This is a genomic window from Arthrobacter sp. AD-310 (genome assembly GCF_054656615.1).
The window spans coordinates 1-57,671 of the sequence record NZ_BAAHNO010000013.1 but is presented as its reverse complement, the minus strand read 5'-3'; the positions used below and the strand labels follow the sequence as shown (position 1 = coordinate 57,671).

Annotated in this window: 43 protein-coding genes, 3 tRNA genes and 1 rRNA gene (1 of these 47 running past the window's edge); 28 read left to right on the top strand and 19 right to left on the bottom strand. The window is 67.0% G+C overall.

Features of this window, described 5'->3' with window-relative positions:
• Nucleotides 1–935: the final stretch of a RecQ family ATP-dependent DNA helicase gene (locus ACYQ1Z_RS09700; protein WP_459792304.1), read on the top strand. The gene continues 1,288 nt to the left of window position 1, outside the view; 935 of the gene's 2,223 nt are visible here — the last part of the coding sequence; its start codon lies off the left edge, out of view; its stop codon occupies nucleotides 933–935.
• On the opposite strand, the gene ACYQ1Z_RS09695 is transcribed toward ACYQ1Z_RS09700, so the two are convergent.
• The 4 genes from ACYQ1Z_RS09695 to ACYQ1Z_RS09680 form a co-directional block, all read right to left on the bottom strand.
• On the bottom strand, nucleotides 859–2,340 hold the full coding sequence (locus tag ACYQ1Z_RS09695) for an MFS transporter (RefSeq protein WP_459792303.1): 1,482 nt from the start codon (nucleotides 2,338–2,340) through the stop codon (nucleotides 859–861). The two genes, ACYQ1Z_RS09700 and ACYQ1Z_RS09695, sit on opposite strands and share 77 nt — an antisense overlap.
• Before the next feature lie 121 nt (nucleotides 2,341–2,461).
• Nucleotides 2,462–2,550: transfer RNA gene (locus ACYQ1Z_RS09690), tRNA-Ser, on the bottom strand.
• A 108-nt stretch (nucleotides 2,551–2,658) separates the two neighbouring features.
• Nucleotides 2,659–3,189, bottom strand: coding sequence for an N-acetyltransferase family protein (locus ACYQ1Z_RS09685; protein ID WP_459792302.1), 531 nt, complete (start codon nucleotides 3,187–3,189; stop codon nucleotides 2,659–2,661).
• Nucleotides 3,190–3,219: 30 nt separating this feature from the next.
• Complete coding sequence (locus ACYQ1Z_RS09680; protein WP_459792301.1) at nucleotides 3,220–5,466, bottom strand: prolyl oligopeptidase family serine peptidase; 2,247 nt, start codon at nucleotides 5,464–5,466, stop codon at nucleotides 3,220–3,222.
• An 83-nt stretch (nucleotides 5,467–5,549) separates the two neighbouring features.
• On the opposite strand from ACYQ1Z_RS09680, the gene ACYQ1Z_RS09675 reads away from it, so the two are divergent.
• On the top strand, nucleotides 5,550–7,490 hold the full coding sequence (locus ACYQ1Z_RS09675) for an FAD/NAD(P)-binding protein (RefSeq protein ID WP_459792300.1): 1,941 nt from the start codon (nucleotides 5,550–5,552) through the stop codon (nucleotides 7,488–7,490).
• A gap of 104 nt (nucleotides 7,491–7,594) precedes the next feature.
• Here ACYQ1Z_RS09675 and ACYQ1Z_RS09670 read toward each other — a convergent pair whose 3' ends face one another.
• From ACYQ1Z_RS09670 to ACYQ1Z_RS09660, 3 genes are all read right to left on the bottom strand, one after another.
• A complete protein-coding gene (locus ACYQ1Z_RS09670; RefSeq protein WP_459792299.1) occupies nucleotides 7,595–12,136 on the bottom strand; it encodes an ExeM/NucH family extracellular endonuclease in 4,542 nt (1,513 codons plus the stop codon).
• A 359-nt stretch (nucleotides 12,137–12,495) separates the two neighbouring features.
• Nucleotides 12,496–13,284 (bottom strand): VOC family protein, encoded by a 789-nt coding sequence (locus ACYQ1Z_RS09665; RefSeq protein ID WP_459792298.1) that lies wholly within the window; start codon nucleotides 13,282–13,284, stop codon nucleotides 12,496–12,498.
• Between the two features lie 150 nt (nucleotides 13,285–13,434).
• Nucleotides 13,435–13,522 (bottom strand) — tRNA-Ser (locus ACYQ1Z_RS09660).
• Nucleotides 13,523–13,628: 106 nt separating this feature from the next.
• Between ACYQ1Z_RS09660 and ACYQ1Z_RS09655 the strand changes: the two genes are divergently transcribed.
• The 9 genes from ACYQ1Z_RS09655 (at nucleotide 13,629) to ACYQ1Z_RS09615 (ending at nucleotide 23,756) form a co-directional block, all read left to right on the top strand.
• Entirely contained in the window at nucleotides 13,629–14,612 is a 984-nt protein-coding gene (locus tag ACYQ1Z_RS09655; protein ID WP_459792297.1) for an NAD(P)H-quinone oxidoreductase, read from the top strand.
• Nucleotides 14,613–14,763: 151 nt separating this feature from the next.
• On the top strand, nucleotides 14,764–15,369 hold the full coding sequence (locus tag ACYQ1Z_RS09650; RefSeq protein ID WP_459792296.1) for a PadR family transcriptional regulator: 606 nt from the start codon (nucleotides 14,764–14,766) through the stop codon (nucleotides 15,367–15,369).
• A complete protein-coding gene (locus ACYQ1Z_RS09645; protein ID WP_459792295.1) occupies nucleotides 15,366–16,103 on the top strand; it encodes an ABC transporter ATP-binding protein in 738 nt (245 codons plus the stop codon). Before ACYQ1Z_RS09650 ends, ACYQ1Z_RS09645 begins: the two co-directional genes overlap by 4 nt.
• The gene (locus tag ACYQ1Z_RS09640) at nucleotides 16,103–18,979 is read left to right on the top strand and encodes an ABC transporter permease (protein WP_459792294.1); all 2,877 of its coding nucleotides are present in this window, start codon (nucleotides 16,103–16,105) and stop codon (nucleotides 18,977–18,979) included. The genes ACYQ1Z_RS09645 and ACYQ1Z_RS09640 overlap by 1 nt, the downstream gene beginning before the upstream one ends.
• Before the next feature lie 160 nt (nucleotides 18,980–19,139).
• Complete coding sequence (locus ACYQ1Z_RS09635; RefSeq protein WP_459792293.1) at nucleotides 19,140–21,440, top strand: carbon starvation CstA family protein; 2,301 nt, start codon at nucleotides 19,140–19,142, stop codon at nucleotides 21,438–21,440.
• A complete protein-coding gene (locus tag ACYQ1Z_RS09630) occupies nucleotides 21,440–21,643 on the top strand; it encodes a YbdD/YjiX family protein (protein WP_459792292.1) in 204 nt (67 codons plus the stop codon). Before ACYQ1Z_RS09635 ends, ACYQ1Z_RS09630 begins: the two co-directional genes overlap by 1 nt.
• Nucleotides 21,644–21,721: 78 nt before the next feature.
• The gene (locus tag ACYQ1Z_RS09625) at nucleotides 21,722–22,354 is read left to right on the top strand and encodes a bacterial proteasome activator family protein (RefSeq protein WP_459792291.1); all 633 of its coding nucleotides are present in this window, start codon (nucleotides 21,722–21,724) and stop codon (nucleotides 22,352–22,354) included.
• A gap of 7 nt (nucleotides 22,355–22,361) precedes the next feature.
• On the top strand, nucleotides 22,362–22,811 hold the full coding sequence (locus ACYQ1Z_RS09620) for a hypothetical protein (RefSeq protein WP_459792290.1): 450 nt from the start codon (nucleotides 22,362–22,364) through the stop codon (nucleotides 22,809–22,811).
• Between the two features lie 99 nt (nucleotides 22,812–22,910).
• Nucleotides 22,911–23,756, top strand: a complete 846-nt coding sequence (locus ACYQ1Z_RS09615) for an aldo/keto reductase (protein ID WP_459792289.1) — start codon at nucleotides 22,911–22,913, stop codon at nucleotides 23,754–23,756.
• A 104-nt stretch (nucleotides 23,757–23,860) separates the two neighbouring features.
• Here the strand turns inward: ACYQ1Z_RS09615 and ACYQ1Z_RS09610 are convergent, their stop codons facing one another.
• The 7 genes from ACYQ1Z_RS09610 to tmk all read right to left on the bottom strand — a co-directional run bounded on the left by ACYQ1Z_RS09610 (nucleotide 23,861) and on the right by tmk (nucleotide 30,036).
• Nucleotides 23,861–24,046, bottom strand: a complete 186-nt coding sequence (locus ACYQ1Z_RS09610; RefSeq protein WP_459792288.1) for a hypothetical protein — start codon at nucleotides 24,044–24,046, stop codon at nucleotides 23,861–23,863.
• Nucleotides 24,047–24,135: 89 nt separating this feature from the next.
• A complete protein-coding gene (locus ACYQ1Z_RS09605) occupies nucleotides 24,136–24,696 on the bottom strand; it encodes a hypothetical protein (RefSeq protein WP_459792287.1) in 561 nt (186 codons plus the stop codon).
• Between the two features lie 93 nt (nucleotides 24,697–24,789).
• Nucleotides 24,790–25,776 carry a hypothetical protein gene (locus ACYQ1Z_RS09600; protein WP_459792286.1) on the bottom strand — a complete coding sequence of 329 codons (987 nt, stop codon included), beginning with the start codon at nucleotides 25,774–25,776 and terminating at the stop codon, nucleotides 24,790–24,792.
• Nucleotides 25,777–26,438: 662 nt separating this feature from the next.
• Nucleotides 26,439–26,511, bottom strand: a tRNA-Thr gene (locus ACYQ1Z_RS09595).
• A 104-nt stretch (nucleotides 26,512–26,615) separates the two neighbouring features.
• The gene (locus tag ACYQ1Z_RS09590) at nucleotides 26,616–28,181 is read right to left on the bottom strand and encodes an alpha/beta hydrolase (protein ID WP_459792285.1); all 1,566 of its coding nucleotides are present in this window, start codon (nucleotides 28,179–28,181) and stop codon (nucleotides 26,616–26,618) included.
• 17 nt (nucleotides 28,182–28,198) lie between these two features.
• The gene (locus tag ACYQ1Z_RS09585; RefSeq protein WP_459792284.1) at nucleotides 28,199–29,341 is read right to left on the bottom strand and encodes a DNA polymerase III subunit delta'; all 1,143 of its coding nucleotides are present in this window, start codon (nucleotides 29,339–29,341) and stop codon (nucleotides 28,199–28,201) included.
• Nucleotides 29,338–30,036 (bottom strand): dTMP kinase, encoded by a 699-nt coding sequence (gene tmk, locus ACYQ1Z_RS09580; protein WP_459792283.1) that lies wholly within the window; start codon nucleotides 30,034–30,036, stop codon nucleotides 29,338–29,340. Before tmk ends, ACYQ1Z_RS09585 begins: the two co-directional genes overlap by 4 nt.
• A gap of 119 nt (nucleotides 30,037–30,155) precedes the next feature.
• Between tmk and ACYQ1Z_RS09575 the strand changes: the two genes are divergently transcribed.
• Together ACYQ1Z_RS09575 and ACYQ1Z_RS09570 are read left to right on the top strand one after the other, a co-directional pair.
• Entirely contained in the window at nucleotides 30,156–31,343 is a 1,188-nt protein-coding gene (locus ACYQ1Z_RS09575) for a trans-sulfuration enzyme family protein (protein WP_459792282.1), read from the top strand.
• A gap of 9 nt (nucleotides 31,344–31,352) precedes the next feature.
• Entirely contained in the window at nucleotides 31,353–31,706 is a 354-nt protein-coding gene (locus tag ACYQ1Z_RS09570; RefSeq protein ID WP_459792281.1) for a DUF2516 family protein, read from the top strand.
• Nucleotides 31,707–31,773: 67 nt separating this feature from the next.
• Here the strand turns inward: ACYQ1Z_RS09570 and ACYQ1Z_RS09565 are convergent, their stop codons facing one another.
• Nucleotides 31,774–32,619: a class I SAM-dependent methyltransferase gene (locus ACYQ1Z_RS09565; RefSeq protein WP_459792280.1), complete on the bottom strand. Its 846-nt coding sequence runs from the start codon at nucleotides 32,617–32,619 to the stop codon at nucleotides 31,774–31,776.
• Between the two features lie 91 nt (nucleotides 32,620–32,710).
• On the opposite strand from ACYQ1Z_RS09565, the gene ACYQ1Z_RS09560 reads away from it, so the two are divergent.
• Nucleotides 32,711–33,457, top strand: a complete 747-nt coding sequence (locus tag ACYQ1Z_RS09560) for a phosphoglyceromutase (RefSeq protein WP_459792279.1) — start codon at nucleotides 32,711–32,713, stop codon at nucleotides 33,455–33,457.
• A gap of 136 nt (nucleotides 33,458–33,593) precedes the next feature.
• On the opposite strand, the gene phoU is transcribed toward ACYQ1Z_RS09560, so the two are convergent.
• Nucleotides 33,594–34,256, bottom strand: coding sequence for a phosphate signaling complex protein PhoU (gene phoU / locus ACYQ1Z_RS09555; protein ID WP_459792278.1), 663 nt, complete (start codon nucleotides 34,254–34,256; stop codon nucleotides 33,594–33,596).
• A 206-nt stretch (nucleotides 34,257–34,462) separates the two neighbouring features.
• On the opposite strand from phoU, the gene ACYQ1Z_RS09550 reads away from it, so the two are divergent.
• Nucleotides 34,463–35,710 carry a sensor histidine kinase gene (locus ACYQ1Z_RS09550; RefSeq protein ID WP_459792341.1) on the top strand — a complete coding sequence of 416 codons (1,248 nt, stop codon included), beginning with the start codon at nucleotides 34,463–34,465 and terminating at the stop codon, nucleotides 35,708–35,710.
• A complete protein-coding gene (locus ACYQ1Z_RS09545) occupies nucleotides 35,707–36,387 on the top strand; it encodes a response regulator (protein WP_459792277.1) in 681 nt (226 codons plus the stop codon). The genes ACYQ1Z_RS09550 and ACYQ1Z_RS09545 overlap by 4 nt, the downstream gene beginning before the upstream one ends.
• A gap of 101 nt (nucleotides 36,388–36,488) precedes the next feature.
• On the opposite strand, the gene ACYQ1Z_RS09540 is transcribed toward ACYQ1Z_RS09545, so the two are convergent.
• Nucleotides 36,489–37,037: a hypothetical protein gene (locus tag ACYQ1Z_RS09540; RefSeq protein ID WP_459792340.1), complete on the bottom strand. Its 549-nt coding sequence runs from the start codon at nucleotides 37,035–37,037 to the stop codon at nucleotides 36,489–36,491.
• 273 nt (nucleotides 37,038–37,310) lie between these two features.
• Here ACYQ1Z_RS09540 and ACYQ1Z_RS09535 point away from each other — a divergent pair, with 273 nt between their 5' ends.
• The 8 genes from ACYQ1Z_RS09535 (at nucleotide 37,311) to ACYQ1Z_RS09500 (ending at nucleotide 44,899) form a co-directional block, all read left to right on the top strand.
• The gene (locus tag ACYQ1Z_RS09535; RefSeq protein ID WP_009357288.1) at nucleotides 37,311–37,793 is read left to right on the top strand and encodes a CarD family transcriptional regulator; all 483 of its coding nucleotides are present in this window, start codon (nucleotides 37,311–37,313) and stop codon (nucleotides 37,791–37,793) included.
• Between the two features lie 131 nt (nucleotides 37,794–37,924).
• Nucleotides 37,925–38,707: a 2-C-methyl-D-erythritol 4-phosphate cytidylyltransferase gene (gene ispD, locus ACYQ1Z_RS09530; RefSeq protein WP_459792276.1), complete on the top strand. Its 783-nt coding sequence runs from the start codon at nucleotides 37,925–37,927 to the stop codon at nucleotides 38,705–38,707.
• 17 nt (nucleotides 38,708–38,724) lie between these two features.
• Nucleotides 38,725–39,225, top strand: a complete 501-nt coding sequence (ispF, locus tag ACYQ1Z_RS09525; RefSeq protein WP_459792339.1) for a 2-C-methyl-D-erythritol 2,4-cyclodiphosphate synthase — start codon at nucleotides 38,725–38,727, stop codon at nucleotides 39,223–39,225.
• Between the two features lie 9 nt (nucleotides 39,226–39,234).
• A complete protein-coding gene (cysS, locus tag ACYQ1Z_RS09520; RefSeq protein ID WP_459792275.1) occupies nucleotides 39,235–40,701 on the top strand; it encodes a cysteine--tRNA ligase in 1,467 nt (488 codons plus the stop codon).
• 115 nt (nucleotides 40,702–40,816) lie between these two features.
• On the top strand, nucleotides 40,817–41,806 hold the full coding sequence (gene rlmB, locus ACYQ1Z_RS09515) for a 23S rRNA (guanosine(2251)-2'-O)-methyltransferase RlmB (RefSeq protein WP_459792274.1): 990 nt from the start codon (nucleotides 40,817–40,819) through the stop codon (nucleotides 41,804–41,806).
• An 80-nt stretch (nucleotides 41,807–41,886) separates the two neighbouring features.
• On the top strand, nucleotides 41,887–44,013 hold the full coding sequence (gene glgX, locus ACYQ1Z_RS09510; RefSeq protein WP_459792273.1) for a glycogen debranching protein GlgX: 2,127 nt from the start codon (nucleotides 41,887–41,889) through the stop codon (nucleotides 44,011–44,013).
• 12 nt (nucleotides 44,014–44,025) lie between these two features.
• The gene (locus ACYQ1Z_RS09505) at nucleotides 44,026–44,535 is read left to right on the top strand and encodes a guanyl-specific ribonuclease (protein ID WP_459792272.1); all 510 of its coding nucleotides are present in this window, start codon (nucleotides 44,026–44,028) and stop codon (nucleotides 44,533–44,535) included.
• 7 nt (nucleotides 44,536–44,542) lie between these two features.
• On the top strand, nucleotides 44,543–44,899 hold the full coding sequence (locus tag ACYQ1Z_RS09500) for a barstar family protein (protein WP_459792271.1): 357 nt from the start codon (nucleotides 44,543–44,545) through the stop codon (nucleotides 44,897–44,899).
• Between the two features lie 9 nt (nucleotides 44,900–44,908).
• Here the strand turns inward: ACYQ1Z_RS09500 and ACYQ1Z_RS09495 are convergent, their stop codons facing one another.
• Entirely contained in the window at nucleotides 44,909–46,693 is a 1,785-nt protein-coding gene (locus ACYQ1Z_RS09495; RefSeq protein ID WP_459792270.1) for a thiamine pyrophosphate-requiring protein, read from the bottom strand.
• A gap of 60 nt (nucleotides 46,694–46,753) precedes the next feature.
• The gene (glgP, locus tag ACYQ1Z_RS09490) at nucleotides 46,754–49,372 is read right to left on the bottom strand and encodes an alpha-glucan family phosphorylase (protein ID WP_459792269.1); all 2,619 of its coding nucleotides are present in this window, start codon (nucleotides 49,370–49,372) and stop codon (nucleotides 46,754–46,756) included.
• A 152-nt stretch (nucleotides 49,373–49,524) separates the two neighbouring features.
• Here glgP and ACYQ1Z_RS09485 point away from each other — a divergent pair, with 152 nt between their 5' ends.
• The 4 genes from ACYQ1Z_RS09485 to ACYQ1Z_RS09470 form a co-directional block, all read left to right on the top strand.
• Complete coding sequence (locus ACYQ1Z_RS09485; protein ID WP_459792268.1) at nucleotides 49,525–51,606, top strand: alpha-1,4-glucan--maltose-1-phosphate maltosyltransferase; 2,082 nt, start codon at nucleotides 49,525–49,527, stop codon at nucleotides 51,604–51,606.
• Nucleotides 51,603–53,399 (top strand): maltose alpha-D-glucosyltransferase, encoded by a 1,797-nt coding sequence (gene treS, locus ACYQ1Z_RS09480; RefSeq protein WP_459792267.1) that lies wholly within the window; start codon nucleotides 51,603–51,605, stop codon nucleotides 53,397–53,399. Before ACYQ1Z_RS09485 ends, treS begins: the two co-directional genes overlap by 4 nt.
• A gap of 1 nt (nucleotide 53,400) precedes the next feature.
• On the top strand, nucleotides 53,401–57,153 hold the full coding sequence (locus ACYQ1Z_RS09475; protein WP_459792266.1) for a 1,4-alpha-glucan branching enzyme: 3,753 nt from the start codon (nucleotides 53,401–53,403) through the stop codon (nucleotides 57,151–57,153).
• A 456-nt stretch (nucleotides 57,154–57,609) separates the two neighbouring features.
• A 16S ribosomal RNA gene (locus ACYQ1Z_RS09470) occupies nucleotides 57,610–57,671 on the top strand; the annotation flags it as partial.

The following is a 57,671-nucleotide window of genomic DNA, read 5'->3' as shown; positions in this document are numbered from 1 at the left end:
TGCTGCTCAAGGTTTTGTCAGTGGACGGCGCGGTGGAGCGTGTGGGCGGCGGGTGGAAGTCCACCGGGCAGCCATGGGTGTACGACGCCGAACGCTACCGCCGCATCGCCGAGGCCCGTGTGGATGAGCAGGACTCCATGGTGATCTACCAGGACACCGCAGGATGCCGGATGGAGTACATCACCTCGGTCCTGGACGACGAGACCGCCCATCCGTGCGGACGGTGCGACAACTGCGCCGGGAGATGGTTCCCGTCTGAGGTTGCGGAGGACGCTACGGCGGCCGCAGGCCAGACGCTGAACCGGGCCGGCGGCATCCTGGAGGCCCGCCTTCAGTGGCCCAGCGGCATGGAGCGCCTGGGCGTCCCGGTAAAGGGCAAGCTCAAACCCGGTGAGGGGCTCGCGGAAGGCCGCATCCTTGCCAGGCTTACCGATCTTGGCTGGGGCGGAGCGCTGCGCGAACTCTTCGCGGCGGGCGCTGAGGACCGGCCGGTGGACCCGGGCATGCTGCAGGCCTGCGTCCAGGTCCTGCGGGAATGGGGTGCAGGAGATTCCCGGACCCCTGGCTGGAGCGGCGCGGGCAGGCCGGCCGCGATTGTCAGCATTCCGTCCCGGGGCAAGCCCCAGCTGGTGGGTTCACTGGCAAGGGGGATCTCGGAGATAGGCCGGATCCCCTACCTGGGCGAGCTGCAGCTGGCCCACGGCGGCCCAACCGGCAGCCGCGGCGGCAACAGCGCCTACCGGCTGGCCGGCGTGTGGGACCGCCTGCTGGCCGGGCCGGAACTGGAAGCAGCCTTGGGCTCCCTCCAGGGGCAAAGTGTGATGCTCGTCGATGACCTGGCGGACAGCCGGTGGACGCTTACGGTTGCTGGCCGCGCCCTTCGGCAGGCAGGGGCGGGCGCCGTGCTTCCGCTGGTGCTTGCCCAGGCCGGCTGACTTCAGCACCGGCGTGCCGCGGCAGGAGGAGACTGTCCACCGTGCTGGCGAGCATCAGCGCGGCCATGGCCAGGAAGGCCCCGCGGAATGGTCCGGCGGAGTCCTGCGGGAAGGTGCCGAGTCCGTCGAAGATCCGGATGAGGAGGGCCGCGACGGCGATGCCGGCGCCGGTGGCCAGCTGGACGAGCGTCGCGGAGACCGTGTTGGCCGAAGTCAGCTGCCCGGGCACGATGTCTGCGTACTGCACCGAGGCGTAGGCGGAGAAACCGATCGACCGGAATGCCCCGCTGCAGACCAGCAGGGCGAACGTCAAAGCCTGGGGTGTTTCCGGGGTCAGCAGGGCGCAAGCGGCGAAGGTAGCGGCCGAGGCCAGGCTGGCGAACACCAGCATTGCCTTGAAGCCGAAGCGCCGGATCAGCGGTGTGGTGGCCGGCTTGATGCCGATGTTGCCGATGAACACCGCGGCCACCATGATCCCGGCGTGGATGGGTGACCAGCCGAAGCCTGTCTGGAACATCAGGGGCAGCAGGAACGGGACCGAACTGATGGTCAGGCGGTAGGCGAACCCTCCCGTGGCCATCGCCCGGAAGGTCCTCGTCCGGAAGACGCCCAGGTCAAACAGCGGATTCCGGGCCCGGCGCATCCACAGCACGGCGGCTGCAAGGGCTGCCGTTCCGGACGCTGCGCTGATTCCAGCCCAGGGCGTGTCCGGGTGGGCGCTGGCCAGTTCCAGGCCCGCCACCAGGGCGCCCACGCCGGCGGTCGTGAGGAACAGGCCCGGCCAGTCCAGCCGGCGTGCCGGGTCACCGGCGAAGCGGGGTACCAGCCGGAGCGCGGCGATTAAGGCGGCAGCGCCGAGGGGCAGGTTGATGAGGAAGATCCAGTGCCAGGACAGGTATGTGGTGAGGGCGCCACCCACCAGCGGAGCAAGGACCGGGGCGAGGAGCCCGGGCCACACCAGGAAGGCCGTGGCCCGCAGCAGCTCGGACTTGGGAGTTCCCCGGAGCACCACCAGGGTTCCGACCGGCACCATCATGGCGCCGCCCGCACCCTGCGCGATGCGGCTGAGCGTCAGTGTGGTGAGGTCCTGGCTCAATGAACATGCGAGCGAAGCGAGGGTGAACACCGCGATGGCAAGGCAGAACACGCGCCGCGCGCCGAACCGCTCCGCGAGCCACCCGCTGATGGGGATGCCGACGGCCACGGTCAGCAGGTACGCGGTCATGGTGATGTTGACGTCGGCGGCCGGAACCCGGAAGTCGGCGGAAATGTTGGGGATGGCCGTGGTGAGGACTGTGCCGTCCAGGAACTCCATAAAGAACGTTACCGCCACCAGGAGCGCCAGGCGGGGATTCCAGACCTGCGCTGTGGTCTCCGGAGTGCCGGCGGGTGTACTTGCTGCCATTCGATCATCGTGCCACCGCAACAGCGCCGGGATGGTGCGGCGTCCGATCCCCGGACATCAGTAGCGGCATAACAGACCCCGGGGAACGCAAAAGGCCCCGGTCCAGGACCGGGGCCAAACGCGGAGACGGGGGGATTTGAACCCCCGGTCGAGTTTAACCCCGACCCTTCATTAGCAGTGAAGTCCATTCGGCCGCTCTGGCACGTCTCCAATTGCTATTACTAGCCCACCAAGGATACGCAGATCCGGGCAGTCAGCGCAAAACGGGCTTGCCCGGTTTCAGGCTGCGGCACAGGAACGCGCACGAACATGCCTCCGTCACAACGCAGGTGCCCCCAAACGCACCATCCGGATCTCGCGCAGGTTCTCCCAATCGGCCAGGACGTCCTCGGCGCCGTCAGGTTCAAAGCCGAACCGGCGGTAGAAACTGATGGCACGGCTGTTATCCGCCGCCACCCACAGGCTCGCCGCAGCATCCCCGAGGGCGGTTTCCAGCAGCCGCCGGCCCAGGCCGAGCCCCTGGTGCGAGGCCAGCAGGTAAAGGCCCCACAGCTGGAAGTCCCCGGAGGCTGGGGGCGGGTGCCCTTGCGGGGAACCTGGAGGCGCATCCCACCGGACACCCGCGAAACCAACCACCATGCCGCGGTCGCACGCCACCCAGGCCACGGCAGGATCCGGCCGGTCCAGCAGGTGGCGCCACAGTGCTCGCCGGCCCGCCTGGTCCGCTGCGGCGAGGAAGCCATCGGACAGCATCCCGCGGTACGTCTCCTGCCAGCAGTGGATATGCACCTCCGCGAGCCGCTCCGCGTCGGCCGCCACGGCCCGCCGGACCGTCAGTTCCGCAGCCATGCCCGGCCACCCGTCATCGAAAGCCGCCGCTCATGACAGGCCGCCGGCCAGCGCCTTCCAGAGAAAATGCTGGCTCCGGGCCTGCAGGGACGCGGCCTGGCGGTTGTCGGATGCACCGGCGTGGCCGCCCTCCAGCGCCTCATGGAACCAGACGTTCGGGATGCCCATGGCCAGCATGCGGGCCGCCATCTTGCGTGCCTGGACTGGTCCCACGCGGTCGTCGGACGTGGCCGTCCAAATGAATGTTTCCGGGTATTCCACACCGTCCCGGAGCAGGTGGTACGGCGAAAACGTGCGGATGTACTCCCACTGCTCCGGCACGTCCGGGTCTCCGTACTCCGCGATCCAGGAGTGGCCGGCCGAGAGCTTCGTGTAGCGGCGCATGTCCAGCAGGGGAACCCCGCAGGAGACGGCACCAAAAAGTTCCGGGTATCGGGTCAGCATGTTGCCCACCAGCAGCCCGCCGTTGGAGCCGCCCACGCAGCCCAGCCGCTCACGGGAGGTGACGCCCCGGTTGATCAGGTCCCGCGCCACCGCGGCAAAGTCCTGGTACGCCTTGTGCCGGTTTTCCTTCAGCGCGGCCCGGTGCCAGGAGGGCCCGTACTCGCCGCCGCCGCGGATGTTCGCAACCACGTACACCCCGCCGCGGGAGTGCCCGGCCTCCCCGCCGGGGCCGGGAGCGCCCGCGGTCCTGCGCTCCAGCCAGGCCCGGCCCACCGTGCCGCTGTACGCGGGCGTGCGGGAAATCTCGAACCCGCCGTACCCGGAGAGCTGGGTGGGGTTCTGCCCGTCCAGCGGCAGGTTCCGGGCCGCCACCTGGAAATACGGGACGCGCGTGCCGTCCTCCGACACGGCAAAGTGCTGCTGCACCTCGTACTCGCTGTCCGCAAAGAACGACGGCGACGCCTTCACCACCGCGTGCCGGCTTCCCACGCCGGGGACGCCGCCGTCGTCCTCGCCGTGTTTCGGCGCCTCCCGTTCCAGCGTCCCGCGCATCAGTGTGCTCGGGGTGGTGAACCCGGTGGCGACGAGCCAGAAGTCGTCGCCCGCACCGCCGTCGGCCGCTGCCTCATCCTCGTCGTCCACCGCGTAGGCGTTGACGTCGTGCAGCGGCGGGCAGGCGTCCAGGAGGGTGGAAGCCCAGGCGCTGCCGCCGGACGCGGCGTCACCCGGACGGGAGGGGTCAAGCACACGGATTTCGGACGAAACGTCTTTGAGCAGGTTGAGCAGCAGGAAATTCCGGGTCCAGCTCCAGGACTGCAGCGAGGTGTGCGGGTCCGGGGTGAACAGGACCGACAGGTCGCGCCCGCCGGCCAGGTACTCCTCATACTTCGCGGCCAGCAGTGATCCCGCGGGATAGGTGGTGCCGGCCAGGTCCCAGTCCTGCTGGGGTCGGAACAGGAGCCAGTCCCGGTGCGCGCTGACGTTGACGTCCGTGGGGACATCGATGGCCACCCAGGCGCCATCGCGCAGCACCAGGTTGGTGCGGTTGAAGAAGTCGATGTAGTCCACCGCGAAGGTGCGCTCGAAACCCGGGGTGGAGTCGTGTGCCACCACGGCCATCATGTGGTCCCCGGGGACCTCGAACAGCAGGGGAGCGGCGGACAGGGCCGTGCCGCGCTTCAGCGTGACCGCGGTGCGCGCATAGGAGGACGCCGTCTTTGGCAGTCCCTCCGCCGTGGAGGCGACCAGCAGCGTGTCCGCGTCCAGCCACGAGACGTTGCCCTTCGCCGTCGGCAGGTCAAAGCCGCCACGGGCCGGGTCCACGAAGGCGCGGGCCTCGACATCGTATTCGCGGTAGCGGTTGGCGTCACCGCCGTCCGGGGAGAGCGCCAGCAGGGCCAACCGGTACGGTTCGCCGGGCGCGGGGCGGAGGAACGTGGCGCCGTGGAACACCCACTCCTCGCCTTCGGCGGCGGCCAGGGCGTCGACGTCGAGCAGGACATCCCACTCGGGCGAATCGGTGCAGTAGCTCTCCCAGGTGGTCCGCCGCCACAGTCCCTTCGGGTTCTGCTGGTCCTTCCAGAAGTTGTAGTACCAGTCGCCGCGCTTGCCCACCATGGCGATCCGGTCGGTGGAATCCAGCACCTCCAGGATGCGCCCCTCAAGCTCCGAATATTCCGCGTCCCCCAGCAGGTCTTCCGTGCGGGAGTTCTGCTCCTTGACCCAGGCGAGCTGTTCCTCGCCGTAGATGTCCTCGAGCCAGATGTTTTCGTCGGTCGGTTCGGGCGCGGTAACGGCGGGGACGCTTCCGGAATCAGCTGCAGTGGTGGTCATTGGCCCATCCAAACAACAACCCCGGGGGCTGGCAAGTCACGTGCACAGGGCGGCCCCGGCTTCCAGCCCGTACTCTGGATGCCGTGGAAAATACGCAGAGCAACCGGGCTGTCATCATCGGTGCCGGCCCCCGGGGCACCAGTGTGCTGGAACGCCTGCTCGCCCACGCCGCCGCGCACGGCCGTTCTGCAGGCAGTGCACTCCGGCTCCACATCGACGTCGTCGACCCCTACCCGGCCGGTGCCGGGCGCGTCTGGCAGCCCGGCCAGTCCCGGCTGTTCCTGATGAACACCCAGTCCTTCTACCCGACCCTCATCCCCGAGGACCCGGCGTTGCCGGCGCCGGTCGCGGGCACCACGTTCGACCAGTGGCGGATCGGGCAACAGCGCAACCCCCTGCCGTCCCTGACAGAGGAGGAGCGCGCCGAGCTTGCCGTGCTCGGTTCCAACGACTTTCCCAGCCGCGCCCTGTACGGCAGGTACTTGCGCTGCACCCTCGGGGAGCTGCTGGAGAAGGCGCCCCCCGGCGTCACGGTCGACTTCCACGAAACGTCCGCCCTGTCGGTGCGGCCCGCAGGAAACGGCATGTTCGACGTCGGCCTGGCCACCGGGGAGAGCATCAGCGCCGGGTCAGTGGTGCTGGCGCTCGGGCACATCCCGTCCCGGCTGAACCCGGAACAGCGGGACCTGCAGTCGGCCGCGGAGCAGCTGGGGCTCCGGTACCTTCCCCCGGCGGCCCCCGCCGACGTCGACTGGTCGCAAATCCCGGCCGGGGAACCGGTCCTGGTCCGCGGCATGGGGCTGAACTTCTTCGACACCATGGTGGCGCTGACCGAGGGCCGGGGCGGGAAGTTCGTACCCGCGGGCGGCCGGCTGGCCTACGAACCGTCCGGCCAGGAGCCGTTCATCATCGCCGCGTCACGGCGTGGCACCCCCTACCGTGCCAAGGCGGCGCTGGAAGGCTACTACCCGGCGTCGGTCTCGCTGCGCTACCTGACCGAGGCGGCGCTGGAACGGTTCCGGAAGGCTGGCATCCGGCCCGGATTCGACCACGACCTGTGGCCCCTGCTGCACCGCGACACGATCTGGGCGTACTACTCCACACTGGTGCGCTCGCAGCCGGGCGCCGTCCCGGATACCGCCGCGTTCCTCGCCGCGCTGGAAGAGGCCCTGCACCCGCACGCCCACGCCGCCGCCAACTGGGAGGACAACGTGGCTGGCGTGCTGGCCGTCCATGTGGGGCCGCGGCACCGGCTGAACCTGTCCGGGCTGGCTGCGCCGCTGGCCGGGCAGACCTTTGCCTCGCGTATGGAACTGGACGCCGCCGTCGTCGAGTACCTGCTGGACGATGCGCGGCGCTCCGCCCTGGGCGAGGACGACCCCGTCAAGATGGCCATCGGCGCGCTCCACCATGGTCGTGCACTGCTCAAGACGGCAGTGGCCGACGGCGGCATCACCGACGAATCGTGGGTCGCCGGGCTGCGTGGCTGGTTCGAGTCGTTCGTGGAAGGCCTGGCCAGCGGCCCGCCCGCCCTCCGCTCCGAGCAGCTGGCCGCGCTGGCGCGCGCCGGCGTCGTCAGCTTCGTGGGGCCCGACCCGAAGTTCGGCGTGGACCGCAGGACCCGGATGTTCACTGCCTCCTCGCCATGGGTGGCCGGCCCTGCGGCCGTGGCGCCCACCATGGTGGAAGCCCTGGCGCCGGGCAACCGTGTGTCCGCCAGCGATTCGCCGCTGCTCGGCCAGCTGCTGGCCGACGGCGCGGTCCGGCCGCGGCTGATGATGACCGCCGAGGGTACGCCCATCCAGTCCACGGGCCTCGACGTCGTGCCCCATCCGTACCGGCCTGTCGCAGCCAACGGTGCCGTCACCGAGGGGCTGTACGTGCTGGGCCTGCAGCTGTCCTCAGCGCAGTGGGGCACCGCCATCGCCGCCGAGGCGGTTCCCCGCCAGGGGCCCGTCTACCGGAGCGGCCAACGCACCCTCCGCGACGCCGACGAGATAGCCGCGGCAATCCTCGCGTCCTGACCCGCGGGCGGGACCCGCTTCGCCGCGGAAACGCAAGCTGGACGTAGAAGAGGGTGCCCCTCCTGACCCAAATGGTCCGGAGGGGCACCCCGTTTTGTGATGGTTTACCGGTTCGCCTTGAGGCAGCCCCGGTACGCCGCCATCGCCTGGCCGTAGTTGGCCTGGCCCCTGACCTCCGCCGGCCGGGCCGGCTTGGCGGGCGCCGTGCACACCGGAGGCTCCGGCGCTGCTGCTGCAACCTGCACGGCAACGGTCACCTTCGTCCCGGATTCGACGGCGGTAAGCACCAGGGTGCCGGTGCCGGCGGAAGCGCCTGCCGGGACTGCCAGGCTGACGCTGGCTGCCCCGGATGCCACCGGCACAGTCCCCAGCTGGGTGGCGGTCCCGTTGGCGTCCGTGAACACCGCCGAAAGCGCCGTATTGACCGGGCTGCCCAGCGACGTGAGGTCCAGCTTGGAGACGGCCAGGTTCACCGGTTCGCCGGGCTTGACCTCGGCTGCGGTGGTGTTGACCACGGCTAGCGAGCGGCGGGCATAGTCCGGCGACACCGGGCTGTTCTCCTGTAGGTAGCTGATCCAGGCATCCCGGTCCACCAGCCCCGAGTCCCGGGTGTTGGCGCTTTCGGTGAAGACCCGGAAGTTGTCGCCGCCGGTGGCCAGGAAGCTGAACGTGCCCACCCGGTAGGACTTTGCCGGATCCAGCGGTTCGCCGTTCACCCAAACCGAGGTGATGCGGTCGCCGGCGGCACGGGCGGCGTCGTACGTGTAGTTGACGTTCTTGGACAGCCCGAGCTGCAGGTAGGCGCGGCTGGGCACCGTGCCGTCAGGGTTGGTCTGCCACTGCTGTTCGAGCAGCGTCTTGAACTGGACGCCGGTCAGGGACGTGGTCCAGAGGTTGTTCACGAACGGCAGGACCGCGTTGGCCTCGGCGTAGGTGATGGTGCCGTCCGGCGCGTAGTACAGCTCGTTCCGCAGTCCGCCGGGATTGACGACGCCGATCTCCGCCCCGCCGAGCTCTGCCGGCTGCAGCGAAGCCAGCAGGGAGTCGGCCACCAGGTTGCCCAGCGTGGACTCGCTTGCGCGGTCGTCACGCTTGGGCGCCCCCGTGGCGTCCGTGGTGAAAGCGGTGGTGATGTCCCTGGTAACCAGGCCCACGGGCTGGTCGCCGATCACGGCGGCGTCAGACAGGGCCTTCTTTACGATGGCGTCGACGGCGGCAACCCGCGGGTACGCGGCGATCAGGTCCGCAGCCGGATCGGTGGTGCGCTTGACGTTGCCGGCCTTGTACGCGGTGACCTGCTTGGTGGCGGTGTCCACGGTCAGCTGGATCTGGCCCACGTTCTCGCCGTAGTTGCCGGTCTGCACGATGGGACGGGTCTTGCCCTCGACGCCGGGGACGGGCGCGTCCCAGGCGTATTCCTTGTGCGTGTGGCCGGTGAAGATGGCGTCAACGTCAGCGGAGGTTTCGGTGACCAGCTTCGCGAACGGTCCGCCCGCTGCCACTTCCTGCTCCAGCGTGGAGCCTTCCACCACACCCGAACCGGCGCCGTCGTGGTTCTCCACGATGATGACGTCGGCCAGCTTGTCCGCCGTGATCTTCGCGGCCGCCCGGTTGATGGCGTCCACCGGGTCCCCGAACTCAAGGTCGGCAACACCGGCCGGGGTCACCAGGGACGGCACTTCCTGCGTGACGGTGCCGATGACGGCCACCTTGAGGCCGTTCATATCCAGGACCGTGTACTCCGGCAGGACGGGCTCGGTGGTGCCCTTCCGGTAAACGTTGGCACCCAGGTAGGGGAACTTTGCGTTGGACGCGCCGGCGATGACCCGGTCCTGCAGGTCCGCCCAGCCGCCGTCGAATTCGTGGTTGCCCACGGCCGACGCCTGGAGTTCCAAGGCGTTCAGCACATCGATGGTGGGCTGGTCCTTGGCGACGGCCGAGGCGAACAGTGAGGCGCCGATGTTGTCGCCGGCGGACAGGAAGGCCGTGGCTCCGGGGGCAGCGGCGGCGCGCAACTTCTCGATGGTTCCGGCGAACTGCACGGTGTTGGAGTCGATCCGGCCGTGGAAATCGTTGATTCCCAGGAAGTTCAGGTCAACGCTGGCGGGGGTGGACTCCAGGTCCAGGCCCACCACCACGGGGTCGTGGTCGCTGGCGCGGAACTGGTCGGGTGCGTAGTAGTTGGTGATGTTGCTGTTGTAGCGGCTGTATTCCAGCGCCACGGATTCGACGGAGTTGATGTTCCAGATGTCGGCCCCGGTGACCACGCCGTTGGCTGAAGGGGACGCCAGGATATGGTCCAGGGACCCCACCAGGCCGCCAAACAGGTAGGAGTGCTTGGCGGAGCCGTCAGCGTTGCGTGCCTTGTCGTCCTGGTTGACGTAGCCGGCGGCCGTCAGGACGTTGAGCGGATCTTCCTTGGCATAGGCGTTGAAGTCACCGATCAGGAACACCTTGTCCGTGCCCTTGTCCGACTGCAGCGAAGTGGCGAACTCGAGCAGCGACCTGGCCTGGGCCGTGCGGGCGAGGTTGGAGGCGCCCTGCCCCTGGTCCGTGTCGTCAGGTGTTGCTGCCGAACCCTTCGACTTGAAGTGGTTGGCGATGGCGATGAATTCCGTACCGGCGCCCCCGCCCACCGGCTTGAAAACCTGCGCCAGCGGCTTGCGGGCGCTCGCGAAGGCAACGGTGTCATTGTGGATGACGGACTCGCCCACAGGCTCGGCCACGGCCTTTTTGTAGATGAAGGCGGTGCGGATCATATCCTCATCGGCCAGCGGGGGTGCGTTGGCCGGCGAACGGACGTAGTCCCAGATACCCGGCGTTGCCACGTTCAGGGCATCCACCAGCTTGGACAGGGCGTCGTCGCGGTTCTTGCCGAACTGGGCGGAGTTCTCGATTTCCATCAACGTGACCACATCGGCGCCGGCCTTGGTGATCGCGGCGACGATCTTGTCCTGCTGCCGCTGGAAGTTCTCCGCGTTGGCCGCCCCCCGGGCGTCACAGCCGCCGCGGACCGTGATCGGGTTGCCCTCGCGGTCCTCGTAGAACGTACACCCGGTGAGCTGGTCCCCGGTGGTGGGGAAGTAGTTGAGGACGTTGAACGAGGCGAGCTTGAGGTCGCCGCCCACAGCGGCGGGAGCATCCGTGCGGGTCGGTGCAAACGTTGCCGGTTGGACCGTGGCCGCGTTGGCCGGGGTCAGGTGGGTCAGCGGCTGGAACTTCCACGCGTTGTTGGCGTAGCCCAGCACCACGTTGGTCGTGAAGGTAGCGGGCGAGCCCACCCGCACTGGATCCGTGGTGGTGAGGTAGGGCAGGGGCAGGGCCTTGGTGGCCGCGTCCTTCAGGAAGTTGGTGCTGGAGCCGTCGTCGAGCTTGATGCCGCGGGCCGCGTTGTCCTGCACGACGGCGGCGTGTTCGGCCGTGCCGTACGGCGCCACGGCGGTGGGCTGGACCAGCGGGGCGGTGCCGCCGGCCAGGCCAATTTCGCCGTACTGGTTCAGGCTGTAGTTATCCGTGACGGTCAGCGGCCCTTGCGGCGCCAGCAGCATTCCTTCCAGGGACTCCCGAAAAGTTTCGGTCGCAGGCAGGGTGAAACTGGTCGCCTTGACCTCCGGTGAGGCTTCGGTCAGTTTGGCCAGCCCCGCGGACGTGCCAATGTTGAGCTGGGTCATGCCGTAGTACTCGGCCACGGTACCGGTCAGCTGCACATAGTCACCGGCCTGGACCGAGGCCACGGTGGCGGGAGAGTAGACGAAAATGCCGTCCGACGCCGCGTGGTTGGCGGGTGTGAGGTCGCCTCCACTTCCGGCGGTCTGGACGTAGTAGCCGTTGAGGCCGCCCGTGGGAAACACGGCCGTGACCTTTCCGGTGGTGGTCACCGTGGCACCGGCCAGCGGGCTTTCAATTCCGGTGCCCTGGATCTCGGCGATGGTTTTCACCGCCGGTTCAGGGCCTGGAGCCGGGCCGGGGTCGGGGGCGGCCGCACCCGAGGGCGTGGGAGTGATGGTGGCGCTGAGTGAGAAGTCGGCGGCGTTGTTGTTCGTGTCGGTTCCGGCGGTCCGGTTGAGGCTCTTGACGTCCGTGTTGCCCGCGGGCGCAGCGGCCGCTGTCGTCTCGTACGTGTTCGACGCGCCGTACCCCAGGAGGTCGGCCACGCCCGCCGGTTCCACCTGGGAAGCGGTGGAAAGCGCGACGGCGGCCGGCTGAGTGGCGAGCACGATGGTTCCGGCAGCGCCGCTGGGGTTCAGGGCGCCGGCTGCGAGGTCCGGCGCGGGGAGGGCGGCACCGTTTGTGCCGTTGCTGCCGCCCTGGACCAGGTAGTAGCCCTTGGCCGGGATTGAGCCGGACAATGGGACCACCCCGGTGGGGGCCGCCGTGCCGGTGGCCGACCGGTACTGCAGGGACCAGCCGTCCAACGAAACCGTCGCGTCCGAGCCGTTGTACAACTCCACGAATTTGTTCCTGAAGGCGGCACCGGAGCTTCCGCCGCTCAGGTAGGCCTCGTTGATGACCACGGGTGATGATCCTGCCGCGGCTGAGACCTCCGCGGCTGTGTCGGCGACGGCGGGAAGTGCTGCCAGGGGAGCAGCGATGAGCCCCACTGACAACGCTGTCCCCAGCGCCAGTTTCCAAGGTTGTTGATGCATCCGCTCTTACTTTCATAGGGGTCCCCGGTAGGGGAACCGATGAGTGTGTCCGGGTTGTACCGACGGACAAGTGGCCCCGGACCCTGCTCCTGGTCAAGTGGTGTTCCGGCACATCACAACAGCGGTGAATGAACGCAAGATGGCTGGCGCGTGCACTCGGCGGGACGTTCCCCAGCGAAACGTGCCGCCTCCCGGCCTGGAGCCCCCGTAGCCCGGTTCCGGGTGATGCTGCTGACATGGGTGTCCGGCACGCAGACCCCAATGTGCCGGACAGCACAAAGACTACCGGCCGGTAGCTTGCAGCACCGGCCGGTATCGAAAAGTTTTTTCGGAACAGCCCCGCAGGCTGGTCCGCAGGCTTACTGCCCCTGCGGCGGCAGCGGCTGGATGACCCGGAAGACAGCACCGGTGGGGTCCGCGAGCTGCGCCACCCGCCCGAAGTCCGAGTCCGCAGGGCCGTCCTGCAGCGTTGCGCCCATGGCTGTGGCTTTTTCGACTGTGGCGTCCGTGTCCTCCACGGAAAAGTACACCTGCCAGTGCGAGGGAATCTCCGCCGGCAGATACCCTGAGGCGTCCATGATCCCGGCCTGGGCCGTCATGCCGGAGCCCATGGTGGTGTACCGGAATTCGGGGGTGTCGCTCATAACTTCGGTTTCCCAGCCGAACACGTCCTTGTAGAACCGGACCGCGGCCTCGTAGTCCCTGGTGTGGAGCTCATGCCAGGCGGCAGCGCCGGGCTCTCCGACGACGTCGTAGCCGAGCATTTCGCGCGGCTGCCATACCCCTACAACGGCACCGGTTGCATCACCAAAGATCGCCATGTGCCCCTGCTCGGGGACATCCATCGGCGGCATGTGCACTTGCCCGCCGAAGGATTCCACGGCTTTGGCGGTGGCCGCGGCGTCGTCCACCCGGAGGTAGGTGGTCCAGGCGTCGGGCATGCCGGCCTGGGATTCGTCCTTCTGCATCATCCCGGCGACTGACCGGCCGCTTCTCCGGGCTATGACGTACCCGCCGTACTTTTCATCGTCCCCGGTTTCGTACTCCCAGCCAAACAGCTCGCCGTAGAAGCGCCGGGCGCCGGCAACGTCGGTGGTCATGAGGTCGATCCAGCAGGGTGCGCCGGGTGTGGGTACGGGGCTGGGCATGTCAGTCTCCTTGTGGTGTGCGCGGGTGTGCGTCGGCCTTCGGATGAAACACCCTGACCCTATTGACCGGCCCTGACACTTTCAAGGGGTGCGGTCCAAAACGAAAGACCCCTGCCGGCCAGCGGGGCTGGCGGACAGGGGTCTTCTTCGCGGAAGGTAAGAGATTCGAACTCTTGGTACGGGGTTACCGCACACTGGTTTTCAAGACCAGCTCCTTCGGCCGCTCGGACAACCTTCCTCAACTAGTAGTGTTTCATAGGCGCTTGCCTGCAACAAAACAGAGCCCGGCACGCGTCCGGTGCACACTGGGTGCACAGTATTTCAGTCAGGAACGGGAGTAATCCATGAAAGCCGTCTACATTTCGGAGCCGGGCGGCCCGGAGGTCCTGGAGGTCCGCGACGTCGAGGCTCCCGTGCCGGGCCCCGGCGAGGTGCTGGTCGACGTCGTCGCCGCCGGCCTGAACCGCGCGGACGTGCAGCAGCGCCGCGGCTTCTACCCGCCGCCACCCGGCGCGTCCGAGATTCCCGGATTGGAGGTCTCCGGCCGGATCGCGGGCTTCGGGCCCGGGGTTACCAAGGCTTTCTCCCTGGGGGACAAGGTTGTGGCCCTGCTGGCGGGTGGCGGCTATGCGCAGCAAGTGGCGGTCCCTGCAGAACAGGTACTCCGGCTCCCGGACGGCGTTGACCTGGTGACGGCCGCTTCGCTCCCTGAGGTCGCCGCAACGGTCTACTCCAACCTCGTCATGACCGCGCAGCTGCAGCCCGGGGAAACGGTCCTCATCCACGGGGCAACGGGCGGGATCGGCACCATGGCCATCCAAATGGCCAAGGCGCTCGGTGCCCGGGTGGCCACCACCGCCGGCACTGAGGAAAAGGTCAGCACCGCCAAGGCGTTCCTGGGCGCCGACATCGCCATCAATTACGCGGAGGAGGACTTTCCCGAGAGCCTCCGCCGGCAGAACGGCGGCAAGGGGGCTGACGTCATCCTGGATGTCGTCGGGGCCAAGTACCTGCCGCAGAATGTGGACGCGCTCGCGGACTACGGCCGGCTGGTGGTGATCGGCCTGCAGGGCGGTACAAAGGGGGAATTGGACCTGGGTCAGTTGCTCAGGAAGCGCGCCGCCGTTGTGGCAACCGCGCTGCGCCCCCGTCCCATCGAGGAAAAGGGCGCCATCATGAATGCGGTGAGGGACGCCGTCTGGCCGCTTGTCAGCGACGGCCGCATCCGTCCCCTCGTGGCCAAGACCTTCCCCCTGGACCAGGTGCAGGAAGCCCACCGCTACTTTGACAGCGGCGACCATGTAGGCAAGATCCTGCTCCTGATGTAGCCGCCCACGGCGGTGAACTGCGCCCGGGGCTGCAATAGATACTCAGTATTGTCTTTTACCCTTTCGTCCGGCTACGCTGTCGGTATACGCGGTATGCACGGCAGCTTTGGGGGGTCGTGCATGCCGGCCGTAATCCAGCCCAAGGAGCAGCATGTCCATCCGTCACAGCCTCCTCGCCCTCCTGCAGGACCAGCCGCGTTACGGCTACCAACTGCGGGTCGAGTTCGAGAACCGGACCGGGGCCACCTGGCCCCTGAACATTGGGCAGGTCTATACGACGCTGGACAGGCTGGAGCGGGACGGCCTGGTAGCCAAAAAGGGGGACGACGGCGAGGGCCACGTCATCTACAGCATCACTGCCGAGGGGAAGGCGGAGGTGCGGGGCTGGTTCGCCGCCCCGGTGGAACGCAACAACCCGCCCCGCAACGAACTGGCCATCAAGCTGGCCCTCGCCGTCACCCTGCCGGGGGTGGACGTCCAGGCCATTATCCAGGCCCAGCGGGTGGCTTCGATCCGGGCGCTGCAGGACTACACGAAGGCGCGCCGGGACACGGCGGCCAGCCAGCGCAGCGGGGACACCGCCTGGCTCTTGGTCCTCGATTCACTCATCTTCCAGACTGAGGCGGAGGTCCGCTGGCTCGACCTGTGCGAAGCCAGGATGGTCCAGCAGGCCCACTCGGCATCAGCTTCGGCACGCAAAACGTCCAACGGGGTCACGGAAGATGCCGCCCCGCTCAACGCGGACAGCCGCCGGTGAGCGTCCGCGGGCCGCAGCAGGTCCTGGAACTTGCCAAGGTCAGCAGGACGTTCGGAGAAGGGGCGACGGCGGTCGCTGCGCTTCGGGACGTGGACCTCACCATCGCAGCCGGGGAGTTTGTCGCGGTCATGGGGCCGTCCGGCTCAGGAAAGTCCTCGCTGCTGGCGCTTGCCGGGGGACTGGACCGGCCGACGTCGGGCGCCGTTTTTGTGGAGTCCACGCCGCTGGCAGGGCTGGGGCTGAACGAACTGGCGCGCCTGCGCCGCCGCGCCGTGGGCTATGTCTTCCAGGACTTCAACCTGGTGCCCACCCTTAGCGCCGCCGAAAACGTGGCGCTGCCTCTGGAGCTGGACGGGACGGCGTCGAAGAAGGCCCGCAGGCAGGCGAGGGACGCGCTCCGGCAGGTGGGAATTCCGGAGCTCGCGGACCGGTTACTGGACGAGATGTCCGGCGGACAGCAGCAGCGGGTGGCCATCGCCCGGGCCGTCGTGGGGCAGCGCCGGCTGATCCTTGCGGACGAGCCCACGGGCGCGCTCGACTCAACCACCGGACAGGGCGTGATGGAAGTGCTGCGCTCGCGGGCCGACGCCGGTGCAGCCGTTATGCTGGTCACCCACGAGGCCCGCCATGCAGCGTGGGCCGACCGGGTAGTGTTCCTCCGCGACGGCCGGATCGTGGACCAGGCCACCGCCATGCACGATCCCGCCATGCTCCTGACCCAGGCAGGGCTGTAATGCCGCAGGACGGAGCGGCGCAGCTGGACCTCGCTCCTGCGCCGGGAGCACGCCGGAGCAGCTTCCGGGTTGCCCTCCGTATGGCCCGGCGGGACATCGGCAGGCACAAGGGCCGGTCGTTCCTGATTGTCCTGCTGATCCTGCTGCCCGTTGCCGGCATGACCGCGGCCGCCACGCTCTGGCAGAGCTCCCTGCGGACGCCCGAGGAGATCGTCCGCTACGAACTGGGCAACACCCAGGCGCGGTTCGGCGTCCTTCCCGTACCCAACGGCGAGTCAGTCCAGGACCCCCTGAATGACGCTTACGTGGTGTCCAGTACGGGCAACTCTGATCCCGATTTCGTGCCGTCACCGCCAAAGGACCTGCTGCCGGCCGGCTACGAGGTCCTCCCGTTCCGTCAGTGGCAGCTTTCCACTTCCGTAGGCGACGCCCTGGTCACGTTGCAGGGCCGGCAGGTGGACGCCCTTCATCCGGCGTTCGCAGGCAAATATGAGCTCATCGACGGCCGGGCTCCCGGATCCGGCGACGAGGTACTGGTGTCACCCGGCCTCCTGGAGCGCTTCCACCTGGCCTTAGGTGAGCAATTCACGACGTCGGCAGGAACCTTCATCCCGGTCGGCACCATTCACGATGCCGGAACTTCGGACAACAACAGCTTCCTTTACCTGCATCCTGCACAGATGCCCGCTGCCGCCACCGCCGATGAACGCACCCAGTTCACCTCCTATTACCTTGTAGGACCGGAACCCGTGGCCTGGCAGCAGATCCGGGAGGCAAACAGCAAGGGTGTCGGGGTGCTCTCGCGCAGTGTTGTCCTCAATCCACCGGCAACGGAGCAGCAGATGGTTCCCGGCGCCCAGCCGAACCATAGGTCATCGGGAACACTGGCCTTCTACTCCGCAGTTGGCCTCCTCGGTGCGTTGATCCTGCTGGAAGTAGGCCTGCTTGCGGGTGCCGCGTTCGCGGTGGGCACCAAGCGACAGGTGCGGGAACTGGCTTTGCTGGCAGCCTCGGGAGCCGAGGCCCCCACGGTCCGTTCAGTCGTTACAACAGGTGGCACGTGGCTCGGTCTCATCGCAGTTATTGCAGGTGCGTTCCTGGGCACGGCCAGCGCAGCGGCGGTTGTGCTCTGGATCCGGTCCACCGGGTCGGCGCGTATGGCCGGAGTGCACTTCGACGCCCCCGTCACGGCCATGGCCATGACAATGGGACTGGCGGCCTGCATTATCGCCGCCCTGGTGCCCGCCAACCAGGTAGCCCGACAGCCTGTACTTGGCGCCCTCAAATCAGGCCGCGCGCCCGGCGGCAAGGGCCGGCGAAGCACTGTTACAGGTGCCGTTCTTCTTACGGCAGCAGTCGCATTCCTCGCCTCCGGATGGATGATCGGGCGTGCCGAAACAAACCCGGACCGGCTGGCGGAAAAACTGCCCGTGATTGCCGGGTTGCTGATATGCGGAGCCGTGCTGACCGTCGTGGCGCTTGTGCTCCTGACCGGCTGGCTCGTCACCCTGACGGCCGGGAGGACACCGCGCATGCCGGTGCCCATGAGGATGGCGGCCAGGGACTCCGTTCGGAACCGCGGCCGAACCGTCCCTGCAGTCGGGGCCGTGCTGGCGGCCGCAACGCTCGCCAGTGCTGCCCTGGTGCTTTCCGCCAGCCAACAGGCGGGGCAGCGGGAAAACCACTGGTGGAGCGCTCTGGAGAATCAGGCCCACCTGCCACTGGTGCTGGACCAGCCATTTCTCCCTGACGGCAGCAGTCAGCCGCCTCTTGAGGTGGATCCGTTGGAGCTTGCCAACCGGGTAGGGGAAGCCGTGGACGCCGTTGACTGGACCACGGTCATCACCACTCCGGCCCTGGTCCGGAACTGTGCCTTTGGTCCTGACGTGGACCTGACTGTTCCCGTCCGCACGGAGAGCTCGAATTGCCTCCTCCACTCCCTGGCCGTGCCTGAGGGTAACGCGTGCCCCAGAACACCACAGGGCCGGATGGTGGACCCCGACGACTGGCGCTGCCAGGGCTCGATGGTCCGTGAGCAACCCTCCCAAGGCTCCATCGTGGTGGGCGGCGAGGACGAGATCCGAAAAATGCTCGGTTCAGAACCGGGGGCGGAAGCCCTTGATGTACTAAACGACGGCGGGATTGTGGTGACCAACCCTGTCTTTGTCCGTGACGGAAAAGCCGTGCTGCAGGGCCAGGACGTACGCACCCAGTGGAGCCCGGCGTCGGACGGTTCCATGGCGCATGAAACGGTTACCAGCGACACGCTTTCCGCGGTGGCGGTGGAGCCAAGGGTGGCAGTACCCGTATACGGCTTCATCTCTCCGCCCACTGCTGAACGCCTGGACTTGCGCCCGGAGCCTGCCGAACTGCTGGTCCAGCTGAACCGGGATCCCACTGCCGCCGAGGCCGACGCAGCTGCGGCCGCCGTCGCGGCAGCCTACAAGCAGCCTGGTGCCGGCTTCTGGGTCGAGCCCGGCATCTCGAAGGGTGACGCCTGGATGACCTGGTCGATCGTGGCCATCAGCGCGCTCATCACCTTCAGCGCCGCCGGCGTGACCACTGGCCTGTCGCTCGCTGACGCGCGGACTGACCACGGCACGCTCGCCGGGGTTGGAGCGTCGCCGCGGTTGCGCAAGGCGCTCGCCGGAGCGCAGTCGCTGCTCACCTCGGGACTCGGTGCGGCACTGGGGACCATTGCCGGTGCAGTTCCGGCCGTGCTCGTCGCCGCATCCACGGACATGCGGACCGCTGTGGAGGTTCCGTGGCTGCAGCTGCTTGCCCTGGCGGTGGCAGTTCCCTTCACGGCATCGGCGCTGGCTTGGCTGTTCACGCGGGCGGAGCTACCCATGTCGCGGCGCGGGCTGGCCGCGTAGGGCGTAGCAGCCGTGGCAGGCAGCACCGTCATTCGGCGCCTTCTGGCTGCCGCTCGCCGCACTCTTGCGGGGGCAGGCGGCGCAACCCATCCACAACTGCATCCGCCGTTGGTAAGGTGCCTTAGTAAGGGGATATCTGTATCCATCTCAAGGAGGAGACATGGCCACAACACCTGCTGACCGGAATGGTCCGCCCCGGAAGGAGGGTGCTGTCGCCACAGACCCGGCACTTCCCCCTGTCGCAGTGGATGAAAGCGTCCGCGAGGCCGAAGAGCGGAAGTGGACGCCGGGGAAGATCGCCCTCTGGGCCGGAATCGCCCTGCTCGGCGGCGTTGCGTGGTTTATGCTCGCGATCATCCGCGGCGAGACCGTCAACGCCATCTGGTTCGTGTTCGCCTCGGTGTGCACCTACCTGATCGCGTACCGGTTCTACTCCAAGGTGATCGAGCGGTACATCACCAAGCCGGATGACCGGCGTGCCACTCCCGCGGAATACAAGGCAGACGGCAAGGACTACGTCCGGACGGACCGCAACGTGCTGTTCGGGCACCACTTCGCTGCCATCGCGGGCGCCGGCCCGCTGGTGGGTCCGGTCCTCGCCGCGCAGATGGGGTACCTGCCCGGGACCATCTGGATCATTGTCGGTGTGGTGCTCGCCGGAGCGGTGCAGGACTACCTGGTGATGTTCTTTTCCATGCGCCGCGGCGGACGTTCCCTGGGCCAGATGGCCCGCGAAGAGCTCGGCGTCGTGGGCGGCACCGCCGCGCTCATCGCCACGTTGCTCATCATGGTGATCATCGTGGCCATCCTGGCGCTCGTCGTCGTCAATGCCCTGGGTGAAAGCCCGTGGGGTGTCTTCTCGGTGGGCATGACCATCCCGATCGCCCTGTTTATGGGCGTGTACCTGCGCTACCTGCGGCCGGGCAAAATCATGGAGGTATCCCTGATCGGGTTTGTGCTGCTGATGGCGGCCATCATCGGCGGCGGCATCGTGGCCGAAACCTCCTGGGGTGCGGACCTCTTCACGCTGGACCGGGTGACCATCGCGTGGGGCATCATCATCTACGGCTTTATCGCGGCGATTCTGCCCGTGTGGCTGCTCCTGGCGCCGCGTGACTACCTGTCCACGTTCATGAAGATCGGTGTGATCGTGATGCTCGCGGTGGCCATCATCGCGGTCCGCCCGGAGATCTCCGTCCCGGCCTTCAGCGAGTTCGCGAGCAGGGAGAACGGGCCGGTGTTCCCGGGTGCGCTGTTCCCGTTCCTGTTCGTCACCATCGCCTGCGGCGCCCTGTCCGGTTTCCACGCCTTGATCTCCTCGGGCACAACCCCGAAGCTGGTGGAAAAGGAACGCCAGACCCGTTTCATCGGCTACGGCGGCATGCTGATGGAGTCGTTCGTGGCCATCATGGCGCTGGTCGCAGCGATCTCGATCGACCGCGGCCTCTACTTCGCCATGAACGCCCCGGCGGCGCTGACCGGCGGCACCGTGGAGACCGCCGCGACGTGGGTCAACGGCCTGGGCCTGACCGGCGTGAACATCAGCCCGGACCTGCTGGCGGAGACGGCACGGAACGTGGGCGAGGAAAGCATTGTGTCCCGCACGGGCGGCGCCCCCACGCTGGCCCTGGGTCTCGCCCACATCATGCAGCAGTTCATCGGCGGCACGGCCATGATGGCGTTCTGGTACCACTTCGCCATCATGTTCGAGGCCCTGTTTATCCTGACTGCAGTGGACGCCGGCACCCGGGTGGCCCGGTTCATGCTGCAGGACTCGATCGGCAACTTCATCCCCAAGTTCAAGGAACACTCGTGGCGGCCGGGCGCCTGGCTCTGCACGGCCATTATGGTGGGCGCGTGGGGTGCGGTGCTGCTGATGGGTGTGACCGACCCGCTGGGCGGCATCAACACGCTGTTCCCGCTGTTCGGCATCGCCAACCAGCTGCTGGCGGCCATCGCCCTGTCCGTGTGCCTGGCCATCGTGGCCAAACGCGGCACCTTCAAGTACCTGTGGATCGTGGCGCTGCCGCTCGCCTTCGCGGCCGTAGTGACCATTACCGCGAGCTTCCACAAGATCTTCTCGCCGACCCCGGCCGTGGGCTACTTCGCCAACAACGCAGCCTTCAGCAAGGCACTGGCGGACGGCAAGACCGAGTTCGGCACGGCCAAGACCGTGACCGCCATGGAGGCCGTGGTGCGCAACACCGCCATCCAGGGCTGGCTGTCGGTGATCTTCGTGGTCCTGAGCATCATTGTGATTGCGACGGCGGTGCTCGCCACGGTCAAGGCGTTCCGCAACCATTCGGCAGGCATCGCCACCCCGGACACTGAGGATCCCGCCCGACCCTCGCGGGTCTTTGCCCCCTCCGGCCTGGTCCCAACGCCCTCCGAGCGGCAGCTGCTGGCCGAGTGGGAGAAGGTCCCCGCCGAGCTCCGCTTCGAACGGGCAGGACATCACTGATGAGCACCGGATTTGCCGTACTGTCCACCGGGTTCAAGGGCTTCGCACGGTACCTGGGCGGGGTCCTCGGCGCCGACGCCTATACGAAGTACCTGGAACACCACCGGGCGTGCGGGCATGCCGGCGAGCCGCTGACCGAACGCGAATTCTGGCGGGACCGGACGGACCGGCAGGACAGCAATCCGCAAGGACGGTGCTGCTGATTGAGCCTGCAGCGTACAAGCGTGTCAGGCGGTTCATCGAGTGGACCCCGGGCGGATCGCTCATGAGAGTATGAACGCATGAGCGATCCGAACGACACTCAGGCAGCTGAGGACCTCCCGGTAGAAGGCACCCCCATCGACGACAGCCAGGCGCCCGTGCCGGCACAGCCTGTCCGGCCGGACAACGGCAGGCCGAAGGGCAGCAACCTGCAGGACCTGGTGGACGAACCGGCCAAGGTGATGCGGATCGGTACCATGATCCGGCAGCTCCTGGAAGAGGTTAAGTCCGCTCCGCTGGATGACGCGGCGCGGGGCCGGCTTGCCGAGATCCACGAACGCTCCATCAAAGAGCTCGAAGACGGCCTGGCCCCCGAGCTGGTGGAGGAACTGGGCCGGATCAGCCTTCCCTTCTCCGACGACGCCACCCCCTCCGATGCCGAGCTCCGGATCGCGCAGGCGCAACTGGTGGGCTGGCTGGAGGGGCTGTTCCACGGTATCCAGACGGCCATTGCCGCCCAGCACGCTGCCCGGGAGCACGCAGCGGCGCAGATGCAGCTGCGCCAGCTCCCGCCGGGCACCATGATCGCCCCGGGCGTAGTCATCGGCGAAAACGGTGAGCCGCAGCGCGCGCCTGCTGCTGCCCATCCTGGAGCCCCGGCGCCCACCGGCCGGCGGGACGATCCGGACCACGGTCCCGGGCAGTACCTGTAGGTTGCGCTTGGGCTTTTTCAGCGCCGCCAGGCAGGGGCGCAAGGATGATGCGGAGCTGGGGAAGGGGTTGTGGCGCCGCGCCCATGACCGCTTCCAGCGGGGGCTGGACCGCTTCCACCAGGTGCTGGAGGGCGTGGAGGACGACCAGCTGTATGGCGAGCTGGTGGATATCGCCAACGAACTTGCGGCCCTCCTGCAGAGGGTCAGGGCTGTCTGCGTGGAGGCGCAGCGCCGCTCGCCCAGCGAAGGCCTGGACATCCCGGTAGGCCTCACCGGAGTGCACCGGGCCCTGTCCAAGGCAGGTAACTCGCTCGCCACCACAGCCGAAGCGGCCGCCATGCTGCGGCTCGCCGTCGGGCCTGTGCCGGTGGGTGCAGCGTCGGTGCGGCGCCGCGCCGAGGCCGTGTACGAGCAGGTGGCCGACGCCGAACGGCACCTTCACGGGGAAGCATCCTGATTTATTCCCGCCAGGGAACTAAATAATCCGGGTTACGCGCCTGGCTGACACCGGGGCTTTCCGGTGCTGTGCGTGAGGGGGATTTGGCAGGATGAAGGAATGACTCTTTCACCTACTCTGACATTCAATGACGGAAACACGATTCCCCAGCTCGGCTACGGCGTGTGGCAGGTTGAGGACGGAGTGGCGGAGAAGGTAGTCCGCCAGGCGTTTGAAGCGGGCTTCCGCCACATCGACACCGCCAAGATCTACGGCAACGAGGCAGGCGTTGGCCGCGCGATCGCAAGCTCCGGGCTCACCCCGGAACAGATCTTCATCACCACCAAGCTGTGGAACTCGGACCAGGGGTATGAGTCCACGCGGGCTGCCTTCGAAGAGTCGATGGACCGGCTGGGCCTGGAGACGCTCGACCTTTACCTGATCCACTGGATGCAGCCCAAGCAGGACAAGTACGTGGACACCTGGAAGGCGCTCATCGAGCTGCAGAAGCGCGGCCGGGTGAAGTCGATCGGCGTTTCCAACTTCACGGTTGAGGGCCTGCAGCGCCTGATCGACGAAACCGGTGTTGTCCCGGCCATCCACCAGATCGAACTGCACCCCTACTTCAGCCAGCGCGAGCTGCGCGAGTTCGGTGCCGCGAAAGGCATCCTGACCCAGGCCTGGTCACCGCTGGGGCAGGGCGGAGAGCTGCTCGAAGACGCAACCGTTGCATCCATCGCCGCCAAGCACAACGCCACCCCCGCGCAGGTGGTTATCGCCTGGCACCTCGCCATCGGCAACGTGGTTATCCCCAAGTCGGTCACAGAGTCCCGCATCCGCGAGAACTTCGCAGCGCTGGAGGTGACCCTGGACGCTGAAGACGTCGAAGCCATCAACGCGCTGGACCGCACTGCAAAGGGTGAAGGCCGCATTGGTCCGGACCCGGCGGTTTCCGACTTCGCGTAAGCGGCCTGCCCTGTAGCGGGCATCTGCCACAGCGGCGAGACGGACCCGCGCTTCCCGGTTCTACCGGGCGGCGCGGGTCCCGTGCATTTAAGCCTGAACCGGGCTCAGGCGGCGACCCGGGCAGGTTCGACCGTGACGGCGTCGATGACAGCCCAGCTGTCCTCTCCGTGGCAGTACCGGTTCGCGAACCGCTGTGCCTCCGCCATGGTGTCAAAAACCTCGGACCGGGACCGGCCGCAGTCGGCGTCGAAGTACGTGACGTGAAATTCCTGAACGCTGTGGTTTTCCATAAATCCAGTCTGCAACCGGGGTCTGACAATTGCCGGAACCGGCTGCGCGTGTTGCTCCAAGGCGGCGGCCCAGGGGAGTTTGGGGCACCTCATTTGGTTATCCGGACCCCGCCCACTGCCCCGGTCCACGGGGTATCGCCCGGTGCAGGCAGTGACAAATGCGCGAAGACGTAGCCCTGTTCCAGTGTGATGGGCTCTGAAGTGGCGCCCGTGCAATCGAGGTTGAGCTCCCTGGGCCGGAACGGGGCTCCCGGATGTTCCTGGCCCACGGAAATCCTGGCCTGGGAAGCGCCCACGCAGGCTGCGGTGACGGTGTATCGTCCTGCCTCCGGCACCCTTGCCGTCGTTCCAAAGCCCCTGACCGGCCCGTCCAGTGGCCCCACTTCGAAGAGGATAACCGGGCCCGGTACCGCCCTGAGGAGCTCGTACAGCCGGGCGTAGTTTCCTGCTTCCTGTCCCAGGATCTGCGAATCGCTGTACGGCCCCGGAGATGCTTGATCCGATGCTGGTGCCTCCGATGTCTGTACAGGACTGGTTGACGGCGTGCGCACCGGCTCAGGGTAGTCGTAGGCGCATCCGCCGGTCGTGGCTGCGGGACCCAGCAGGCACAACGCAAGCCCCAGCCGGTGCCGTGAGCCCTTCGTTGCCACAACTCCATCGTGGGCAAACGGGGCGGGCCAAATCAATCGGCCTTCGGATTCCGGGTGGCTTGTGGATTTGCGGCAGCCGTGTGCCTGCGTTTCTCAGTTGTCCAGCCGGAGGACCCGCTCCTGCGCCAGCATGGCAGTCCTGGCTGCTTTGTCCGCCGCCCGTGCCGCCTGCTTGGCTTCCGCGCTGGTGGAGGCAAGCTTCTTCCGGGACCGGTCCAGCTGCTCCTCAGCGGCTTTCAGCCGGCTCCGGAGGTCGGCCGTTTCGGTGATCAGGGCGTCGATTTCCGACTGGGTTTCGTCGGCCTGGTCCTGCAGCTCCTGCGCCAGCCGGCTGGTCCGGGCTTCTTCCTCCCGGGCTTCGGCGAGGGCTGCTTTGGCTTTCTCCAGCGCAGGCGGCGAGGAAGGCCGCGGAGTCTGGCGGACTGCCTCGAGCCGGGGCTTGGTGGCCTTGGGCTGGGGGACACGTTCCGGCGTGGTGCGCCGCTTTTTCTCCGGTGCCGGCTCCGGTACCGGTGCAAGCACGGGACGGCGGGCCGGGGGAGCGGAGGCAGGCGCTGGCGCGGGCAATGCTCCGGGGACTGCGACGGCGCCTTCGAGGTCGGCAGCGCTCACGCCGTCGGCCGAAAGCGTCTTCAGGAGCCGGCCGCTGCGGACCGCGGCCGCGGCGCCTTCATCCGCCGTCAGGGCACGGAGGGTCTCCTCGACATCACCGGCGATGTTGTCGCTGATGGGCCGGCCCTGTTCCTCCACAACGGACCTTGCGGTGTCGACGGCGGCCGCCAGTTCGGTGCGCCGCTCCCGTCCCAGCTCGCGGAGGGCCCTGGCGTCAAGCGATGCCTGCGCCTCGCGCATCCGGCCCCCAAGGTCAGCAAGCCCGGCAAGGACTTCCGGTTCGTGAATGGCCAGCATGTTGACGGCCCAGGCCGCTACGGAAGGTTTGGGAAGGGCCTTGACGGCGGCGGCCAGCGCTTTGTCCTGCCCGGCGGCCTCCTTGACCGCGGCAGCGCGCAAGGCAATGAAGTCCTCAAGGGGCGCTGCATAGAGCCCGTTCGCGATGTCCGCCAGCGCCTGCTCATCCATGTCCGCCATCATAGGCAGGCGGGCAGCCCGGTCTCCGCAAGGCGGCTCAACTGATGCCCGGGGCGGCCGGCCTACGCTCTGCAATGAGGACGCTGCCGGCTATTGTCGTCCACCCTGGTGATTCGAGACCCCGGGTATCAAGCCCGTCCCGAAACCCTGGAGCACCTCAACGAGCTCAGTGCCCTCAGCAGTATGGTCCCGCAACGCTACCGGGTTATCCGTCCGGGGCCGCGCCCGGGAGTTCCCGGATTGCCCACTGCACGTTTGCTTCTGTAGTCACGGCGGACAAGAGCGAGAGCCGCTGCCTGAAGAATCACAAAGATCACGAAGGCCGCCCAGTACCCGATCTTGGCCTCGCCGCAATGTATGCGGCCAGTCCCGGGCCGACCGCCACCAGGACGAGGGCCAGAATGGAAAGATCCTGTGACTGGGCCTTCATCCAGTCAGGTGCCGGTTTCGTCGTCATCGTCCCCCAAAACCCCGTGCTCATGGACCGAGTCTACGGCTCACTCTGGAAAGGTGGGGCCGGCAGCGGCTGGGGCACACGTAAGTAAGTTTCCCGCCAGCACTATCATCCGGGGATTCTCGGAGGATATCTGCCGCTTAACCAGCGAAAAACCCCGGAAACCCCTAAATCCAGGGGCTGTCCGGGGTTTATCCCGAGCTTCCTATCAGAATCGAACTGATGACCTTTTCATTACGAGTGAAACGCTCTACCGACTGAGCTAAGGAAGCACCGCATGAAATACCCGGCGGAACCGGTCCCTTCATGCAAGAGTCAACTGTAATAGAGTCCCGCCGCCCGGGTCAAAATGAGCGTACGGCGGCAGTTCACCTGTTCAGCAAACGGTGTTGTCCGCCGGCAGGGTCCCGTCCACCAGGTACCTGTCCACTGGGTCCTCGAGGCAGCTGTTGGAGCGGCCGTAGGCTGTGTGCCCCTCACCCTCCCAGGTCAGCAGGGCAGCGTTCCCCAGCTGCTTCCGCAGCGACGAAGCCCATTCCACCGGGGTGGCGGGGTCACCCGTGGTGCCGATAACCACGATGGGGGAGTCGCCGGTGTACTCCACGGGCGCTGGGGTGCGGACGTTCTTGTAGGGCCAGTCAGCGCAGTTGGTGCCGCCGTAGGCGAAGAAGTATCCCAGCGTGGGCGATTCCTGCATCAGGCGCTGCTGCTCGGCCCGCATGGCCGCCGGGTCGGCCTCCATGGGGTAGTCCAGGCAGTTGATCGCGTTGAACGCAAAGGTCGAGTTCGACGTGTAGGAGCCGTTGGACGACCGGTCGGCACCAAGGTCTGACAAGCGCAGCATCAGGCTGACATCACCCGTCATCGCGGCGTCCAGCGCCTGCGTCAGTGCCGGCCAGCTCTGGTCGTTATACAGCGGCGTGATCAGCCCGCTGACGAACATCGTGGCGTTGACCACCCGGCCGTCCTTCGCAGTGCGGGGCGTCTGCTCCACGGCGGCGATGAGGTCGCGGATCTGCTGCACGCCGGAGTCGACGTCGCCGCTGAGCGGGCAGTTGTCCTGGGCCTGGCAGCTGGCCACGTAGGCCCGGATGGCCTTTTCGAAGGCCCGGGCCTGCCCGCTGGTCAGTTCCTCGTTGCTGATGGACGGGTCAAGTGCCCCGTCCAGCACCATGCGGCCCACGTTCTCCGGGAAGAGGGAAGCGTATGTCGAACCCAGGAAGGTCCCGTAGGAGTAGCCCAGGTAGTTCAGCTTGGTGTCGTTGACCACGGCGCGGAGGATGTCGAGGTCCTTGGCAGCGCTTTGGGTGTCAATATGCGCCAGGACCTTTCCCGTCTTCTCAACGCACTGGTCTGCGATCGCCTTGTTGTCTGCACGCGCGGCGGCCAGGCCTGCATCGGTTTCAAGGTCGTAGACCTTCGCCCGCGCCGCGTCCCGCTCGGCGTCGGACAAGCATGTGACCGGGGCGGACCGCTTCACGCCGCGGGGGTCGAAACCCACAAGATCGTAGGCATCGCGGACGGACTGGGAAAAGTGCGTGAGGGCCGCGTCCTTGACGAAGTCGTAGCCCGATGCCCCGGGGCCGCCCGGATTGACCAGGAGGGTCCCGCTCTTCTTACCTGTGCTGGAAGCACGCAGCGCGGCAATCTGGATAGTTTCGCCGTCCGGATCCGCGTAGTCCATGGGCACCGTCACCTTGGCGCACTGGAACTCGTTCTCACAGGGCTCCCACACCACTTCCTGGGAGTAGAACCGCTCCAGGCCCGAGGGCGCGGAGGCTACGATCGACGGATCAGCCTTGGCGGTGGCCGTCTCCTGGGTGCGGTCTCCGCCGTTGAGGAGGCTGCACGAGGCCAGGGCCATGGCCACCACCAGGGCGCCGGCGGCACGGACCGCGGCCGCCACGGATCGGCGGCGTACAGGCAGGGGGCGGGCAGTCATCGGGTCTCCTTGGAAGGCTAGATCAGGCTGGCTGCCATGGACTCAATAGTCAACAGCGGGGCAACGTTGGTGGTGGTGATGCGTTCGCGGGCTTTGTTGATGGCGTCCATCCGGGCGAGCGTGGTTTCTGGAGTTGAACGGCCGGCGAACTCCTCCAATTCAGTCCTCAACTCAACGTTTACCAGCTCAACAGCATTCCCAAGCTGGATAATCAGCACATCCCGGTAGAAGGACAGAAGATCGGTCAAGGTACGGTCCAGCGAATCCGTGATGGACCGCTTCGCCCGGCGCTTCTGGTCATCCTCCAGCTGCTTCAGCTGGCTGCGCATGGCCGGTGGGAGCGTCCCGGACTCGGGCGCACCAAGGGTCGCGAGCAGCGCCGCTTTCTCGGCCGCATCCCGTTCCTCGTTGGAGCTCGCGGCCTCCGCGGTGGCAATCTTAACGAGCTTGTCGGCCATCATCACCGCCGCGGTGACGCCCCGGAGTCCGAGCGGGAACCTCACCGTCTCGAGCCGGCGCTCCCGTGCGGCGGCGTCCCTGGCGAGGCGGCGGGCAATCCCGACATGGCTTTGCGCTGCCCGTGCTGCCCGTTCCGCGAGGGCGGGGTCAACGCCGTCGCGCTTCACCAGGAGGGCCGCAACGTCCGCAGCGGGCGGCAGCCGCAGCGCCACGCTGCGGCAGCGCGAGCGGATCGTGACCAGCACGTCCGCCGGGGAGGGCGCACACAGCATCCATACGGTGCGGGGGGTTGGTTCCTCGATGGCCTTGAGCAGCACGTTGGTGGTGCGCTCCGCCATCCGGTCCGCGTCCTCGACCACGATGATCCGCCAGCGGCCAGACGACGGCCGGTTCCCGGCAGTCGCCACCAGTTCGCGCGCCTCGTCGATGGTGATGGTGACCTTTTCCGTCCGGACGAACGTGACGTCGGAATGGGTCTCACCCAGGATGGTCAAGCAGGCGGGGCAGCGGCCGCAGCCGCGCTGGCCCACGTCCTCCTGGTCACAATTCAGCGCCGCAGCGAACGCCTTCGCAGCGTTCGAACGTCCGGAACCAGGCGGGCCGGTAAACAGCCAGGCGTGCGTGAGGCCTTCACCGCTGGATGCCTGGCGCAGTTGCTCGACGACGGCGGGCTGGCCCTGCAGGTCATCCCACACGGTCATGGGGTACCGCCGCCGTGCACGCCATAGGGCGAAGCGGCGCCTGCGGAGGCAAGCCCCCGGCTGGCCAGCAGGTTGTCCACCCGGTCGAGGATTTCCGCTGCCAGCTGGTCCACCGGCGATCCTGCAGGCAACACCAGGTAGGAGCCGGGCCGGCTGGCAGCCAGCTCCAGGAACGCATCCCGGATCCGTCCGTGGAAGTCGTCCGCCTCCGCTTCCAACCGGTCCTCGGCGGCATCACCGGCGGTGCGGCGTTGCCGGCCCACCTCCGGGTCCACGTCCAGCAGGACCGTGAGGTCGGGCTGCAGGCCGGAGGTTGCCCATTCATTCAGCGAGCGGACGGCGTCCTTGCCCAGGTCCCGTCCGGCTCCCTGGTAGGCGACGGAGGAGTCGATGTAGCGGTCCGTCAGGACTATCGCGCCGCGCTCCAGCGCCGGCCGGATCACCTGGGTGGCGTGCGCCGCCCGGGACGCGGCGAAGATCAGGGCCTCTGTGTGCGCATCGATGTGGCCGTGGCCGTGTTCCAGGACCAAGGACCGGAGTTTCTCGCCGATCGGGGTTCCGCCCGGTTCGCGGGTGCGGAGCACGGTCAGCCCCCGGGACTCAAGGGCTTCCGCGAGCCGGGCCGCCTGGGTGGATTTGCCGGCACCGTCACCGCCTTCGAACGCGATGAAAAGCCCGGACCCTTGTGTGTTCACCATCCAAGCCTACCGATCCTTACAGCCATTCACCCATTACGGCAAGGGCCATGTGGACAGGAATCCGGACCCGGCGGCGTGAGGCAGACTGCGCCGGCAACACCAGTACGCTTTTCACCATGAGTCTTTCCGAACAGCAGGCCGCCGCCCTGTCAGCAGAAACAGTGGTGGTCGCCGCCGGGCGGCCGCCCCGGGAACGGGACCAGCCGGTCAACCCGCCGCTGGTCCTCTCCTCCACCTACTTTGGCACCGGTGCCCTCGATACCGGTGACCGCGGCTACGGGCGGTACTCCAACCCCACCTGGGACCCGTTCGAAGAGGCCCTTGCCCAGCTGGAGGGCGCCGAACTTCCCGGCCTGCTTTACGCGTCAGGCCTCGCCGCGGTCAGCTCGGCCCTGTCACTGATACCGGCCGGCGGAGTGCTGGTGATGCCGACCCACAGCTACTCGGGAACCCTGGTCATGGCCACGGAACTGGCGCAAAAGGAATTCGTTGAACTCCGCACCGTGGACATTGCGGACACGGACGCGGTGAAGGCAGCCCTGCGCCCGGCCGGGGCTGCACGTGCCGCGTCCATGCTCTGGCTGGAAAGCCCCACCAACCCCATGCTCGGCATCGCCGACGTTCCGGCGCTGGCAGCGGCCGCCCATGAGGCCGGCGCCATCGTGGTTACGGACAACACCTTTTCCACCCCCCTGGTGCAGCAGCCGCTGGCCCTGGGCTCCGACGTCGTCCTTCACTCGGTGACCAAATACCTTGCCGGCCACTCCGACGTCGTCCTCGGCGCGCTGGTGACGTCCAACCCGGACATCCGATCGGCCCTGCTGCATAACCGGACAATCCACGGCGGCATCGCCGGCCCCTTCGAAGCCTGGCTCGCCCTGCGGGGGCTGCGAACGCTCGCGCTCCGGGTGGAACGGTCCCAGCAAACGGCGATGGTCCTGGCGGAACGGCTCAGCCGGCATCCTGCGGTCGAATCGGTCCGGTTCCCCGGACTCCCCGCTGACCCCGGGCACCACCGCGCCAAAGCCCAGATGAAGGGCTTCGGGTCGATCATCTGCATCCAGGTGGCGCCGGCAGGCGGGCTCAACGGGGCCGACGCCGCTGACAAGCTGGTCAAAGCGCTGCAGCTGTGGCTGCCCGCCACCTCACTCGGCGGGGTTGAATCCCTGATCGAGCGCCGCCGCCGGCACGTGGCTGAACCTGAAAGCGTTCCGGAGAACCTGGTAAGGCTGAGCGTCGGAATTGAGAACGCCGAAGACCTGTGGTCGGACCTGGAGCAGGCATTGGACACGCTGGGAGGCTAGGCTTGGTCTGTGGACGGTGAACTAATCATTCGGCCTGTTGAACAGGCAGTGTTCTTTATCCTTGCCCTGGTGGCACTCGGCCTTGAGCTGTGGGCGGTCGCAGACTGCGCCCGGCACCGCGCCAACGCCTTCGAGGCCACCGGCAAGCGCACCAAGACGTTCTGGCTGTCCCTGACCGGCGGCGCCGCGCTGGTCGGCGTCATCTCCCTGTTCAGCAGCGGCGGGGGCTTCTTCGGCACGCTGGGCCTCTTTGGGCTCGCGGCGGTGGTCGCCGCCTCCGTGTACCTGGCCGACGTGCGGCCCGCCGTCAAGGATGCCGGCCGCGGCGGCAGCCGCAACATGGGTCCGTACGGCCCCTGGTGACCCCGCCGTCCCTCGGCGTCAACGCCGCCGTGGGGCCCCGCCGTCGTCCCCTCGCTGAAGCGCCGGCCTAGGACAGCGGCGCCACCACCGCCCAGTCCACCGTCAGTTCGCCGAGCCGCCACCGGGACGGCCCGTCCTGCACCGGCCACCCGGCGTCCCGCAGCGCACGGCACATGCCCTGCCAGCGCTGACGGTTTCCAAAGGACGCCAGGGGCGCCGCTTCCAGCCAGGCGCGGTCCATCGCCTGCATAAAGAGGTAGACCGGCTCGCCCGGTACGTTGCGGTGGATGAGAGCTTTCGGCAGCCGCTCGGCCACCTCGGACGGCAGGTCAAAGCTGCCGAACCGCATGGACACACTCAGCGAGAGGGGCCGTTCCGTACCCAGGGCCACCCATGCCACCCGCCGCCCGATCTCGTCGCACGTTCCGTCGATGAACAGCCCGCCCGGGGCCAGGCGGTCCTGCACCAGGCGCCAGATACCCGCCACGTCGGCTTCCTCATACTGCCGGAGCACGTTGAATGCGCGCACCACAACCGGGCGCCCGGGAACCGGAAGCTCGAACCCGCCCACATGGAAGCTCAGCCCGGGCCGCTGCAGCGGCAGCGCTGCCCGCACCCGTTCCGGCTCAATCTCTATCCCGCAGACCCGAACGTCCGGGCGGACAGAGGCCAGCCGTTCATAGAGTTCGACGGCGGTGGCGGGCGTGGCCCCATAGCCCAGGTCCACTACAAGCGGGTCAGCTGCGGCGCGCAGCCGCCAGGCCTGCGGCCCGGCCAGCCAGCGGTCCACGCGGCGCATGCGGTTGGGGTTGGTGGTCCCGCGGGTCACGTTGCCTACCGGCCTGCCCTGCCTGCCGGAAGCGTTCCTGCCGGACAACTGCGGGGCGTTCACCCGCTCAGCCTTTTGCACCACCGCACAACCTTATCCCTGCGGACGCGGCCCTGCCGGCGGCCGCCTTGTAATGCTCGGCGGGTGGCGACAGCGCTCGGCTAGGATGAAAATCATGACTTACAAGCTGATTTTGCTGCGCCACGGCCACAGCGAATGGAACGCCAAGAACTTGTTCACCGGCTGGGTGGACGTCGACCTGAACGACCAGGGCCGCGAGGAAGCAGCGCGGGGCGGTGAGCTCCTGGTGGAGAACAACGTCCTCCCGGACGTGCTCTACACCTCCCTGCTGAAGCGGGCCATCAACACGGCCAACATCGCCCTGGACAAGGCCGACCGCGGCTGGATCCCGGTCAAGCGCGACTGGCGCCTCAACGAACGCCACTACGGCGCACTCCAGGGCAAGGACAAGGCTCAGACCCTGGCCGAATACGGCGAGGAACAGTTCATGGAATGGCGCCGTTCCTACGACACCCCGCCGCCGCCCCTGGATGACAACTCCGAGTTCTCCCAGGCCCATGACCCGCGCTACGCGGACCTCGGCGACGCCCTCCCGCGCACCGAATGCCTCAAGGACGTCCTCGTCCGCCTGCTGCCCTACTGGGAATCCGACATCAAGGAAGACCTGAAGGCCGGCAAGACCGTGCTGGTCACCGCCCACGGCAACTCCCTGCGCGCACTCGTCAAGCACCTGGACGGCATCAGCGACGAAGCTATTGCCGGGCTCAACATCCCCACCGGCATCCCGCTGGTGTACGACCTCGACGAGGACTTCCAGCCCGTGAAGCCGGGCGGCACCTACCTCGACCCCGAAGCTGCCGAGCAGGCCATCCTGGCGGTCGCCAACCAGGGCAAGAAATAAAGCAGTAGAACGCACGGCGGCGGGCTGGTCACCTCAGGTGACCAGCCCGCCGTCGCAATTCCCTGGGAGTTTTTGTCCACATATGCAGGGTTCCAAGCCTCTGAGGCCTGCATACATGGACAAAAACTCCGACCGGTTAGCTGTGCTCGGTGCCGCCCGGGTGCCAGGCGCCGGTGACCAGGTAGGTGACCTTCTGCGCAACGGAGACACCGTGGTCCGCGAACCGTTCAAAGTAGCGGCTGGCCAGCGCAACGTCCACGGTGGTGGCCGGCGACTCGGTCCACTCAGGGGCGGCGATGGCCTTGAAGACGCTGAGGTGCAGGTCGTTGATGGCGGTGTTCGCCTTCAGGATGTCGCGGGCGACCTCAAGGTCGCGCGTCTCCAGCAGGACGGTCAGCTTGCGCGCGATCTGCTTGTCCAGTTCGGCCATTTCCTTGAACGTTGCCGTCATGGACGCCGGAATCACTGTCGACGGGAACCGGAGGCGGGCCAGCTGCGCGATATGCCGGGCAAGGTCACCCATCCGCTCCAGCGAGGCGCTCATCCGCAGGGAGCCCACGATCATTCGGAGGTCGCTGGCAACGGGACCCTGCAGGGCAAGGATGTCGATGGCCCGCTCGTCCAGACTGTTCTGCAGGAAGTCGATGCGCGCATCAGCGGCAATAACGTCCTGGGCCAGGTCCACGTCCGCCACTTCGAAGGAGGTGGTGGCCTTCTCCATCGCTTCGCTGACCAGCCGGGAGATCTCCACCAGCTGCTCGCCCACGTGGGTGAGCTCTTCCTGAAAAACCTTACGCACGTAGGCGTCCTTTCCTTGGAATTCCAGCGTGCCCGCCTCAGGGCAGCAGGAATTGTGTCGCCATTCGGCACTCCAACTCTTTACTGTGCCACTACCCGGTGAACGGTTATGCCCTTGAAGGTGAACGTTAGTTGAACCGTAGGCGCAGGGGGTCCGGACGCGCCGGATAGCCCTCGGTAAGAGCATAAGGTGGACGTGTGGATCCTATGTTCATCGGCCTCGTCGCAGGCCTCGTCGGCTTGGCGCTCGGCACGTTCGGCGTGCTCGCTTTCCGGGTCAGCGAGAAGCAGCGCCGGCTGCTGGACATGGACGCAGAGGAGCCCGCCCTGCCGGCCGGGGCAGCGGAGGTACTGGCCGTCGTCGGACGGGCCTTTGTGGTGGTGGACGCCGTGGACGGTGTAGTCCGCGCGAGCCCTGCCGCCTACGCCTATGGGCTGGTCCGCGGCCATACGGTCGTGCACAGGGAACTGCTGGACATGACCGCCGGGGTCCGCCGGGACGGCGTCATCCTGGAGAAGCAGCTGGAGCTGCCGCGGGGTCCGCTCGGGCAGGGAACCATCATTGTGCAGGTCAGGGCGGCGATGCTCGGTGAGGAATATATCCTCCTGCTAGCAGACGACCGGACCGAAATCACGCGTACCGAGGAGATCCGCAACGATTTCGTCGCCAACGTCTCGCATGAACTGAAAACGCCTGTGGGCGCGATCTCCCTGCTGGCCGAGGCCTTGGAATCCTCTGCCGACGACGAACTGGCCGTCCGCCGCTTCGCCAAGCGCATGCACAAGGAATCCGGCCGGCTCGCGGCACTGGTGCAGGACATCATCGAGCTGTCCCGGCTGCAGGGAGCCAGCGTCACGCAGCAGGGCGGACCGGTGGATGTAAACGCCGTCATCGCCGAGGCCGTGGACCGGTCCCAACTGCCGGCGGAGAGCAAGAACATCAGCATCGTGGTGGGCGGCCGGACCGAGGCGAAGGTCTTCGGGGACCAGGACCTGCTGGTCACCGCGTTGCGCAACCTGATCGACAACGCCATCCGCTACTCACCCGCGAACACCCGGGTGGGCATTGGCGTCCGGTCCAAGGAAGGGCTAATCTCCATCTCCGTGACCGACCAGGGCGAGGGCCTCAGCGCCGAGGACCAGGAACGCGTCTTCGAACGCTTCTACCGGGTGGACGCGGCCCGGTCCCGCCACACCGGCGGCACCGGCCTGGGCCTGAGCATCGTCAAGCATGTCGCCTCGAACCACGGCGGCGAGGTGACCCTCTGGTCCCAGCCGGGCCAGGGCTCCACCTTCACGCTCCGCCTCCCCGAAATGGAGGGGCACGACGGCGGCGAGGACCTTCCGCAGCCGGCCGTCCACGTGCACGAAGCGGCAGCGCAACGCCCCGAACAGCCAACAGTCACCCAGGTACCGCGCGCCGCCGGCGCAAAAGAACGAGGAGCCAGCGCTTGAGCAGGATTTTGATTGTCGAGGATGAGGAATCGTTCAGCGATCCACTGTCCTACCTACTGGGCAAGGAAGGATTCGAGGTGGAGGTCGTGGACAACGGCCTGGAGGCCATCACCGAATTCGACCGGAACGGCGCCGACCTGGTGCTGCTGGACCTGCAGCTGCCCGGGCTGTCCGGAACAGAGGTGTGCCGACAGCTGCGGCAGCGCTCCAGTGTTCCGGTGATCATGCTGACCGCCAAGGACTCGGAAATCGACAAGGTCGTCGGCCTGGAGCTGGGTGCGGACGATTACGTGACCAAGCCTTATTCCTCCCGCGAGCTGGTGGCCCGGGTCCGGGCAGTGCTCCGTCGCCAGGGCGAACCGGAGGAACTCGTTTCCTCCACCGTGCAGGCCGGCCCGGTGCGGATGGACGTTGAGCGGCATGTGGTGAGCGTTGGCGGCGAACAGGTGCTGCTGCCCCTGAAGGAATTCGAGCTCCTGGAGATGCTGCTGCGCAACTCCGGCAGGGTACTTACGCGCGGCCAGTTGATCGACCGGGTGTGGGGGTCCGACTACGTGGGGGACACCAAGACACTCGACGTCCATGTGAAGCGGCTCCGCGGCAAGATCGAGCCTGATCCGTCCGCCCCCCGGTACCTGGTGACCGTCCGCGGCCTGGGCTACAAGTTCGAACCGTAATCCGCTAACCGCCCTGAAGGTGCGGGCCGGGATACGGGAAAGGGAGGAGCCGTCCGGCTCCTCCCTTTCCCGTATCCCGTGCAGCGTTCGCGGGGCCCGCCTTAGTGGCCGGCGCCGCCTTCGGACTCCGAGGCCGACGGCGACGGCGTGGCCGAGGTGCTGGGCGACGGCGTGCTTCCGGCGGGCAGGTATTCCTTGTACTCCGGCAGCGTGGCATCCACAACCGGGACCTTGACGGTGTTGCTGACGTTGGTGCCGTCTTCGGAGACCTTGACGTCAACCAGCGAACCGGGGCGGCCGCCACTGGTGCTCAGGATGGCTTCATCCGAGGTGTCATTCAGCAGGACGTAGGAGTTGGCCTTGACCGGAACTTCGGTCTGCGCGCCTTCTGCGCCGCTCATGGTGAGCGTGACGTCCTGGGACGAGGAGTTGTAGACGGCGCCGATAACCCGGCCCGGCTGGTCCTCGCCCGAGGAAACGATGAGGATGTTGCTGAGCTTCAGCGGCCCGAGGTCGGCGACGATGCCATCGGAGGCCTGGTACTGCTCACTCGTCTGCTGGGAATTGATGTACCCGCAGCCGGACGTCAGCAGCCCGATGCCAAGTGCGGCAGCCGTCAGTGCCAGTTTGCCGCGCTGGGCCCGGTTCATCGCAGTGGAACGCACGTCACGTACTCCTCGAGAAGTCTTGAAACTTTTTTTCAGCCATAGCCTATCCGCAAAGCCCCCGAAACGAGGATTCGGACCCGTCACATCGGCCTTGGCAGCACCCGGGGGATGCACTATTATCCGCATCCGTCAAGGGGTCCAAGGGGGTCGATTTGGCCTATTTTCCGCGTATTTTCGCGGTTCCGGGCCTCTCCGGCGGCCGGTCATATGCCTACATCGTGATAAACTGGTCTGCGGGAAAGGGGAAATGTCCACATGGTATTTGAGGTCGGCGAGACAGTAGTTTACCCTCACCACGGTGCTGCGAAGATTGAAGAAATCAAGATGCGCACCATCAAGGGCGAAGAGAAAATGTATCTCAAGCTCAAGGTGGCTCAGGGTGATCTGACCATTGAAGTTCCAGCAGAAAACGTTGACCTTGTTGGGGTCCGGGACGTAGTGGGCAAGGATGGCCTGGAGCACGTGTTTGATGTGCTTCGCGCCGAGTTCACCGAAGAGCCCACCAACTGGTCACGCAGGTACAAGGCAAATCTGGAGAAGCTTGCTTCCGGTGACGTCATCAAGGTAGCAGAGGTCGTCCGCGACCTGTGGCGCCGCGATCACGACCGGGGCCTTTCCGCAGGCGAGAAGCGAATGCTGGCCAAGGCCCGGCAGATTCTGATTTCAGAACTGGCGCTGGCTGAGAAGACCGACGAAGAGAAGGCGGCAAGCGTTCTCGACGAGGTCCTGGCTTCCTAAGAATTAAGCCCCGGCGGCACGCAAGTGCCGCCGGGGTTTCTTTTTGCCTGGATGCTGCAGCAGCTTGCGCCTCCGCGATCCGGCGCGGCCCTGCCGGGCACGGCGGCCCGGCGGGACGTAGGCTAGTCCGCATGAGCGAAACAGCTAAGCGACTGGTCACCGCGGTGATCCTGGTGGCCGCAGGCTCGGGGCAGCGCCTTGGTTACGGTATGCCCAAAGCCGCCGTGCCGCTGGGTGGAGAACCCATCCTGATGCATGCCCTGCGGGGCATTGTCGCGTCCGGAATCGCCAGCCAGGTGTGCATAGCCCTGCCCGCCGGCGACGACGGCCTGCGCCGCCTGTGCGAGGACTTCCGGGAAGAGCTGGCCGACGGCGGCCCGTTGCTGACCGTCGTGGACGGCGGCGCCACCCGTGCCGATTCGGTCCGGGCCGGCCTCGCAGCGCTGATGGAGGGCACCGAAGCGGTGCTGGTCCACGATGCTGCGCGCGCCCTGACGCCGGACTCCGTCTTCCACCGCGTCGTTGACGCACTGGCTGCCGGGGCTGAAGCGGTGATCCCGGCCATCGCCGTAGTGGACACGGTGAAGACGGTCGAGGCTGCCCCGGGCGGAGATGGTGCGCTGGCGCCGGAGATCGTTACGGGTACCGCGGCGCGCGAAAACCTCCGCGCCGTGCAGACACCTCAAGGATTCCGCTTCGCGACGTTGCAGCGGGCCCATGAGGCAGCCGGTTCACTGGATGAGAGACAGGCCGCGGCCGTCACCGACGACGCCATGCTGGTGGAAATGGCCGGGACGCCCGTGTACGTGGTCCGTGGTTCCAGCCAGTCCCTGAAGATCACTACCCCGCTTGACCTGATCCTGGCCGAAGGCCTTCTTGAAGGTCCCTTGGGTGCCAGGTGGGTGGAAGGCTAGGAATGGTTGAACAGAACATGCTGATACCCCGCACCGGCATCGGGCTGGACGTGCATGCCTACGCCGCCGCTGATGCTCCGCGCCCGCTGTGGCTGGGCGGGCTGTTGTGGCCGGGGGAGCGGGGCCTGGCAGGCCACTCCGACGGGGACCCCGTGGCCCACGCCGCCGCCGATGCACTGTTTTCCGCCGCCGGCATCGGGGACCTGGGCACCCATTTCGGCACGGACCGGCCGGAGTTCGCGGGTGCATCAGGGGTGACGCTCCTGGCTGAAGCTGCACGTATTGTCCGGGCAGCCGGTTTCGAGATCGGCAACATCGCGGTCCAGTTCGTGGCCACCCGGCCGAAATTCGGGCCGCGGCGCGAGGAAGCACAGCAGGTCCTCAGCGACGCCGCCGACGCTCCGGTGAGCGTCACCGCCACCACCAGCGACGGCTTGGGATTCACCGGGCGCGGCGAGGGGATCTCCGCCGTCGCCACCGCCCTGGTTTACCCGCGGCCCTCCACCGGCATCGGCTAATCTGGAGCGGTGACCCTGCGCTTCTATGACACTGCCTCCGCCGAAGTACGCGACTTCGTCCCCCTCGTCGAAGGAAAAGCGAGCCTGTACTACTGCGGGGCAACCGTCCAGGGCATGCCCCACGTGGGCCACATCCGGTCGGCGATTGCCTTTGACCAGCTGACCCGCTGGCTGGCCTACCGCGGATACAGGGTCACCGTGGTCCGCAACGTCACGGACATCGATGACAAGATCCTGGCCAAGTCCGAGGCGTCCTTTGCCGCGGATTTCAGGCCGGAACCGGGGGAAGTGCCGCAGGAGGAATGGTGGGCCCTCGCTTACCGCTACGAGCAGGAATTCCTCAAGGCCTACGACACCCTCGGGGTCTCCCGGCCCACCTACGAACCCCGTGCCACCGGCCACATCCCGGAGATGCATGCCCTGATCCAGCAGCTCATCGACCGCGGCCACGCCTATCCTGCACTGGACGGTTCCGGCGACGTGTACTTCGATGTCCGCTCCTGGAGCAAGTACGGCAGCCTGACCCGGCAGAACATTGACGACATGCAGGCCGCAGCCGACGCTGACCCGCGGGGGAAGAAGGACCCGCGCGACTTCGCCCTCTGGAAGGGCTCCAAGGCAGGCGAACCCGCCACCGCCAGCTGGGCTTCGCCCTGGGGTGCGGGCCGGCCGGGCTGGCATCTGGAATGCTCGGCAATGGTCACCAAGTACCTGGGCACCGAGTTCGACTTCCACGGCGGCGGGCTGGACCTCCGGTTCCCGCACCACGAGAACGAAATGGCGCAGTCGCAGGCGGCAGGACACCCCTTCGCCAGCTTCTGGATGCACAACGGCATGGTGACTTACGAGGGCGAAAAGATGTCCAAGTCCATCGGGAACACCATCAGCCCGGCGGAAATGCTGGAACTGGCAACGCCCCGGGTGGTGCGCTACTACCTCGGCCAGGCCCACTACCGCTCCGTGCTGGACTACCGGCCCACGTCGCTCCGGGAGGCCACGGCCGCCGTCGAACGCATCGACGGGTTCCTGGCCAAAGCCGCCGCCCGGTTTGGAACAGACTTCGGCTTTGTCTCCGGGCGCTACGGCTCCTCTCCGGATACCTTGGCGGCGTTCTCCGAGGCCATGGATGACGACCTGAACGTGCCCCGTGCCCTGGCCGCTCTCCACGAGACTGTCCGGGCGGGCAACACAGCCCTCGCTGACGGCGACGACGATGCTGCCCGGCTCGCCATGTCCCTGGTGATCCTCATGACGGAAGTGCTTGGCCTCAACGCCGTCGCGGGCTCGGAAGCCGCCAGCACCCGTGAATCGGAGGCGCTGGCTGTCCTGGTCGAAGCGCAGCTGGCGGCCCGCGCCACCGCCCGTGCCAGCAAGGACTGGGCCGCGTCCGATGCCATCCGGGACACCCTGAACCAGGCCGGGGTCCTGGTGGAGGACGGCCCGGACGGCGCCACCTGGAGCCTGAAGCGGGACTAGCCGTCGCGCCGGACCCGTCAAGGGCCGTGCGCCGGGAACCTCCCGGTCCGCCGATTTTTTGCCGGTTAGTAGACTGGTACGCAGATTCAGTCAACACAATCAAGGGTGGAACATCATGGCCAACAATGGTCGCCGGTCGGTTAAAGCGAAGAAGGGCCCAACCGTCGGAACCGGCGGCCACGGCCGCAAGGCCCTTGAGGGCAAGGGACCCACGCCCAAGGCAGAGGACCGCGTTTACCACAAGGCGCACAAAGCAAAGCAGCTCGCAGAGCGGTCCGCCGCGAAGCGCAACGCCGGCGCCCGCAGCGCCGGGGCAGGCAAGTCCGGCCCCAAGGGACGGGCAACAGAAGAAGTGGTCACCGGCCGCAACTCCGTGGTCGAAGCCCTCCGCGCCGGGATCCCCGCCAAAGCTCTCCATGTCGCCATCCGCATCGAGATGGACGACCGGGTCAAGGAATCCCTGAAGCTGGCGGCCGAGCGCGGCATCCCGCTGCTGGAAACCGGCAAGCCCGAACTGGACCGGATGACCGACGACGCCGTCCACCAGGGCCTGGTCCTGCAGATCCCGCCGTACGATTACGCGGATGCCTACGAGCTGGCCGAAGAAACCGTGGACAAGTGGAAGAAGGGGCACATCGGCAACGCGCCGCTGTTCGTCGCCCTGGACGGCATCACCGATCCGCGGAACCTGGGCGCCATCATCCGGTCCGTGTCCGCCTTCAGCGGCCACGGCGTCGTGGTGCCGGAACGCCGCTCCGTGGGCGTCACCGCCTCGGCCTGGAAGACGAGTGCCGGCGCGGCGGTCCGCGTACCCGTGGCACGCGCCTCCAACCTCAACAGCGCACTCAAGCAGTTCAAGAACATGGGCATCTTTGTCCTGGGCCTGGACGGTGACGGCGACGTCTCGCTGCCGGACCTGACCCTCGCTACAGAGCCGGTCTGCATTGTTGTGGGTTCCGAAGGCAAGGGACTGAGCCGGCTGGTCCGGGAAAACTGCGACCAGATCGTGTCCATCCCCATCGATTCCGCGATGGAGTCCCTGAACGCATCCATGGCGGTAGGCATCTCGCTGTACGAGGTGTCACGGCAGCGGGCCGCCAAGTAGGCAAGGACTGACGCACCCAGGTTGCGGCAGGCCGCAGTGTCCGCGCAGGTGACAAGCTGGTGGCGGCTACTATTTAGGTGATGGTCATGCCGCTCTTTGACACCGACTCCACCATGGACGCCTCCACGGCAGCTCCACTCGGTGTCAGCGTTCCGCGCGCTGATTCAGGCGGCCTGCGGCACCTGGCCGGGCGCCGGGCCAACGTGGCCTGCTTCGCCCCGGGCGTGCAAAACCTCGAAATTGCGTACATTGCCCCGGGCGGGGACTGGCGCGTCCAGGCGCTGCCCAACGTCACCAATGGTGTGCACCACGGCATCGTGGAGGACCTTCCTTTCGGGTCGCGGTACGGGTTCCGGCCCGCGGCAGCGGAGCAGTCGCTCCCGGTGGCAGTGCCCACCAGCGACGTCGGCAGCAGCGAAGGCGAGGCCGACGGCGGGCAGCCGCTGCTGCTGGACCCGTACGGCCGCGCCGTTGACCAGCGGGACGGCCTGCTCACCAGCGTGCGCGTGGCCCCCGGTTTCGACTGGGGCAGCGACAAACGGCTGCGGCTGCCGTGGCGCGACAGCATCATCTATGAAGCCCACGTCCGGGGACAGACCAAGCTGCACCCGGATGTGCCGCCGGAGCTGCGTGGCACCTATGCGGGCATGGCACACCCGGCCGTCATCGAACACCTCCAAGGGCTGGGCATCACAGCTGTCCAGTTGTTGCCGGTGCACTTCCACCTGGACGAGCCACACCTGCAGGACCTGGGGCTGACCAACTACTGGGGCTACAACACCGCGGCCTTCTTCGCTCCGCACCCCGCGTACGCCACCCGCGCCGCACGGGAAGCCGGGCCGCAGGCGGTGCAGGACGAGTTCAAGGACATGGTCAAGCAGCTGCACGCCGCCGGGCTGGAAGTCATCCTGGATGTCGTCTACAACCACACCGCCGAGGGCGGCCCCGACGGGCAGACCGTAAGCTTCCGCGGGCTGGGCGAGAACACTTACTACCGCACTGACGGGCACGGCAGGTATGTGGACACCACCGGCTGCGGCAACAGCCTCAATTTCGCTGAACCGCGCGTCATCCAGCTGGTGCTGGATTCCCTCCGGTACTGGGTGGACGAATTCCACATCGACGGCTTCCGGTTCGACCTTGCCGTTACCCTTTGCCGCAACGCCGCCAACGACTTCGACCCGCGGCACCCCTTCCTGGTGGCCATCGCCGCAGACCCCCTCCTGTCCGACGTGAAACTCATCGCCGAACCGTGGGACGTCGGATACGGCGGCTGGCAGACCGGGCGCTTCCCCAAGGGCTGGGTCGACTGGAACGACCACTTCCGCGACGCGCTCCGTTCCTTTTGGCTGGGCGACCGGGCAGCCCTCGACAACGGCGGCCAGGGCGGCTCGGTAGCCAAACTGGCGGATTCGCTGTCCGGTTCCGCCGCCCTCTTCCAGGCCTCCGGCCGTTCCCGGCTGGCCTCCGTCAACTACATCACCGCCCACGACGGCTTCACCCTGAACGACCTTGTCTCCTACGACCGGAAACACAACGAGGCCAACGGTGAACAAAACCGGGACGGCCACGGTGACAACCGCAGCTACAACCACGGCGTGGAAGGCTCCACCGAGAACGGCGGCATCCTGGCCAAACGCGCCCAGTCGCGCCGCAACATGATGGCCTCGCTCCTGATCTCCCTTGGCATCCCCATGATCACCGCCGGGGACGAACTGGCCCGGACTCAGCAGGGCAACAACAACGCCTACTGCCAGGACAACGCCCTCACCTGGGTGGACTGGACCCGGACACAGGAATCGCATGAGATGCTGCGCAGCACCAAACGGTACATCCGCCTGCGCAAGGAATTCCTGGCAGCCCAGCCCCACGATTTCCCGGTGCGCGACGAACAGTCCTACCTCTACTGGTTCGACCAGGACGGCCACCCGATGTCCACGGAACGCTGGAACGACCCACGGCACCGTGTAGTGCAGCTCCTGCTCGGCTCCGACAACGGCGGCCTGGCCGGGCTCATAGTGGTGAACGGGGGAACTTCGGACATCCAGATCACGCTGCCGCGCGTTCCCGCGACAGGAACGTCCCGCCGGAAATTCGAGCTGCGCCTGACCACCTCGCCGCTGCACGAGCTGCGGCAGGGCCTGGTTGTGGCCTCCGGCGAAACGGACCTGGTGGAAGGCAACTCGATCAGCATCTACCGGATCTAAGGCAGGGGCACAGTGCGGAACCGCTCCACCCTTTCCCTGCTGCTCGGCGCGCTGGTGGTGCTGGCCCTGGTGTTCTTTGGCGGGCCTGGCCTGCTGGGCAGGCCGACGGAAACCACGACGCCGGCGCCGGCTTCCAGCGCGCCGCCGCTCCCGGGGCCAAACGCCCAGGCCACGCCCGGGACAGCGCCCGCCGGCACGGATCCGGCCAGGCCCGTTGAAGCAGTGGAAAACCCGTCCGGGCTGCCGTCCATCCCGGAGTCCAGCCTTCCCGCCGAAGGGCGCCGGGTACTTGCGCTGATCCGGGCCGGCGGACCTTTCCAGTACAGCCAGGACGACCAGGCCTTCGGCAACTTTGAACGCATCCTGCCGCGGCGGGACAGAGGGTACTACCGCGAGTACACGGTGCCCACTCCGGGGGAGCGGGACCGGGGAGCCCGCAGGATCGTGGCCGGTGACGGCGGCGAAAAGTACTACACCGATGACCATTACGAATCGTTCAGGTTCATAGCGGAAGGCAGCTAGCACCACCATGAAGATCTACTCCGGCGACACCTGGACCCTGGAGGAACTGCAGGAACAGGTGGCCGACGCCGGCCGGCGATGCCTTGTGATCCCGCCCGCGGACAGTAAACGGGACGTCCTGGAAACCTTCGGCGAAGTCCTCAGCTTTCCCGAGCACTACGGGGTCAACCTTGATGCCCTGAACGACTCGCTCCACGACTTCGCGGACGCCATCAGCGACGGGGGCAACCCCCCGGTCACCGTGCTGTGGCAGGTCGCGGCCCCGTTCCGCGGCGACCGGTCCTTCGCTGTCATCTGCGAAATCCTTCAGGATGCCGAACGGTATGCGGGCAAGGACCTGGCGGTCACCGCCATCCTGTTTTAGCCGCCGCGGTTATCCTCCAGGACGCTCCTCCTGCGAGACGTATGTGTCCAGAAGGGCACGTGCGTGGCCGTCGTCCTCTGCGGCCAGGCCCTTGCGCATGGTCCGGGCCTTCTCCTTCCCGGCAGGGAACGGGGGCAGGAGGGGGATCTCCGGGTCCGTCAGCACCTCGATCACCACAGGGCGGTCCGCTGCGAACGCCTGGTCCCAGGCCTCGCCCAGGAGGTCCGGATCCTCAACGCGGATGCCGCCGAGGCCCAGCAGTTCGGCGTAGCCGGCAAACGGGAAGTCGGGCAGTTCCTGGCTGGCTGCGAACCGAGGTTCACCCTCGGACTCGCGCTGCTCCCAGGTGACTTCCGTCAGCTCCCGGTTGTTGAAGACGCAGATGACGAACCGCGGGTCCTCCCACTGCCGCCAGCGGTGCGCCACCGTGGCCAGTTCCGCCACCCCCGCCATCTGCATGGCGCCGTCCCCGGCCAGGGCCACCAGGGGCCGGTCCGGGTGCGCGAGCTTGGCGGCAATGCCGTAGGGAATGGAGCAGCCCATGCTGGCCAGGGTTCCGGAAAGATGCGCCGGGACGCCCGGGGGCAGCACCAGCTGGCGGGCATACCAGTACACGCAGCTTCCGACGTCGACGCTCACCTGGGCGTTGTCCGGCAGCCGGCCGTTGAGCTCCCGGACAACGCGCTCCGGGTTGACGGGCTCGGCGGGCACGGCGGCACGGTCGGCGGCGAGGATCCGCGAGCGGCTCACTTCGTGTTCGACGGCGGAGCGCCACTCCCTGCGCTGCCTGTGCTCAAGCCTGCGGTCCAGTGCGGCGAGGGCGGAGGCGGCGTCACCGGCCAGGCCCACCTCCACGGGGTAGCGGTTGCCGATCTTCTTTTCGTCAATGTCGATCTGGACGGCCCGCGCCGCACCGGGCGGCGGATAGAACTCGGTCCAGGGGTCGTTGGAGCCCACGATCAGGAGGGCGTCGCAGTTGCCCAGCAGGTGGGCACTGGCGGTGCTGCCCAGGTGGCCCATGGTCCCGACGGCAAAGGGCAGCGTCTCGTCCACATAGGGCTTTCCCAGCAGGCTCGTGGCAATACCGGCACCGAGCTTTTCCGCCACGGCCACCACTTCCGCGAAGGCGTTCCGTGCGCCCTGCCCAACCAGCAGGGCGACCTTTTCAGCGGAATTCAGGAGGGCGGCGGCTGCCTCCAGGTCGTCCTCCCGCGGCGTTTTGGCGGCCGCGCTCCACGAGGGTGCGGTCACCACGATGCCATGTTCCTGCTCCAGCTTCGGCGCCGGCTCCGACTGGATATCATGCGGAACGATCACCACGCACGGCGAGGAGGTGGCTTTGGCGGTGCGGAACGCCCGGTCCAGGACCATCGGCACCTGCTCCGGGGCGCTGACCAGTTGCACGAACTGGGAGGCGACGTCCTTGAAAAGCGCGCCCAGGTCGATCTCCTGCATATAGGCGGAGCCGAGCACGGTCCGGCTCTGCTGCCCGACGATCGCCACCACCGGCACGCCGTCGAGCTTGGCGTCGTACAGGCCGTTGAGGAGATGGACCGCCCCGGGGCCCTGCGTGGAGGTCACCACCCCCACGCCGCCGGTGTACTTGGCGTGGCCCACGGCCATGAACGCCGCGGTTTCCTCGTGCCGGGCCTGCACGAACTCAACGCGTCCGCCGGCCCGCCGGAGCGCCCCCATAAAACCGTTGATCCCGTCGCCGCTGTAGCCGAAGACCCGGTTCACGCCCCACGCGGTGAGCCGGTCCACGATCACGTCGGAGACTGTGCGTTCGGTCATGGGGTCCTCCTGCGTACGGTTTGGCTGCCTGCCAGGACCCTTACCCGCGGAACCCTGGGCCTAAGCGTTGACGATCAGGCCCAGTTCCGCCTTGGAGGCCAGGGCCTCGTGCCGGGGCAGGACACGGACCGTGTAGCCGAACGGCCCGGACCTGTCGATGACCAGCGAACCGCTGAACAGGTGCCGTCCGCTGCCCAGGTCCTCCTTCACCTGCAGTTCCATCAGCGTGATGTCCGCCAGCGTGTCGTTTTCCTCGGCCCGGCCGTAGGCCACCTCCACGAAGACGTCCTCCGGGGTGAGGCTGTTCAGGGCCACATAGGCGTTTACCTGCAGGGTGTCGCCGATCTGCGGGTCCTCGGACACGCCCACCGAGTCGACGTGCTCCACGTGGACCTGCGGCCAGGCGGCGCGGACCTTCGCGGACCACGAGGCCAGCGAGCGGGCCTGGGAGTACGAGTGTGCGATGGCGTTGCGTCCGGCCTCCGCGGCCGGGCGGTAGAGCATGTTCACGTAGTCCCGGAGCATGCGCTCAGCGGAAACCGCCGGGCCCAGGTGGGCCAGGGTGTGCTTGATCATGGACACCCAGTGCGTTGGCACCTTCTCGGCAGCCGACGTCGAAGGCCCTGCCGCGCCCGCGGCTTCCGAGACCGTGCTGCCGTAGAACCGCGGCGCCACCTGGGTTTCGAGGAGCTCGTACAGGGCGGCGGCTTCGATGTCGTCACGTTCCTCCGGGGAGGCGCCGTTGTTGGCAGTGGGAATGGCCCAGCCGTTCTCGCCGTCGTACATTTCATCCCACCAGCCGTCCAGGACGGACAGGTTCAGGGACCCGTTCAGTGCCGCCTTCATGCCGGACGTGCCGCAGGCCTCCAGCGGACGCAGCGGATTGTTGAGCCAGACGTCGCAGCCGGGGAACAGGGTCCGCGCCATCGCGATGTCGTAGTTGGGCAGGAAGGCGATCCGGTGCCGGACCTCGGGATCGTCGGTGAACCGGACCAGGTCCTGGATCATCTTCTTGCCGGCGTCGTCCGCCGGGTGGGACTTGCCGGCGATGACCAGCTGGATGGGATGGTCCTTGTGCAGCAGGAGTGCCTTGAGCCGCTCCGGTTCGCGCAGCATGAGGGTCAGCCGCTTGTAGGTGGGGACGCGCCGGGCGAAACCGATGGTCAGGACGTCAGGGTCCAGGACGTTGTCCGTCCAGCCCAGTTCGGCGTCAGCGGCGCCGCGCTTCTTCCAGGCGGCACGCAGCCGGCGCCGGACATCGTCCACCAGCGCGGACCGCATCTCCCGGCGCAATGCCCAGACGTCGGCGTCGCTGACGTTGTACGCCAGGTCCCATTTACCCAGCGCTTCGGCCTCGCTGCCGAACTGGTCACGGGCCAGCTTGGCGATCCGGCTGTCCACCCAGGTGGGGACGTGCACGCCGTTGGTGACCGAGGTGATCGGTACCTCCGAATGGTCAAAGCCCGGCCACAGGGCGGAGAACATGCCCCGGGACACCTCGCCGTGGAGTTTCGCCACGCCGTTCGCGCGCTGTGCCAGGCGCAGGCCCATCACCGCCATGTTGAACACCGCGGGGTTGCCGTCGGCATAGTTCTCGCGGCCCAGTTCCAGGATGCGGTCCACCGGCACGGCCGGAGCCAGGCCAGCCTGGAAGAAATGGCTGATCTGGCTGATCTCGAAGCGGTCGATGCCAGCCGGGACGGGGGTGTGCGTGGTGAAGACGGTGGACGCCCTCCCGGCTGCCAGCGCCTCGTCGAAGGTCAGGGCCTGGTCACCGCTCATGAGTTCCTGGATACGTTCGATGCCCAGGAATCCTGCGTGGCCTTCGTTGGTGTGGAACACCTCAGGTGCGGGCGCACCGGTGAGCTGCTGGTAGGCGCGCAGCGCCTTCACGCCGCCCATGCCCAGCAGCAGTTCCTGCTGCAGCCGGTGATCGCCGCCCCCGCCATACAAACGGTCGGTGATGCTGCGGGCCGCGTCATCGTTGCCGGGCACGTTGGAGTCAAGGAGCAGCAGGGGCACGCGTCCGACGTCGGCACGCCAGATGTGCGCCAGCAGGCGCCGGCCGTTGGGCAGCGGCAGGGTGATCTGCAGGGGCTTCCCGTTCCCGTCCCGCGAGGGCTCGCGGAGCAGCGTCAGGGGCAAGCCGTCCGGATCGAGGACGGGGTAGGTTTCCTGCTGCCAGGCGTCGCGGGAGAGGGACTGCTTGAAGTAGCCGGCCTGGTAGAGCAGGCCGACACCCACCAGGGGGACACCCAGGTCAGAGGCGGCCTTCAGGTGGTCGCCGGCCAGGATGCCCAGGCCGCCGGAGTACTGGGGGAGGACTTCGGTGATGCCGAACTCGGGGGAGAAGTACGCGATGGATTCCGGCGCGTCCGGGCCCAGGCCCTGGTACCAGCGCGGCTCTTCGAGGTACCGGTCGAGGTCCTCCTCGGCGGCGCGAACACGCTCGACCACCGACCGGTCGGCGGCCAGCTGCTGGAGTTCCTCCCGGCTGACCATGCCCAGGAAACTGACCGGGTCCTGCTCGCTTTCCTCCCAGATGCGAGGGTTGAGGCCAGCGAACAACTCCCGGGTGGGGCGGTGCCAGGACCAGCGCAAATTGCTTGCCAGCCGCGCCAGCGGCCGGATGGGCTCAGGGAGGACTGTACGGACCGTAAACCTGCGGATTGCCTTCACCTGCGTCACACTAACGGACAACATGGGCAGCCGGAACCAGCTTTGGGTTTCTTTTGGGTAAATGACAAGGGCGTGTCCGGAATGAGGCGCGGCGCAACGAAATTAGTGAGCATCCTTAGCAATCTTCGCCATTTATCGCTAACGTCGAGCCTGTGACGACTAACTCAGGAACCAGTGCCGTAACAGAAGAAAAGCCAAAGGGACTCATCACCGGGGGGCTGCGGTTCGGACGTTTTCCGATCACTGCCGTGCAGCCCGTCGTCGAGGGTGGAAAGTTCCCTGCCAAGGCCCTGCCGGGCGAAGCGATCGTTGTGGGTGCCACCTGCTTCCGGGAAGGCCACGACCAGCTTGGCGTCAGCGCCGTCCTCCTGGACCCGTCCGGCGCCGAGCGGCAGCGCGTGCGGCTTGCCCCGCCGCGGGGGGAACGCGGAATGGGGACGGACCGCTGGGAAGGCATCCTCACGCCGTCGGAAACCGGAGACTGGTCCTTCGTCATCGAAGCCTGGCACGACCGCTACGGCACGTGGCACCACAACGCCGAGGTGAAGATCGCCGCCGGCATCGACGTCGAACTGATGCTCGCCGAAGGCGCGGCACTGCTGTACGAAGCGTCCGGCGAAGACTTCCGGAGTGACTGGGACAAGGGTGTCCTGAGGGGAGCCGCCGACAGGATGGCCGACGCATCCCTCAGCACCGAGGACCGGCTGGCAGCCGGGTTCGGCTCCGACGTTGCCGGCGTGGTGGCGCACCAGCCCATCCGGGAACTGGTGACCGTCTCTGAAAAGTTCCCGCTGAAGGTTGAGCGTGACCGTGCCGGCCGCGGCTCCTGGTATGAGTTCTTTCCCCGGTCCGAAGGCGCGGTCAAGGACCACGCCACCGGCGCCTGGACCTCCGGCAATTTCCGCACCGCCGCCAAACGGCTGGACGCTGTCGCCGCCATGGGCTTTGACGTCCTCTACATGCCGCCCATCCATCCGATCGGCGTCCAGCACCGCAAGGGCCCGAACAACACGCTCGTGGCCGGTCCCAACGATCCCGGTTCGCCGTGGGCCATCGGCGCTGCCGAAGGCGGCCACGACGCGATCCACCCCGACCTCGGCACCTTCGAGGACTTCGACGCATTCGTGGCCCGGGCCAACGAACTGGGCCTCGAAGTCGCACTGGACCTGGCACTGCAGGCCGCCCCGGACCACCCATGGGTGACCGAGCATCCCGAATGGTTCACCACCCGGGTTGACGGCAGTATTGCCTACGCGGAAAACCCGCCAAAGAAGTACCAGGACATTTATCCGCTGAATTTCGATAATGACCCTGAAGGCCTTTCGAATGAAATTCTGCGGATTGTCCTGCTCTGGGTGAGCCATGGCGTAAAGATTTTCCGCGTGGATAACCCGCACACCAAGCCGGTGTGGTTCTGGGAATGGCTCATTGCCGAGGTTGAAAAAGCGGTCCCGGGCGTCGTGTTCCTGGCCGAGGCCTTTACCCGTCCCGCCATGATGCATGCACTGGGCAGGGCCGGCTTCCAGCAGTCCTACACCTACTTCACGTGGCGGAACACCAAGAAGGAGATCGAGGACTACTTCCAGGAAGTCAGCCACGAGTCGGCGGCGTTCTTCCGGCCCAACTTCTTCGTCAACACCCCGGACATCCTCACCCCGTACCTCCAGTTCGGCGGCCCCGCGGCCTTCCGGATCCGGGCTGTCCTGGCCGCCACGGCCAGCCCACTGTGGGGCGTCTATGCCGGGTACGAACTGTACGAGCACGTGGCCCGGCCCGGTGCTGAGGAGTACATCGACAACGAGAAGTTCGAGTACAAGGCCCGCGACTGGGATGCCGCCGGGCAGTCCGGCCGAACCCTCGCGCCGTTCATCACCAGGCTCAACCACCTGCGGCGCGACCACCCCGCACTCATGGACCTGCAGAACCTGACGGTCCACCAGAGCACGGATGACGCCACGGTGGTCTACTCCAAGCACAAGACGCTGCCTGACGGGTCCAAGGACACCCTCATCGTGGTCGTCAACGTGGATCCGCATGCCACCCGGGAATGCACCGTCACCCTGGACCTCGCTGCGCTGGAACTAGACCCGCAGGACCTGACCGGGGGCGGCGGCTTTTTCGTGGACGACCTCATCTCCGGGGAAAGCTGGGAGTGGGGCGAGTACAACTATGTACGCCTGGACCCGCATGTTGAGCCCGCGCACATCCTGAGCGTCAGGAGAGCGCATCAGTGAGTTTCAATCCGCAAAGTTCCGGCCAGCACTTCACGCCGAAGAGCACGTTTGAGCTCAATGCGCCGGGCCTGCAGCACGATCCGCTGTGGTACCGCAAGGCAGTGTTCTACGAGGTGCTGGTCAGGGCTTTTGCGGACGCCAACGGCGATGGGTCCGGAGACTTCTCCGGCCTCATCGACCGGTTGGACTACCTGCAGTGGCTGGGGGTGGACTGCCTGTGGCTGCCGCCGTTCTTCCAGTCCCCGCTCCGTGATGGCGGTTACGACATCTCGGACTACAACTCCGTCCTGGACGAGTTCGGCACGATCAGCGACTTCAAGCGGCTGGTGGCTGAGGCGCACGCCCGCGGGGTGCGCGTGATCATCGACCTCCCGCTGAACCACACCTCGGACCAGCACCCGTGGTTCCAGGAATCACGCAAGGACCCTGAGGGGCCGTTCGGCGACTTCTACGTCTGGAGCGATACCGACGAAAAGTACCAGGACGCCCGCATCATCTTCGTGGACACGGAAGAGTCGAACTGGACATTCGACCCCATCCGCCGGCAGTTCTTCTGGCACCGGTTTTTCAGCCACCAGCCGGACCTGAACTTCGAAAACCCCAAAGTGGTCGACGCGCTTTTCGACGTGGTGCGGTTCTGGCTGGACCAGGGCATCGACGGGTTCCGGGCGGACGCCATCCCCTACCTCTACGAGGAAGAGGGAACCAACTGCGAAAACCTTCCCGCCACCCATGAGTTCCTGAGGAAGCTGCGGTCGATGGTGGACGAAAGCTACCCCGGCCGCGTGATCATCGCCGAGGCCAACCAGCCCCCCACGGAAGTGGTGGAGTACTTCGGCACCGAGGAGGAACCCGAATGCCACATGGCATTCCATTTCCCGATCATGCCGCGGCTGTACTACGCGCTCCGGGACCAGAAGGCCGCCCCGATCATCGAGACCATGAAGGACACCCCGGACATTCCTGAGGGCGCCCAATGGGGGACCTTCCTCCGCAACCATGACGAGCTGACCCTGGAAATGGTCACCGCGGACGAGCGTGCAGCGATGCTGGGCTGGTACGCCCCGGACCCCAGGATGCGCGCCAATATCGGCATCCGGCGCCGGCTTGCCCCGCTGCTGGACAATTCAAGGGCCGAGATCGAGCTGATCAACGCCCTGCTCCTGTCCCTGCCCGGCAGCCCGTTCCTGTATTACGGGGACGAAATCGGGATGGGGGACAACATCTGGCTTGAGGACCGCGACGCCGTCCGCACCCCCATGCAATGGAACCCGGACCGGAATGCCGGCTTTTCGCACGCTGACCCCGGCAAGCTTTACCTGCCCCCCATCCAGTCACTGGTCTACAACTACAGCATGGCCAACGTGGAGGCCGAGGCCGCGCACTCGGGCTCCCTGCTGCGCTGGACCAGGCAGATCCTGAGCGTGCGGAAGAACCATCCCGCGTTTGGACTTGGCCGGTTCAAGCACGTACTTGCCGACCACGACGCCGTGCTCGCCTACCTCCGGGAACTTCCGGCCGGCAATCCCGCGGGACTGGATGGGGAAACCATCCTGTGCGCTTTCAACCTTTCGCAGCACCCGGTCGCGGCCCGCCTGCGGGTTCCCGAGTATGCCGGGCGCGGGCTGCGAGATGTCTTCGGGGGGCAGGTGTTCCCCGAGATCAATGACGACGGCACGCTGACGCTGACCTTGGGCAGCCACGATTTCTTTTGGCTGCGCGTCCGGTCTGCGGCTTCCAATCCGTCGTCGCCCCACACCCAGGCCATGCCCATCCTGTCGATAGAGGAGTGACATGAACCAGCCCATCCTCACCCCCGCCCTGACCGCGCTGCTGCAGGAATGGCTGCCGAGGCAGCGCTGGTTTCCGGTCAAGTCGCCCGACTTCGAGATGTCCCAGGCAGGCAGCCTGGGCCTCGACGACCCGGCGCGGCACGCCGCCCTGTCCGTGTTCCTGCTCAACATCACCACGCATAACGCCGACGGCGGCCGGCGGACCGCCGTGGTGCAGGTCCCGTTGAGTTTCCGGCCGGCACCCGCCGCAGACATGGAGCGCGCCCTGGTGGGCCAGGCGGCGGGGACCGACCCGTCCCGGCCCTGGGTCTACGACGCCGTGCACGATCCCGACTTCGTGGCCGGCTGGCTGGACATGATCCGGCAGGAAAGCAAGGCAGCCAGCGGGACGGCCACGGGTTTCAAGGTGCCCGGCCGCTACCGCCTTCCCACCGCCCGGGGAGTTGTGAAGGTTCTCTCCGGAGAGCAATCCAACAGCTCCGTGATAGTGGACGACGGCGAATCCGCCGCGATCGTGAAGTTCTTCCGCGTGCTGTCCGAGGGGACCAACCCGGAAATCGAAGTGGGCTCCGCGCTGACGTCCGCCGGGACCGCCGAAGTGCCGGCCACGCTGGGCTGGGTCCGGGGGGAATGGCTGGCGCAGGGCAGGTCCGCCGCTGACCACAACGGTACCCGCCACGCCCAGGGCGAGCTGGCCGTGGTGCACGAATTCCTGGCCGGCGGGCGTGACGCCTGGCGCCTGGCGGTGGACGCGGCCCGCTCCGGAACGGATTTCACGGCGGAAGCGCGTGCCCTCGGCGCCGCCACGGCCACAGTCCACAACCGCCTTGCAGCAGCTTTGGGGCAGTCAACCGAAAGCGAACCCGGCAAGGTGATCGGCCCGGCAGTAGCCCAGCGGGTCCGCCAGGCCTGGACGGAAGCCGGTCCCGCCGTCGGGCCTTACGACAAGGCGCTCGATGCGCTGCTGGACGGACTCGACGGCCTGCCCGCCGGCCCGCTGCAACGGATCCACGGCGACCTGCACCTGGGCCAGATCCTGCAGGTCCCGGCCCACGACGGGCAGCCTGACCGTTGGGCCATCCTCGACTTCGAGGGCGAGCCCCTGCGCCCCATCGCCGAACGGAACGTTCCCGACGTCCCGCTGCGTGACGTCGTCGGCATGCTCCGGTCCTTCGACTACGCCGCCGGAGCCGCCCAGCGCGAGCAGGAAGGCGCCCAGGTGCCCGACTCCTGGGTCGAGGACTGCACGGAAGCGTTCCTCGCCGGGTACGCTGCCGTCACGCCGGGCACCGTGGACCGGAATGCACCCTTGTTTGTGGCATTGTGGCTGGACAAGGCACTGTACGAAGTAGTTTATGAAATGCGTAACAGGCCCGACTGGCTGGCGATCCCGGTGAACGCCTCCAGGCGGCTCCTGAGCGGTAACAGCGCCGGCGACCAGGCCGGGGCAGCATCGGAAGGTAACGAAATGACAGGCTCAGCACGAACTGACCGCCCGGGGGTGCCTCTGCAGGTGGATTCCGGCACACTGGGCAAGATCGCCAACGGTGAACACCACGCACCGCACTCCGTCCTGGGCGCGCACCTGGACGACTACGGCCACGTCACCGTCCGCACCGTGAAGCACCTCGCGGAATCGGTCACCGTCATCACCGCCGCGGGCGAAGTCGCCATGGAACACGAGGCGCACGGAGTATGGGTCGCCGTCCTGGAACCCCTTGAGCGCGGGCACGTGCCGGACTACCGGCTGTCCGTCACGTACCCCGGTGCGAAGCCGGTGACGGTGGATGATCCGTACCGCTACCTGCCCACCGTCGGTGAGGTGGACCTGCACCTGATCAGCGAAGGCCGGCACGAAAAGCTGTGGAAGGTGCTGGGTGCGCATGTCCAGCATTACAAGTCCTCGCTTGGCGACGTCGACGGCGTTTCCTTCGCCGTCTGGGCCCCGAACGCCCAGGCCGTCCGCGTCAAGGGCGACTTCAACGCCTGGGACGGACGTGAGAACTCGCTCCGCTCCCTGGGGTCGTCCGGCATCTGGGAAATCTTCATTCCAGGGGTTGTAGCAGGGGCGTGCTACAAATTTGAGATCCGCACCAGGTCCGGCCACTGGGTGGAGAAGGCCGACCCCCTTGCCTTCGGCACCGAGGTCCCGCCGTTGACGGCCTCCAAAGTCGTGGAACCGTCCTACGCGTTCAAGGACGACGAATGGATGGAAGCCCGCGCCAAGCGGGACCCGCACAACTCGGCGATGAGCGTCTACGAGGTGCACCTCGGGTCCTGGAAGCTGGGCCTGGGCTACCGGGAACTCGCCAAGGAACTCGTGGAGTACGTCAAGTGGCTGGGCTTCACCCATGTCGAGTTCATGCCGGTTGCCGAGCACCCGTTCGGCGGGTCCTGGGGCTACCAGGTCACGTCCTACTTTGCGCCCACCTCACGCTTCGGCCATCCGGACGAGTTCCGGTACCTGGTTGACACGCTGCACCAGGCTGGCATCGGTGTGCTGCTGGACTGGGTACCCGCGCACTTCCCGAAGGACCACTGGGCGCTGGCCCGCTTCGACGGCGAGCCGCTCTACGAGCACGCCGACCCCAACCTCGGCGAGCACCCGGACTGGGGAACGCTGATCTTCGACTTCGGCCGGACAGAGGTCCGCAACTTCCTGGTGGCCAACGCTTTGTACTGGCTCGATGAGTTCCACATCGACGGGCTCCGCGTGGACGCCGTGGCCTCCATGCTCTACCTGGACTACTCCCGCCAGGACGGTCAGTGGCAGCCCAACCGGTTCGGCGGCCGGGAAAACCTGGAAGCCATCTCCTTCCTGCAGGAAGCCAACGCCACGGTGTACAAGACCCACCCGGGCGCAGTGATGATCGCGGAAGAATCCACGGCGTTCCCCGGGGTCACGGCACCCACCAGCCACGGCGGCCTGGGCTTCGGCCTCAAGTGGAACATGGGCTGGATGCACGACTCCCTGAAATACGCTTCCGAGGATCCGGTCAACCGCAAGTGGCACCACGGCACCGTCACGTTCTCCATGGTTTACGCCTTCACCGAGAACTTCCTGCTGCCCATCAGCCATGACGAGGTTGTGCACGGCAAGGGCTCGATGCTGCGCAAGATGCCGGGCGACCGGTGGCAGCAGCTCGCCAACCTGCGTGCGTTCCTCGCCTACCAGTGGGCACACCCCGGCAAGCAGCTGATCTTCATGGGCACCGAGTTCGGCCAGGAAGCTGAATGGTCTGAACAGCACGGACTGGACTGGTGGTTGGCTGACATCCCCGCCCACAAGGGCCTGCAGCTGCTCACCAAGGACCTCAACGAGTTGTACAAGTCCACACCGGCCCTGTATACCCGGGACAACGAGCCCGGCGGGTTCCAGTGGATTAACGGGGGCGACGCTGACCGGAACGTCCTGTCCTTCATCCGCTGGGACCTCGACGGCAACCCACTGGTGTGCGCGATCAACTTCTCGGGCGCACCGCACGTTGGCTACACACTGGGTGTGCCGGCCGCGGGGGAGTGGACCGAAGTGCTGAACACGGACCACACCACCTATGGCGGCTCCGGAGTCCTGAATGACGGTGTGCTCGAGGCCAAGGACCAGGGACAGGACGGCCAGCCCGCAACGCTGACCGTCACCCTGCCCCCGCTCGGCGCTTCGTACTTCAAACCGGGACCGGCCAAGTCCTCGGGTGCACCGGCAGTTGTCGAATCCCGGGCTGGGAAGCCAAAGGGCACGGGGACCACTGCCTGACCCCGCAGAAGGACTGCACCGGAAGGCCCGGAATCCGCAGGATTCCGGGCTTTTCTGCGCCTGGAACGGACAGGCAGAGGCTGCGTCGGGTGCCGGGTTGGCCTTCCGGAGCAAGTGGTGGTAGAGTTTATTTCCGCGCTGATCCAGTGAATCAGGCGGAAACCGACCAACCAAGCTTCAAGCTGATGAAGGTCGCGGACGCCGGTTTGACAAGAACTGGGACAGCGGGTAGGTTTGAAAAGTTGCTCCGGAGCGATCCTGAACGTTGGTTTGGGTGGTGCCGGGTGTGTCTGTTGTTTGAGAACTCAATAGTGTGCCATGTTTGTTGATACCAATTGTTTTATTGGTTGAATTTGCCAGGCTGTGCCGCCCCTGTGGTGTGGTTTGGTGTTTTTAGCTGGTTTCAAATTTGCAGCTGTGGTGGGTGTTATTTCCATCTGCCTGGTTGTTTCGTTTTCAACGGAGAGTTTGATCCTGGCTCAGGATGAACGCTGGCGGCGTGCTTAACACATGCAAGT

Bases quoted from the DNA above. Each gene is read 5' to 3' on its own strand.
- glgX (WP_459792273.1), top strand. From the start codon at position 41,887: ATGGTCATGCCGCTCTTTGACACCGACTCCACCATGGACGCCTCCACG.
- ACYQ1Z_RS09585 (WP_459792284.1), bottom strand. From the start codon at position 29,341: ATGACCGTGTGGGATGACCTGCAGGGCCAGCCCGCCGTCGTCGAGCAA.
- ACYQ1Z_RS09685 (WP_459792302.1), bottom strand. From the start codon at position 3,189: ATGGCTGCGGAACTGACGGTCCGGCGGGCCGTGGCGGCCGACGCGGAG.
- ispF (WP_459792339.1), top strand. From the start codon at position 38,725: ATGCTGATACCCCGCACCGGCATCGGGCTGGACGTGCATGCCTACGCC.
- ACYQ1Z_RS09655 (WP_459792297.1), top strand. From the start codon at position 13,629: ATGAAAGCCGTCTACATTTCGGAGCCGGGCGGCCCGGAGGTCCTGGAG.
- ACYQ1Z_RS09635 (WP_459792293.1), top strand. From the start codon at position 19,140: ATGGCCACAACACCTGCTGACCGGAATGGTCCGCCCCGGAAGGAGGGT.
- ACYQ1Z_RS09550 (WP_459792341.1), top strand. From the start codon at position 34,463: ATGTTCATCGGCCTCGTCGCAGGCCTCGTCGGCTTGGCGCTCGGCACG.
- ACYQ1Z_RS09650 (WP_459792296.1), top strand. From the start codon at position 14,764: ATGTCCATCCGTCACAGCCTCCTCGCCCTCCTGCAGGACCAGCCGCGT.
- ACYQ1Z_RS09665 (WP_459792298.1), bottom strand. From the start codon at position 13,284: ATGCCCAGCCCCGTACCCACACCCGGCGCACCCTGCTGGATCGACCTC.
- ACYQ1Z_RS09560 (WP_459792279.1), top strand. From the start codon at position 32,711: ATGACTTACAAGCTGATTTTGCTGCGCCACGGCCACAGCGAATGGAAC.
- ACYQ1Z_RS09615 (WP_459792289.1), top strand. From the start codon at position 22,911: ATGACTCTTTCACCTACTCTGACATTCAATGACGGAAACACGATTCCC.
- ACYQ1Z_RS09625 (WP_459792291.1), top strand. From the start codon at position 21,722: ATGAGCGATCCGAACGACACTCAGGCAGCTGAGGACCTCCCGGTAGAA.
- ACYQ1Z_RS09475 (WP_459792266.1), top strand. From the start codon at position 53,401: ATGAACCAGCCCATCCTCACCCCCGCCCTGACCGCGCTGCTGCAGGAA.
- ACYQ1Z_RS09590 (WP_459792285.1), bottom strand. From the start codon at position 28,181: ATGACTGCCCGCCCCCTGCCTGTACGCCGCCGATCCGTGGCGGCCGCG.
- ACYQ1Z_RS09540 (WP_459792340.1), bottom strand. From the start codon at position 37,037: ATGAACCGGGCCCAGCGCGGCAAACTGGCACTGACGGCTGCCGCACTT.
- ACYQ1Z_RS09500 (WP_459792271.1), top strand. From the start codon at position 44,543: ATGAAGATCTACTCCGGCGACACCTGGACCCTGGAGGAACTGCAGGAA.
- ACYQ1Z_RS09535 (WP_009357288.1), top strand. From the start codon at position 37,311: ATGGTATTTGAGGTCGGCGAGACAGTAGTTTACCCTCACCACGGTGCT.
- ACYQ1Z_RS09495 (WP_459792270.1), bottom strand. From the start codon at position 46,693: ATGACCGAACGCACAGTCTCCGACGTGATCGTGGACCGGCTCACCGCG.
- ACYQ1Z_RS09630 (WP_459792292.1), top strand. From the start codon at position 21,440: ATGAGCACCGGATTTGCCGTACTGTCCACCGGGTTCAAGGGCTTCGCA.
- ACYQ1Z_RS09640 (WP_459792294.1), top strand. From the start codon at position 16,103: ATGCCGCAGGACGGAGCGGCGCAGCTGGACCTCGCTCCTGCGCCGGGA.
- ispD (WP_459792276.1), top strand. From the start codon at position 37,925: ATGAGCGAAACAGCTAAGCGACTGGTCACCGCGGTGATCCTGGTGGCC.
- ACYQ1Z_RS09575 (WP_459792282.1), top strand. From the start codon at position 30,156: ATGAGTCTTTCCGAACAGCAGGCCGCCGCCCTGTCAGCAGAAACAGTG.
- ACYQ1Z_RS09610 (WP_459792288.1), bottom strand. From the start codon at position 24,046: ATGGAAAACCACAGCGTTCAGGAATTTCACGTCACGTACTTCGACGCC.
- ACYQ1Z_RS09680 (WP_459792301.1), bottom strand. From the start codon at position 5,466: ATGACCACCACTGCAGCTGATTCCGGAAGCGTCCCCGCCGTTACCGCG.
- ACYQ1Z_RS09600 (WP_459792286.1), bottom strand. From the start codon at position 25,776: ATGGATGAGCAGGCGCTGGCGGACATCGCGAACGGGCTCTATGCAGCG.
- rlmB (WP_459792274.1), top strand. From the start codon at position 40,817: ATGGCCAACAATGGTCGCCGGTCGGTTAAAGCGAAGAAGGGCCCAACC.
- ACYQ1Z_RS09695 (WP_459792303.1), bottom strand. From the start codon at position 2,340: ATGGCAGCAAGTACACCCGCCGGCACTCCGGAGACCACAGCGCAGGTC.
- ACYQ1Z_RS09670 (WP_459792299.1), bottom strand. From the start codon at position 12,136: ATGCATCAACAACCTTGGAAACTGGCGCTGGGGACAGCGTTGTCAGTG.